Origin of the sequence: Variovorax sp. W2I14, assembly GCF_050435205.1 — a bacterium.
GTDB classification, from domain to species: domain Bacteria; phylum Pseudomonadota; class Gammaproteobacteria; order Burkholderiales; family Burkholderiaceae_C; genus Variovorax; species Variovorax paradoxus_C.
The window spans coordinates 4,467,501-4,523,782 of sequence record NZ_JBNDJX010000001.1 but is presented as its reverse complement, the minus strand read 5'-3'; the positions used below and the strand labels follow the sequence as shown (position 1 = coordinate 4,523,782).

Annotated in this window: 49 protein-coding genes, 1 rRNA gene and 1 pseudogene (2 of these 51 cut by a window edge); 28 read left to right on the top strand and 23 right to left on the bottom strand. The window is 67.4% G+C overall.

Going from position 1 to position 56,282, the window contains the following annotated elements:
- Positions 1-54: the 5' end (the start) of a 16S rRNA (cytidine(1402)-2'-O)-methyltransferase gene (rsmI, locus tag QF040_RS21285; protein ID WP_429612699.1), read on the bottom strand. The gene continues 903 nt to the left of window position 1, outside the view; 54 of the gene's 957 nt are visible here — the first part of the coding sequence; it begins with the start codon at positions 52-54; its stop codon lies off the left edge, out of view.
- Between the two features lie 51 nt (positions 55-105).
- Here rsmI and QF040_RS21280 point away from each other — a divergent pair, with 51 nt between their 5' ends.
- The 3 genes from QF040_RS21280 to QF040_RS21270 all read left to right on the top strand — a co-directional run bounded on the left by QF040_RS21280 (position 106) and on the right by QF040_RS21270 (position 2,023).
- Positions 106-483 (top strand): YraN family protein, encoded by a 378-nt coding sequence (locus tag QF040_RS21280; protein ID WP_429612698.1) that lies wholly within the window; start codon positions 106-108, stop codon positions 481-483.
- 86 nt (positions 484-569) lie between these two features.
- A complete protein-coding gene (locus QF040_RS21275; RefSeq protein WP_176661900.1) occupies positions 570-1,214 on the top strand; it encodes an SIS domain-containing protein in 645 nt (214 codons plus the stop codon).
- The gene (locus QF040_RS21270) at positions 1,211-2,023 is read left to right on the top strand and encodes a BON domain-containing protein (RefSeq protein ID WP_429612697.1); all 813 of its coding nucleotides are present in this window, start codon (positions 1,211-1,213) and stop codon (positions 2,021-2,023) included. Before QF040_RS21275 ends, QF040_RS21270 begins: the two co-directional genes overlap by 4 nt.
- 30 nt (positions 2,024-2,053) lie before the next feature.
- On the opposite strand, the gene QF040_RS21265 is transcribed toward QF040_RS21270, so the two are convergent.
- From QF040_RS21265 to QF040_RS21255, 3 genes are all read right to left on the bottom strand, one after another.
- Complete coding sequence (locus tag QF040_RS21265; protein ID WP_429612696.1) at positions 2,054-2,962, bottom strand: NAD(P)-dependent oxidoreductase; 909 nt, start codon at positions 2,960-2,962, stop codon at positions 2,054-2,056.
- A 66-nt stretch (positions 2,963-3,028) separates the two neighbouring features.
- Entirely contained in the window at positions 3,029-4,165 is a 1,137-nt protein-coding gene (locus QF040_RS21260) for a PilT/PilU family type 4a pilus ATPase (protein ID WP_176661903.1), read from the bottom strand.
- Positions 4,166-4,195: 30 nt separating this feature from the next.
- Complete coding sequence (locus tag QF040_RS21255) at positions 4,196-5,239, bottom strand: type IV pilus twitching motility protein PilT (protein ID WP_013543830.1); 1,044 nt, start codon at positions 5,237-5,239, stop codon at positions 4,196-4,198.
- A gap of 51 nt (positions 5,240-5,290) precedes the next feature.
- Between QF040_RS21255 and QF040_RS21250 the strand changes: the two genes are divergently transcribed.
- A complete protein-coding gene (locus QF040_RS21250; protein WP_429612695.1) occupies positions 5,291-5,992 on the top strand; it encodes a YggS family pyridoxal phosphate-dependent enzyme in 702 nt (233 codons plus the stop codon).
- Between the two features lie 10 nt (positions 5,993-6,002).
- Here the strand turns inward: QF040_RS21250 and QF040_RS21245 are convergent, their stop codons facing one another.
- The gene (locus tag QF040_RS21245; RefSeq protein WP_307685626.1) at positions 6,003-6,470 is read right to left on the bottom strand and encodes an Lrp/AsnC ligand binding domain-containing protein; all 468 of its coding nucleotides are present in this window, start codon (positions 6,468-6,470) and stop codon (positions 6,003-6,005) included.
- Between the two features lie 141 nt (positions 6,471-6,611).
- Entirely contained in the window at positions 6,612-7,067 is a 456-nt protein-coding gene (locus QF040_RS21240; protein ID WP_429612694.1) for a hypothetical protein, read from the bottom strand.
- Between the two features lie 237 nt (positions 7,068-7,304).
- Here QF040_RS21240 and QF040_RS21235 point away from each other — a divergent pair, with 237 nt between their 5' ends.
- The 3 genes from QF040_RS21235 to QF040_RS21225 all read left to right on the top strand — a co-directional run bounded on the left by QF040_RS21235 (position 7,305) and on the right by QF040_RS21225 (position 10,021).
- Positions 7,305-8,576 (top strand): Glu/Leu/Phe/Val family dehydrogenase, encoded by a 1,272-nt coding sequence (locus QF040_RS21235; RefSeq protein WP_013543826.1) that lies wholly within the window; start codon positions 7,305-7,307, stop codon positions 8,574-8,576.
- Between the two features lie 33 nt (positions 8,577-8,609).
- Positions 8,610-9,263 carry a nucleoside/nucleotide kinase family protein gene (locus QF040_RS21230; RefSeq protein WP_429612693.1) on the top strand — a complete coding sequence of 218 codons (654 nt, stop codon included), beginning with the start codon at positions 8,610-8,612 and terminating at the stop codon, positions 9,261-9,263.
- A 164-nt stretch (positions 9,264-9,427) separates the two neighbouring features.
- Positions 9,428-10,021, top strand: coding sequence for a DUF2242 domain-containing protein (locus QF040_RS21225; RefSeq protein WP_429612692.1), 594 nt, complete (start codon positions 9,428-9,430; stop codon positions 10,019-10,021).
- Between the two features lie 126 nt (positions 10,022-10,147).
- Here the strand turns inward: QF040_RS21225 and rocF are convergent, their stop codons facing one another.
- Both rocF and QF040_RS21215 read right to left on the bottom strand, forming a co-directional pair.
- The gene (gene rocF, locus QF040_RS21220) at positions 10,148-11,059 is read right to left on the bottom strand and encodes an arginase (RefSeq protein WP_429612691.1); all 912 of its coding nucleotides are present in this window, start codon (positions 11,057-11,059) and stop codon (positions 10,148-10,150) included.
- 46 nt (positions 11,060-11,105) lie between these two features.
- A complete protein-coding gene (locus tag QF040_RS21215) occupies positions 11,106-13,160 on the bottom strand; it encodes a prolyl oligopeptidase family serine peptidase (RefSeq protein WP_429612690.1) in 2,055 nt (684 codons plus the stop codon).
- Positions 13,161-13,338: 178 nt separating this feature from the next.
- Between QF040_RS21215 and QF040_RS21210 the strand changes: the two genes are divergently transcribed.
- From QF040_RS21210 to QF040_RS21190, 5 genes are all read left to right on the top strand, one after another.
- Positions 13,339-15,054, top strand: coding sequence for a WS/DGAT/MGAT family O-acyltransferase (locus tag QF040_RS21210; protein WP_429612689.1), 1,716 nt, complete (start codon positions 13,339-13,341; stop codon positions 15,052-15,054).
- A 146-nt stretch (positions 15,055-15,200) separates the two neighbouring features.
- Positions 15,201-15,761: a hypothetical protein gene (locus QF040_RS21205; protein ID WP_429612688.1), complete on the top strand. Its 561-nt coding sequence runs from the start codon at positions 15,201-15,203 to the stop codon at positions 15,759-15,761.
- Positions 15,762-15,814: 53 nt separating this feature from the next.
- Entirely contained in the window at positions 15,815-16,333 is a 519-nt protein-coding gene (locus tag QF040_RS21200) for a phasin family protein (protein WP_429612687.1), read from the top strand.
- A gap of 22 nt (positions 16,334-16,355) precedes the next feature.
- Positions 16,356-16,991 carry a TetR/AcrR family transcriptional regulator gene (locus QF040_RS21195; protein ID WP_041943069.1) on the top strand — a complete coding sequence of 212 codons (636 nt, stop codon included), beginning with the start codon at positions 16,356-16,358 and terminating at the stop codon, positions 16,989-16,991.
- A 94-nt stretch (positions 16,992-17,085) separates the two neighbouring features.
- Entirely contained in the window at positions 17,086-17,859 is a 774-nt protein-coding gene (locus tag QF040_RS21190; RefSeq protein ID WP_306882613.1) for an esterase/lipase family protein, read from the top strand.
- Positions 17,860-17,919: 60 nt separating this feature from the next.
- On the opposite strand, the gene QF040_RS21185 is transcribed toward QF040_RS21190, so the two are convergent.
- The 3 genes from QF040_RS21185 to QF040_RS21175 form a co-directional block, all read right to left on the bottom strand.
- Complete coding sequence (locus QF040_RS21185) at positions 17,920-21,138, bottom strand: bifunctional cytochrome P450/NADPH--P450 reductase (protein WP_429612686.1); 3,219 nt, start codon at positions 21,136-21,138, stop codon at positions 17,920-17,922.
- Between the two features lie 423 nt (positions 21,139-21,561).
- Positions 21,562-22,818: a branched-chain amino acid ABC transporter substrate-binding protein gene (locus QF040_RS21180; protein ID WP_429612685.1), complete on the bottom strand. Its 1,257-nt coding sequence runs from the start codon at positions 22,816-22,818 to the stop codon at positions 21,562-21,564.
- Positions 22,819-22,841: 23 nt separating this feature from the next.
- Positions 22,842-23,549, bottom strand: a complete 708-nt coding sequence (locus QF040_RS21175) for a TetR family transcriptional regulator (protein ID WP_429612684.1) — start codon at positions 23,547-23,549, stop codon at positions 22,842-22,844.
- 86 nt (positions 23,550-23,635) lie between these two features.
- Here QF040_RS21175 and QF040_RS21170 point away from each other — a divergent pair, with 86 nt between their 5' ends.
- The 4 genes from QF040_RS21170 (at position 23,636) to QF040_RS21155 (ending at position 30,439) form a co-directional block, all read left to right on the top strand.
- A complete protein-coding gene (locus QF040_RS21170; protein ID WP_429612683.1) occupies positions 23,636-25,255 on the top strand; it encodes an AMP-binding protein in 1,620 nt (539 codons plus the stop codon).
- Between the two features lie 10 nt (positions 25,256-25,265).
- Positions 25,266-28,559, top strand: coding sequence for a carboxyl transferase domain-containing protein (locus tag QF040_RS21165; RefSeq protein ID WP_429612682.1), 3,294 nt, complete (start codon positions 25,266-25,268; stop codon positions 28,557-28,559).
- Between the two features lie 65 nt (positions 28,560-28,624).
- Entirely contained in the window at positions 28,625-29,944 is a 1,320-nt protein-coding gene (locus tag QF040_RS21160) for an SGNH/GDSL hydrolase family protein (protein WP_429612681.1), read from the top strand.
- A 120-nt stretch (positions 29,945-30,064) separates the two neighbouring features.
- A complete protein-coding gene (locus QF040_RS21155) occupies positions 30,065-30,439 on the top strand; it encodes a YXWGXW repeat-containing protein (protein ID WP_013543810.1) in 375 nt (124 codons plus the stop codon).
- Positions 30,440-30,477: 38 nt separating this feature from the next.
- Here QF040_RS21155 and QF040_RS21150 read toward each other — a convergent pair whose 3' ends face one another.
- The 3 genes from QF040_RS21150 to purU form a co-directional block, all read right to left on the bottom strand.
- Positions 30,478-31,725 carry a S1 family peptidase gene (locus tag QF040_RS21150; RefSeq protein ID WP_429612680.1) on the bottom strand — a complete coding sequence of 416 codons (1,248 nt, stop codon included), beginning with the start codon at positions 31,723-31,725 and terminating at the stop codon, positions 30,478-30,480.
- Positions 31,722-32,423, bottom strand: a complete 702-nt coding sequence (locus tag QF040_RS21145) for a DUF2846 domain-containing protein (protein ID WP_429612679.1) — start codon at positions 32,421-32,423, stop codon at positions 31,722-31,724. The genes QF040_RS21150 and QF040_RS21145 overlap by 4 nt, the downstream gene beginning before the upstream one ends.
- A 64-nt stretch (positions 32,424-32,487) precedes the next feature.
- Positions 32,488-33,363 (bottom strand): formyltetrahydrofolate deformylase, encoded by an 876-nt coding sequence (gene purU / locus QF040_RS21140; RefSeq protein ID WP_429612678.1) that lies wholly within the window; start codon positions 33,361-33,363, stop codon positions 32,488-32,490.
- A gap of 70 nt (positions 33,364-33,433) precedes the next feature.
- On the opposite strand from purU, the gene QF040_RS21135 reads away from it, so the two are divergent.
- Complete coding sequence (locus tag QF040_RS21135) at positions 33,434-34,768, top strand: aminotransferase class III-fold pyridoxal phosphate-dependent enzyme (protein WP_307647188.1); 1,335 nt, start codon at positions 33,434-33,436, stop codon at positions 34,766-34,768.
- Between the two features lie 55 nt (positions 34,769-34,823).
- Here QF040_RS21135 and QF040_RS21130 read toward each other — a convergent pair whose 3' ends face one another.
- The gene (locus QF040_RS21130) at positions 34,824-35,681 is read right to left on the bottom strand and encodes a ChaN family lipoprotein (protein WP_429612677.1); all 858 of its coding nucleotides are present in this window, start codon (positions 35,679-35,681) and stop codon (positions 34,824-34,826) included.
- 79 nt (positions 35,682-35,760) lie between these two features.
- Between QF040_RS21130 and QF040_RS21125 the strand changes: the two are divergent.
- Positions 35,761-36,838: pseudogene (locus QF040_RS21125) on the top strand (AbrB family transcriptional regulator).
- A gap of 48 nt (positions 36,839-36,886) precedes the next feature.
- Here QF040_RS21125 and QF040_RS21120 read toward each other — a convergent pair.
- Positions 36,887-37,165 carry a BTH_I0359 family protein gene (locus tag QF040_RS21120; protein WP_041944045.1) on the bottom strand — a complete coding sequence of 93 codons (279 nt, stop codon included), beginning with the start codon at positions 37,163-37,165 and terminating at the stop codon, positions 36,887-36,889.
- 110 nt (positions 37,166-37,275) lie between these two features.
- Positions 37,276-38,478 (bottom strand): DUF3108 domain-containing protein, encoded by a 1,203-nt coding sequence (locus QF040_RS21115; protein WP_429612676.1) that lies wholly within the window; start codon positions 38,476-38,478, stop codon positions 37,276-37,278.
- A 132-nt stretch (positions 38,479-38,610) separates the two neighbouring features.
- On the opposite strand from QF040_RS21115, the gene QF040_RS21110 reads away from it, so the two are divergent.
- Together QF040_RS21110 and QF040_RS21105 are read left to right on the top strand one after the other, a co-directional pair.
- A complete protein-coding gene (locus QF040_RS21110; protein ID WP_429612675.1) occupies positions 38,611-39,684 on the top strand; it encodes a fumarylacetoacetate hydrolase family protein in 1,074 nt (357 codons plus the stop codon).
- Positions 39,685-39,916: 232 nt separating this feature from the next.
- Positions 39,917-40,618, top strand: a complete 702-nt coding sequence (locus QF040_RS21105) for a M48 family metalloprotease (protein WP_429612674.1) — start codon at positions 39,917-39,919, stop codon at positions 40,616-40,618.
- 22 nt (positions 40,619-40,640) lie between these two features.
- Here the strand turns inward: QF040_RS21105 and QF040_RS21100 are convergent, their stop codons facing one another.
- Entirely contained in the window at positions 40,641-41,423 is a 783-nt protein-coding gene (locus QF040_RS21100) for a response regulator transcription factor (RefSeq protein WP_429612673.1), read from the bottom strand.
- Between the two features lie 81 nt (positions 41,424-41,504).
- On the opposite strand from QF040_RS21100, the gene QF040_RS21095 reads away from it, so the two are divergent.
- The 3 genes from QF040_RS21095 to QF040_RS21085 are packed head-to-tail and all read left to right on the top strand — an operon-like array spanning position 41,505 to position 44,479.
- Positions 41,505-43,271: an FAD-dependent monooxygenase gene (locus QF040_RS21095; RefSeq protein ID WP_429612672.1), complete on the top strand. Its 1,767-nt coding sequence runs from the start codon at positions 41,505-41,507 to the stop codon at positions 43,269-43,271.
- Positions 43,268-43,501, top strand: a complete 234-nt coding sequence (locus tag QF040_RS21090) for a hypothetical protein (RefSeq protein ID WP_429612671.1) — start codon at positions 43,268-43,270, stop codon at positions 43,499-43,501. Before QF040_RS21095 ends, QF040_RS21090 begins: the two co-directional genes overlap by 4 nt.
- Positions 43,502-43,504: 3 nt before the next feature.
- Entirely contained in the window at positions 43,505-44,479 is a 975-nt protein-coding gene (locus tag QF040_RS21085; protein ID WP_429612670.1) for a Bug family tripartite tricarboxylate transporter substrate binding protein, read from the top strand.
- 30 nt (positions 44,480-44,509) lie between these two features.
- Here QF040_RS21085 and QF040_RS21080 read toward each other — a convergent pair whose 3' ends face one another.
- From QF040_RS21080 to QF040_RS21070, 3 genes are read right to left on the bottom strand one after another with little or no spacing between them, the layout of a single operon-like run.
- Entirely contained in the window at positions 44,510-45,715 is a 1,206-nt protein-coding gene (locus QF040_RS21080) for a toxin-antitoxin system YwqK family antitoxin (protein WP_429612669.1), read from the bottom strand.
- An 8-nt stretch (positions 45,716-45,723) separates the two neighbouring features.
- Complete coding sequence (locus tag QF040_RS21075) at positions 45,724-46,329, bottom strand: MarC family protein (RefSeq protein WP_429612668.1); 606 nt, start codon at positions 46,327-46,329, stop codon at positions 45,724-45,726.
- 12 nt (positions 46,330-46,341) lie between these two features.
- Entirely contained in the window at positions 46,342-46,755 is a 414-nt protein-coding gene (locus tag QF040_RS21070; RefSeq protein WP_306883292.1) for a VOC family protein, read from the bottom strand.
- A gap of 151 nt (positions 46,756-46,906) precedes the next feature.
- Here QF040_RS21070 and QF040_RS21065 point away from each other — a divergent pair, with 151 nt between their 5' ends.
- The 4 genes from QF040_RS21065 (at position 46,907) to QF040_RS21050 (ending at position 51,796) form a co-directional block, all read left to right on the top strand.
- Complete coding sequence (locus tag QF040_RS21065; protein WP_429612667.1) at positions 46,907-48,043, top strand: TraB/GumN family protein; 1,137 nt, start codon at positions 46,907-46,909, stop codon at positions 48,041-48,043.
- Between the two features lie 11 nt (positions 48,044-48,054).
- Positions 48,055-48,438 (top strand): DUF2946 family protein, encoded by a 384-nt coding sequence (locus QF040_RS21060; protein WP_013543789.1) that lies wholly within the window; start codon positions 48,055-48,057, stop codon positions 48,436-48,438.
- A 118-nt stretch (positions 48,439-48,556) separates the two neighbouring features.
- Positions 48,557-50,845 (top strand): TonB-dependent receptor, encoded by a 2,289-nt coding sequence (locus QF040_RS21055; RefSeq protein WP_429612666.1) that lies wholly within the window; start codon positions 48,557-48,559, stop codon positions 50,843-50,845.
- A 45-nt stretch (positions 50,846-50,890) separates the two neighbouring features.
- The gene (locus tag QF040_RS21050) at positions 50,891-51,796 is read left to right on the top strand and encodes a copper chaperone PCu(A)C (protein ID WP_429612665.1); all 906 of its coding nucleotides are present in this window, start codon (positions 50,891-50,893) and stop codon (positions 51,794-51,796) included.
- A 9-nt stretch (positions 51,797-51,805) separates the two neighbouring features.
- Here the strand turns inward: QF040_RS21050 and QF040_RS21045 are convergent, their stop codons facing one another.
- On the bottom strand, positions 51,806-53,569 hold the full coding sequence (locus QF040_RS21045) for a phospholipase D family protein (RefSeq protein ID WP_429612664.1): 1,764 nt from the start codon (positions 53,567-53,569) through the stop codon (positions 51,806-51,808).
- 105 nt (positions 53,570-53,674) lie between these two features.
- A complete protein-coding gene (locus QF040_RS21040) occupies positions 53,675-55,570 on the bottom strand; it encodes an ATP-binding cassette domain-containing protein (protein WP_429612663.1) in 1,896 nt (631 codons plus the stop codon).
- A gap of 595 nt (positions 55,571-56,165) precedes the next feature.
- Here QF040_RS21040 and QF040_RS21035 point away from each other — a divergent pair.
- Positions 56,166-56,282 (top strand): 16S ribosomal RNA (locus QF040_RS21035); it runs 1,418 nt beyond the window's last position.

Here is a 56,282-nt window from a genome sequence, read left to right as displayed (position 1 = left end):
GTCGTGCGCGGCCGCAAGGGCGGCGCCGAAAGAAGCAGGGGCGAGTGAGGCCAAGAGGTTTCTCCGTGAGAGCGAACGACAAAAAAGAGAAGACGGCAGGGAGCCATGAAGACCAACACCACAACGAAGCGCCGCGGCGATGCGGCGGAAGACGCCGCGCTCGAACATCTGCAGGACGCCGGCCTCGCGCTGATCGCCCGCAATTATCGAACGCCCGGCCGCGGCGGCGGCGAGATCGACCTGATCATGCGCGATCCGCGGGGTTCCGGCGGCGGCACGCTGGTGTTCGTCGAGGTCCGCCAGCGCAGCGCTGGTACGCACGGCGGTGCGGGCGGCAGCATCACCGGGACGAAGCAGCGGCGTATCGTGTTCGCTGCGCAGCACTACCTCGGCCGGCTGCGCTCGGTGCCGCCATGCCGCTTCGACGTGGTGCTGGTCGAGGAGAAAATCACCTGGCTCCAGGCGGCGTTCGACGCGGCCTGATGCGCCGGACGAGGGAACTGAAGCCTTGCTGAAGGCTCCACAACTCACACGTTCTGTTTCACAGCCCCCAGTTATCATCCCGCCCCATGCTCGAGCAACGGATTCAGCAGCACTTCATCGACAGTGCCGACCTCAAATACCAGACCGGACCGGTCCTCAGCAAACCCATCTCTCAAGCGATGCAGGCCATCCTGGCCTGCGTGACCAGTGGCGGCAAGGTGCTGGCTTGCGGCGCCGGCGTGTCGGGCCTGCTGGCCACGCAGTTCGCCGCGCAGTTCGTTGGCCGTTTCGAACGCGAGCGCCCTGAACTGGGCGCCATTGCACTGCCCGGCGATGCCACAGACCCGAACGCCGACAGCGCGAGTGCGCTCGATGCCGACCGCTTCGCCCGCCAGGTGCGCGCGCTGGGCCAGGCCGGCGACGTGCTGCTCGCGTTGAGTGCCAGCGGTCAGTCGGCCGCGGTGCTCGCCGCCGTGCTGGCGGCACATGAGCGCGACATGACCGTGGTCGCGCTGCTCGGCAACGCCGTCTCGGGTCCGCCTGCGGCGCCTGGTGCAGGCAGCAGCGGCACCGGCGGCGTCATCGGCCGTGCGCTGCGCGAGACCGACGTCCAGATCAGCGTGCCGCACGAGCGTGCGGCGCGCATCCATGAAGTCCACCTGCTCGCACTGCATTGCCTGTGCGACGGCGTGGATGCCCAGTTACTCGGAGAACAGGAAGCTTCCTCATGACCATGAAGACCATGACGGCCACGTCGACCCAGCGTTTCGCCCTCGCACTCACCCTGGGTGCCGCCCTGGTCGCAGGCCTTTCGGCCTGCGTGCCCCTCGTGGTGGGCGGTGCCGCGGTGGTGGGCGTGGGCATGGTGGCAACCGATCGCCGCAGTTCGGGCGCCCAGCTCGACGACCAGGGCATCGAACTGCGCGCCGCCGCCCGCGTGCGCGACATCGCCAACGACCAGATGTACGTGAGCGTCACCAGCTTCAACCGCCAGGTGCTGCTGACCGGCGCGGTGGGCAACGAGGCCGACCGCCGCCGCGTCGAGGAAGAAGTGAGCCGCGTGGTCAACGTGCGCTCGGTGGTGAACGAGCTCACGCTCGGCGCGCCCAGCACCTTCCAGGACCGCTCGAACGACCTCTACATCACCGGCAAGGTGAAGGCCTCGCTGCTCGATGCGAAGGACATCTTCGCCAATTCATTCAAGGTGGTCACCGAACGCGGCGTGGTCTACCTGATGGGCATCGCCACGCGGCGCGAGACCGATCGCGCAACCGAGATCACGCGCGGCGTGGGCGGTGTGATGAAGGTGGTGCGCGTGGTCGAGGTGGTGAGCGAGGCCGACCTCGCCGCGAGCCAGGCGGCGAACCAGGCCGCGGCACAGCGCGGCGGCACGGGCCCTGCGCCGGTGAGCAACGCGACGCCTTCGGCGCCTTCTTCTTCATCCTCTTCCTCGCGCGTGCCGCTGCCGCCGATGGAGCCGCTGCCCGCGCCGGGCTCGGCGCCCGCGCAGCCGGCGGTGACGACCTCGCCGGTTCGCTGAAGCAAGAAGGCCCGCTTCCGCGGGCCTTTTTCATTTGAGGCGGATGATCAGGCTCGAGGTGTCCCAGCGCCTGCCGCCGGCCTGCTGCACGTCGGCATAGAACTGGTCGACCAGCGCCGTCACCGGCACGCGTGCGCCGTTGCGCTTGGCTTCGTCGAGCACCAGGCCCAGGTCCTTGCGCATCCAGTCGACGGCAAAACCGTAGTCGAACTTGCCGTCGATCATGGTCTTGCCGCGGTTGTCCATCTGCCAGCTCTGGGCCGCGCCCTTGCCGATGACCCCGAGCACGGCTTCCATGTCGAGGCCGGCGCGCTGGCCGAAAGCAATGGCCTCCGACAGCCCTTGCACCAGGCCCGCGATGGCGATCTGGTTCACCATCTTCGCGAGCTGGCCCGCGCCGCTCTTGCCCAGCAGCGTGACCGCGCGCGAAAACGCCGCGGCCACCGGCTTGATGCGCTCGAACGCGGCCGCGTCGCCGCCGCACATCACGGTCAATGCGCCGTTCTGCGCACCGGCCTGGCCGCCGGACACCGGCGCGTCGATGAAGTGCAGGCCCAGCGCCTCGGCGGCCTTCGAGAGTTCGCGCGCCACGTCGGCCGAAGCGGTGGTGTGGTCGACGAGCACGGCGCCCTTCTTCATGCCGGCGAAAGCGCCGTCGTCACCCAGCACCACGGAGCGCAGGTCGTCGTCGTTGCCGACGCAGCAGAAGACGATGTCGGCGCCCGTCGCGGCTTCGCGCGGGGTGGCGGCATGGCGGCCCGGCGGACCGAATTCGGCGGCCCAGGCCTCGGCCTTGGCCGCCGTGCGGTTGTAGACCGTGACGCTGTGGCCGGCCTTGGCGAGGTGGCCGGCCATCGGCCCGCCCATGACGCCGAGGCCGAGAAAGGCCACCGTCTGCGCGGGGATGGATTCGTAGGTTCGGGTGTTGATGCTGCTCATGGGGCGAGAGCTTAAAGCCATTCGCCCGGGCGCCGCAGCCTGCCGCGGCGCCACCCCGCGCGCCGGTCAGACGATCGCGAAGTGCTCCGTGCCGGCCGCCAGATCGGTGCTGCGCGCACGCTGGCTGTTGAGCTTGATCTGCAGCCGCAGGTCGTTGGCCGAGTCGGCGTTGCGGATGGCGTCTTCGAAGGTGATCGAGTGGCTCTCGAACAGGTCGAACAGCGCCTGGTCGAAGGTCTGCATGCCCAGGTTGCGGCTCTTGCGCATGATCTCCTTGATCTCGCCGACCTCGCCCTTGAAGATCAGGTCGGAAATCAGCGGCGTGTTCAGCAGCACCTCCACGGCGGCCACGCGGCCCTGGCCGTCTTCGGTCGGCACCAGGCGCTGCGAGACCAGTGAGCGCAGATTCAGCGACAGGTCCATCAGCAGTTGCGCGCGACGTTCTTCGGGGAAGAAGTTGATGATTCGGTCCAGCGCCTGGTTGGCGCTGTTGGCGTGCAGCGTGGCCATGCACAGATGCCCGGTTTCAGCGAAGGCCACCGCGTGCTCCATGGTCTCGCGGTCGCGGATTTCGCCCATCAGGATCACGTCGGGCGCCTGGCGCAGCGTGTTCTTGAGCGCCGCTTCCCAGCTGTCGGTGTCGATGCCCACTTCGCGCTGCGTCACCACGCAGTTCTTGTGCGGGTGAACGAATTCGACCGGGTCTTCCACCGTGACGATGTGGCCGTAGGAGTTTTCGTTGCGCCAATCGATCATCGCGGCCAGCGTGGTCGACTTGCCCGAGCCCGTGGCGCCCACCAGGATGGTGAGGCCGCGCTTGGTCATCGAGACATCCTTCAGGATTTGCGGCATGCCCAGGCCGTCGATGGTCGGCAGCTTGGCGGGAATGGTCCGCAGCACCATGCCGACCTTGCCCTGCTGCACGAAGGCGTTGACGCGAAAGCGCCCGATGCCGGTCGGCGAGATCGCGAAGTTGCACTCCTTGGTGCGCTCGAAATCGGCCACCTGCCGGTCGTTCATGACCGAGCGCGTGAGCGCCAGCGTGTGCTGCGCGCCCAGCGCCTGCTGCGACACCTTGGTGACCTTGCCGTCGACCTTGATCGCGGGCGGAAAGTCGGCGGTGATGAACAGGTCGCTGCCGTTGCGGCTCACCATGAGCTTGAGCAGGTCGTTGATGAACTGGCTGGCTTGATCGCGTTCCATGATGTCGATGCTCCGATGGGCTGTTGTGGATCAGCCGGGAAAATTTTCGGGAATCTTTGCCTTTCCGCGCGCTTCGGCAGCGGAAATCGTGTTGCGGCGAACCAGTTCCATCAGGTTCTGGTCCAGCGTCTGCATGCCGGAGCCTTGGCCGGTCTGGATGGTGGAGTACATCTGCGCGACCTTGGCCTCGCGGATCAGGTTCCGGATGGCGGGCGTGCCCAGCATGATCTCGTGCGCCGCCACGCGGCTCTGGCCGTCCTTGGTCTTGCACAGCGTCTGCGAAATCACGGCCTGCAGCGACTCCGAGAGCATCGCGCGGATCATTTCTTTTTCTTCGCCGGGGAACACGTCGATGATCCGGTCGATGGTCTTGGCGGCCGACGAGGTGTGCAGCGTGCCGAACACCAGGTGACCCGTTTCGGCCGCGGTCATGGCGAGGCGAATGGTTTCGAGGTCGCGCAACTCGCCCACCAGAATGGCGTCCGGGTCTTCGCGCAGGGCCGAGCGCAGCGCGTTGGAGAACGACAGCGTCATCGGACCCACTTCGCGCTGGTTGATGAGGCACTTCTTCGATTCGTGCACGAATTCGATCGGGTCTTCCACCGTGAGGATGTGGCCGTACTCGTTTTCGTTGAGGTAGTTCACCATCGCTGCGAGCGTGGTCGACTTGCCCGAGCCCGTGGGGCCCGTCACCAGCACGAGCCCGCGCGGCTTGAGCGCCAGTTCGCCGAAAATCTTCGGCGCATTCAGCTGCTCCAGCGTGAGGATCTTCGAAGGAATGGTCCGGAACACGGCGGCCGCGCCGCGTGCCTGGTTGAAGGCGTTCACGCGGAAGCGGGCAAGGCCGTCGATCTCGAACGAGAAGTCGACCTCCAGGAACTCTTCGTAGTGCTTGCGGTGCGTGTCGCTCATGATGTCGTACACCATCGCGTGCACGCCCTTGTGGTCGAGCGCATCGACATTGATGCGGCGCACGTCGCCATTGACGCGGATCATGGGCGGCAGCCCGGCCGACAAGTGCAGGTCGGAGGCTTTGTTCTTGACGCTGAATGCCAGCAGTTGGGTGATGTCCACGGGGATCCTCGGCTCGAGTTCGGTGACGTTTTGATACGATTTTGGACGATTATGACGATGATTGGCGACGACCTCCAGCAAGTAAAGAACCGGATCGAGGCGGCATGTGTAACGGCCGGCCGCGACCCGGCCGGGGTCCGGCTGCTGGCGGTGTCCAAGACCTTCGGGGCCGACGCGGTGCGCGATGCGCATGCGGCGGGCCAAACGGCCTTCGGCGAGAACTACGTGCAGGAAGGGCTGGACAAGATCGAGGCGCTCGCCGATCTGCGCGCCTCCCTCGAATGGCACTGCATCGGCCCTCTGCAAAGCAACAAGACGCGGCCGGTGGCCGAGCAGTTCGACTGGGTCCACAGCATCGACCGGCTCAAGATCGCCGAGCGCCTGTCGGCGCAGCGACCGGTCCATCTGGCGCCGCTCAATGTATGCCTTCAGGTTAACGTGGACGGGGGTGCGAACAAGTCCGGCGTGCCGCCGGAAGAGGCGCTGGAGCTCGCCCGCGCTGTGGCGGCGTTGCCACATCTGCGGCTGCGCGGGCTCATGGCGATCCCCGAACCGGCGACGGATTTCGCGGCGCAGCGCGATCTGTGCCTGCGGGCGCATGCGGTTTTCGAATCGATCAGGGGAGCGGGCATTGCACTCGACACGCTGTCGCTCGGCATGAGCGCCGACCTCGAAGCGGCGATCAGCGCCGGCAGCACCATGGTGCGGGTCGGCACCGCGATCTTCGGTGGCCGAGCCCGAAAGCCCGCCTGAACGGCCGGCTCTAGATTCCGAGCGGCAGCCGTGCGCTGCTCTTCACCTCTTCCATCACCGCATAGGTCCGCGTCTCGCGCACGCCAGGCAGTTGCCACAGCACCGTGCCCGCGAAGTCGCGGTACGCGGCCATGTCGGCCATGCGGGTCTTGAGCAGGTAGTCGAAGCCGCCGGCGACCATGTGGCATTCCATGATCTCGTCGCGCACCTGCACCGCGGCCTTGAACTGGTCGAACACGTTGGGCGTGGTGCGGTCGAGCAGCACCTCGACGAACACCGTGAAGCCGCGGCCCAGCTTCTCGGGATCCAGGCGCGCCTCGTAGCCGAGGATGAAGCCGTCGCGCGTCAGGCGCTGCACGCGCGCCAGCACCGCGGTGGGCGAAAGCGCCACCGCTTCGGCCAGCTTGAGGTTGGTGATGCGCCCGTCCTCCTGAAGGATCTTCAAGAGGCGCAGGTCGATGCGGTCGAGGTCGAGCATCGGAGAATTATCCGGTCCACGCATCGATTCATTGCAGAAGATGCGGCCTATGGTGGCTGGCCATAGGAGATAGAACCAAGGAAGTGCCCTGTGCCTACCTGCGTCGCTCCTTCCCGCGGTACCTACCCGGCGCCTTGCCGCTCAGCGAACGGTGGCACGCGACTGCGCGGCCGCCTGCTGGCTCGCGAACTGATCGACCAACGCACCGTAGGCGGGGCTCGCACGCAGCTTGGTGTATTCGGCCATGGCCTGGCGGTAAGCAGGCCGCGTCGTGTCGGCGCCGGCTTCGCCGTTCTGCAGCGCGGCGAGGCCCGATTGGATCCACAGCCGCGTGTCGGCCGCCACGGCGGCGCGGCTGTTCGCGGAAACGACGGCGGCCTGCGACGCATAGCCGGCGGTGTAGCCCTGCGTGGGCGCGCTCTTCAACCACTGTTGCGCATCGGCCGCGACCTCAGCGCGCGTCGTGGACGAGACGAGCGGCACCGGTCGCGGATCGCCTTCGGCGTAGTTGCCTGCAAGGCTCGGTGCCGAGGCGATGGCCAGCAGTGCGGCGACGGTGGCGGTGCCCAGGATGCGGGTGGTGGAAGCTGGCTTCATTCGTGACTCCTTGATGTGGGTGGTTGGTGAAGCCAACTCTATGAAGCGCATCCGCGCGATCGATAACCGGTCGATGACAGTTTGGTTATCTGCCGATGCCCGCTGCGGTCTGCCCCCGGAACAACGCCGCCTAACGTCTCTTGCATAACCGCCAGCGCGGCGCGCATAAGCCATGGCGCGACGGGCGCGAGAGGTCTATCGTTGCGGCCACCTCAGTTCCAACCCAAGGGATCTCTCATGAGTGAAAAACTCTCCTTCGTCTCCCCCACCGCCAACAGCCCGTGGGGAACGTACCTCTCCCAGGTCGACCGTGTCGTGCCGTACCTCGGCCCGCTGGCCCGCTGGGTCGAAACGCTGAAGCGCCCCAAGCGCGCACTGATCGTGGACGTGCCCATCGAAATGGACGACGGCACCATCGCCCACTTCGAGGGCTACCGCGTGCAGCACAACATGAGCCGCGGCCCGGGCAAGGGCGGCGTGCGCTTCCACCCCGATGTCACGCTCGAAGAAGTGATGGCCCTGTCGGCCTGGATGACCATCAAGACGGCCGCGGTGAACCTGCCCTACGGCGGCGCCAAGGGCGGCATCCGCGTCGACCCGAAGAAGCTCTCGCTGCAAGAGCTCGAAAAGATCACCCGCCGCTACACCAGCGAGATCGGCATCATCATCGGCCCGCACACCGACATTCCCGCGCCCGACGTCAACACCAACGGCCAGATCATGGCGTGGATGATGGACACCTATTCGATGAACGTCGGCGGCACGGCCACCGGCGTCGTCACCGGCAAGCCGCTGCACCTGGGCGGCTCGCTCGGCCGCGTGAAGGCCACCGGCCGCGGCGTGTTCGTCACCGGCCGCGAAGCGGCGCGGCGTCTGGGCATGGACCTGCGCGGCGCGCGCATCGCGGTGCAGGGCTTCGGCAACGTGGGCTCGGTCGCGGCCGAACTCTTCGCCGAAGCGGGCGCCAAGATCGTGGCCGTGCAGGACCACACCGGCACCATCGTCAACACCAATGGCCTGGACCTCGCGACGCTCATCCCCATCGCCAACAAGGAAGGCGTCATCGCCTTCAAGGGCGGCGACGTGGTGCCCAACGAAGCCTTCTGGGACACGGCCTGCGACATCCTGATCCCGGCCGCCCTCGAAGGCCAGATCACCGCCGAGCGCGCACAGAAAACGACCGCCAAGCTGGTGCTCGAAGGCGCCAACGGCCCCACGGTGCCGACGGCCGACGACATCCTCGCGGAGCGCGGCGTGCTGGTGGTGCCCGACGTCATCTGCAATGCCGGCGGCGTGACGGTGAGCTACTTCGAATGGGTGCAGGACTTCTCGTCCTTCTTCTGGGACGAGGACGAGATCAACGTGCGCCTCGATCGCATCATGATGAACGCGCTCAACCAGATCTGGGACACGGCCGACAAGCACAAGATCACGCTGCGCACGGCAACGTACGCGGTGGCTTGCGAACGAATTCTCACGGCGCGCCAGGAACGCGGCCTGTACCCATGATTTTTTGACAGGGCGGGGCGGTACGCTCGGGGCATGACCACCATGCCCGTGCAAAACCTCCCTTCCATTCCCGCGGACGGCCTCGGCCGTCTGCGGGCCCTCGTGGCCAGCGGGCAGCGCAAGCTGCTGGGCCTGGTTGGTGCGCCGGGCGCGGGCAAGTCCACGCTCGCGGCGGCTCTCCTCGAAGCGGCCGGAGCCGATCGCGCGCAGGTCGTGCCGATGGACGGCTTCCATCTCGCCAACGTCGAGCTCCGGCGCCTCGGCCGGGCCGACCGCAAGGGCGCGCCCGACACCTTCGATAGCGCCGGCTATGTCGCCCTGCTGCAGCGGCTGCGCGAGCAGCGCCCCGACGGCGACATCGTCTACGCCCCCGAATTCCGCCGCGAGATCGAGGAACCGATTGCCGGCGCCATCGCGGTGCTGCCATCAACGCAACTCGTCATCACCGAAGGCAACTACCTGCTGCACGACGCCGGCCCGTGGGCCGGCGCGGCGGCGATGCTCGACGAGGTCTGGTACGTCGACATCGACGACGCGGTGCGCGAGCAGCGCCTCGTCGCACGCCACCAGCAGTTCGGCCGCAGCGCCGAGGCCGCGCGCGGCTGGGTAGCCAGCACCGATGCGCCCAACGCGCGGCTGATCGCCGCCACCAAGACGCGGGCGCATCACGTGCTGATGTGGTCCTGAAAATTTCCGCCGCCTGGGAACGCCGGCACGCCGCCGCGCTCGAAGCCTTGCCGGCGGAGGTGCCGGTTAGCATTCGCCGCGCCATGCCGTCCCACTTCAATTCCTTTTCTTCAGCTTCTTCCCTCCGCACGCCGGTTCTCGTCCTGAGCCTTCTATCCGCCCTCGTGCTGGCCGGCTGTGGCAGCGCTTCGCGGCGCGTGTCGTACGAGCCGGAGGAGTTCGACTCCACCACCACCCACACGCGCAACTACGCCGCCACCGAGGCCCAGACCTGCGAGGCGGCACGTCGCGCGCTGCTGAGTCAGGGCTACATGGTCACCGCGGCCAACGCCGACCTGGTGACCGGGCGCAAGAGCTTCCAGCCGGCGTCCGAGGTGCATGTCGAAGTCGAGTTCCGCGTGGTCTGCGCGCGGGAGGGCGGCAAGGGCGGCAGGTCTGGCAAACAGAGCACCGTGGCTTTCGCAACCGCGCTGCAGGACCGCTACGGCATCAAGAAGGTCAACAACTCGGCCAGCGTGGGCGTCGGCGCCTTCGGGTCGCTGTCGCTGCCCTTTGCCGGCAGCGACGACGCGATGGTCAAGGTGGCCAGCGAAACGCTGACCGACGAACGTTTCTACGACCGCTTCTTCACGCTGCTCGACCGCTTCCTCGAGGGCGGCGGTGCCGATGTGCCGCCCGACATGCCGGCCGAAGCGCCGGCGGCAGCGCCCGCACCCGCCACCAGCTTCCCGGTCGCTCCCTCGCCGAACCGCGGCTGATACCAGGTTGCGTTCGAAAAGAGAAATCCGTTCACGCTGAGCTTGTCGAAGCGCCGCGCGAGGCTTCGACAAGCTCAGCCCGAACGGTTCTTGCTGATCGAACGCAAGATCGTATGAGCGCGCGGTCTACCGCACCAGCGTCGACTTGCCGAACAGGCTCTCGATCAGTTCCACGGCGATTTCCGCTGTCTGGTTGCGCACATCGAGCGCGGGGTTGAGTTCCACCACATCGAGCGAGCACAGCCGCCCGGTGTCGGAGATCATTTCCATGCACAACTGCATCTCGCGGTAGGTCGGGCCGCCGCGCACGCCGGTGCCCACGCCGGGCGCGATATTGGGGTCGAGGCAATCCAGGTCGAAGCTCACGTGCAGGTGGGTGTCGTCGTCGACATCCTGCAGCGCCTCGGTCATCGTGGTGCGCATGCCGTGCTCGTCGATGTGGCGCATGTCGAACACGTTCAGGCCGAGCGTGCGGATGGCCTCCTTCTCGTCCGAGTCGACGCTGCGGATGCCGATGAAACGGATCGCCTCGTGCGCCAGCGCCGCGCGCTCGCCGCTCCAGCCGGTCAGTTCCGCGGGGCCGTGGCCCAACAGGCACGAGACCGGCATGCCGTGCAGGTTGCCGCTGGGGCTCGTCGTCTCGGTGTTGACGTCGGAGTGCGCATCGAGCCACAGCACCCGCAGCTTCTTGCCGCGCTTGCGCGCATGCCAGGCCACCGCGCTGATCGAGCCGATGGCCAGGCAGTGGTCGCCGCCCAGCATCAGCGGCACATGGTTCAGGCCCAGCGCGGTGTCGACGGCGTTGTAGACCGAGCGATTCCAGGCGATCACCTCGGCGAGGTGGCGCAGGCCGTTGGCCGGCGGCGCCCAGGGCGTCGCCGGGCCGGCGAGATTGCCACGGTCGATGACCGTGAAGCCCTGCCCGGCGAGCGCCTCGGCCACGCCGGCCACGCGCAGCGCGTCGGGTCCCATGCCCGCGCCGCGCACGCTGGCGCCGATGTCCGTCGGCGCGCCGATCAGTTCGAGGGTGGTGTTCATTCGGGTGACCTCCGTGCTTCATACTGGGTTCGGCTCGCCTGGCGGCTCATGCCGGCTTGCCTATGTGCTGCCAGAGATACGCATAGCCCAGCGCATCCATGAAGGCAGACTCCTTGTTGTCCGTCGCCGCGCTGTGCCCGCCTTCCATGTTCTCGTAGAAGCTGGTGTCGTGGCCTTGCGCGGCCAGCTTCGCGTGCATCTTGCGCGCATGCACCGGGCCCACGCGGTCGTCGCGGGTCGAAGTTGTGAAGAGCGCGGGCGGATAGGTCTGATCGGCTTTCGCGTTCTCGTAGGGCGAGAAGGTGCGGATGAAGGCCCACTCGTCGGGCTGGTCGGGGTCGCCGTATTCCGCGATCCACGAGGCGCCGGCCGACAGGTGCGTGTAGCGCTGCATGTCGAGCAGCGCCACCTCGCTCACGATCGCGCCGTAGAGCTGCGGGTAGAGCGTGAGCATGTTGCCCATCAGGAGACCGCCGTTGCTGCCGCCCATGGCGCCCAGGTGTTTCGGCGATGTGATCCCGCGCGCGATGAGGTCTTCGGAGACGGCTGCGAAGTCTTCGCAGGTGCGCAGCCGGTTCTCCTGCAGCGCGGCCTGGTGCCAGCGCGGGCCGTATTCGCCGCCGCCGCGGATGTTGGCGATGACGTAGACGCCGCCTTGCTCGAGCCACGCGCGGCCGATGCTGCCGCTGTAGCTCGGCTGCAGCGAGATCTCGAAGCCGCCGTAGGCGTACTGCAGCGTCGGATTGGTGCCGTCGGCCTTCAGGTCCTTGGGCGCGATCTCGAAGTAGGGCACGCGCGTGCCGTCCTTCGACACCGCGAAATGCTGGCTCACGCCGTAGCGCGAGGCATCGAAGAAGCCGGGGCTGTCCTTCAGCACCTCCGGCTCGCCCTGGCCGATGGTGCCGATGTAGAGCGTGGTCGGCTGCAGGAAGCCGCTCACGGTGAGGAAGTAGTCGTCGTTCTCGTCCTCGTCGATGCCGCCGGCCGCGATGGTGGAGAGCGCGGGCGCGCCGCCCAGGCTCTCGCGCTTCCACGGGCCGCCGTCCTGCGGCGTGAGCACTTCGAGCTTGTTCACCACGTCGTGCATCACGTTGAGGATGAGGTGGTGGCGCGTCCACGAATGGCTGTCGAGCGCGGTCGTGTCGTCGGGCGCGAACAGCACGGTGAGCTCGCGCTTGCCGGCCATGTAGTCGTCGAACTTCGCGGCCAGCAGCGAGCCCGACTTGTAGGTCGCGCCGCCCACGCTCCAGTCTTCGCGGGGCTCGATCAGCATCCACTCGCGGAAGATGTCGGTGTTGGAGTCGTCGGGCACGTCGATCTTGGTGAGCGTGCCGCCGGTGCCGCGCAGCCAGGTTTCGCTTTCGTAGAAGTCGATCTGGCGCGAGACGAAATCGCGTTCGAAGCCGGGCGTGTTGTCGCGGTAGGCGCTCACGGACATGTCCTCGTGCGCGCCTTCGTACACCGTGACGGCGGCCTCGAGCGGCGTGCCGCGCTTCCATTCCTTCACGATGCGCGGATAGCTCGAGCTGGTCATCGAGCCGGGGCCGAAATCGGTCGCCACGTAGAGGTGGTCGATGTCTTTCCAGCCCACGTGGTTCTTCGCCTCGGGGAGCGTGAAGCCGCCTTCGACGAAGCGCTTGCTGTGCAGGTCGAACTCGCGCACCACGTCGGCATCGGCGCCGCCGCGCGAGAGCGAAATCAGGCAGCGCTTGTAGTCGGGCTCCAGGCAGTCGGCGCCGTGCCACACCCAGTTCTCCGTGTCGGCCGCCGCGAGGGCGTCGATGTCGATCACGGTTTCCCAGGCGGGCTGGGGCTTGCGGTACTCGGCGAGCGTGGTGCGGCGCCAGAGGCCCTTGGGGTGCTCCTTGTCGCGCCAGAAGTTGTAGAAGAAGGGGCCGATCTTGCGGACCATCGGAATCCGTTCGTCCGAGTCGAGCACTTCGAGGATGCCCGCCTCCAGCGCCTTGAAGGCGGGCGACTGTGCATACGTCTGCACGGTTTTCGCGTTCTCCTGTCGGGCCCAGTCGAGCTGGGCCTTGCCGTCGATCTCTTCGAGCCAGAGGTGGTCGTCTTGGGGAGTTAGGGAGGGGGTGGATGTCATGGATGGCAGTGTACGAAGCCCCCGTGAAAAAGGCGCTGCGAGCCGCCGGTGCGGTCGCAGCGACTTTTTCATTACCCGGGAAAACCTCGGTGGAAACACTGAAGGAGGCGGGGCCCACGAACGCCATGTGCGGGGTATCCTGCCGAACGGCGCATGCCCCACCAAGGAGACACAACACATGAAACACCTGAGCGGACTTGATGCCACCTTCCTGCACCTGGAAACGCCCGAGATGCCGATGCACGTCGGCTCCCTGAACGTGCTCGATTTGCCCAAGGGCTACAAGGGCGATTTCTACGAAGACGCCAAGCAGTTCATGGCCAGCCGCATCCACCTGGCCGATGTGTTCACGCGCAAGCTCGCGCTCATGCCCTTCGACATGACCAACCCGGTGTGGGTGGAGGACGACGACATCGACCTCGACTACCACGTGCGCCACATCACGCTGCCCAAGCCCGGCACCAACCGCCAACTGCAGCAGTACGTGGCGCGGCTGCATTCCACGCTGATCGACCGCAGCCGCCCGATGTGGGAGTTCTTCATCATCGATGGCCTCAAGAGCGGGCAGGTCGCGCTCTACACCAAGGTGCACCACGCGGGCATCGACGGGCAGGCCGGCGTCGAAGTGGGCAAGGCGATCTTCGACCTGGAGGCCACGGGCCGCGTGGTGAAGCCGCCGCGCTCGCGCCCGCGCGCCAGCGGCTACCAGCTGGGCATGGCCGAACTCGCGACCGCCGCGCTGCGCAACACGGCGCAGCAGTACGTCAAGCTCTTCAAGATGGCGCCCGCCATCGCGCGCGCCATCGGCGGCCTCGCGAAGCCCGACGAGAAAGCGGCCGAGAAGGCCACCGCCACCGCGCCGAAGAAGTTCAACCTCTTCGCGCCGCGCACCTCGCTGAACGTGTCGATCACCAACCAGCGCACCTTTGCCGGCCGCACCATCTCGCTGGCCGAGACCAAGTACATCGCCAAGCACTTCGGCGTGTCGCTCAACGACGTGGTCATGGCCACCGTGGCCGGCGCGCTGCGCCACTACCTGGCCGACAACAACGAGCTGCCCGCCAAGCCGCTGGTGGCCGGCGTGCCGGTGAGCCTGCGCGAAGCGGGCGACGACACGGCCAACAACCAGGCCAGCATGATCCTGGTGAGCCTGGCGACCGACATCACCGATCCGATTCAGAGGCTGAAGGCGATCAATGCGTCGTCGAACAGCTCCAAGTCGACGATGAACCGCTTCAAGGCGGTGATGCTGGACGACTTCCCGACCTTCGCCGCGCCTTGGCTGGTGTCGGGCATTGCCTCCATGGTGGGCCGCTCGGGGCTCGTGAACCTGCTGCCGCCCACGGCCAACGTGGCCATCTCCAACGTGGCGGGCGCGCCGTTCCCGATGTACTTCGCGGGTGCGCTCGTCACTTGCTACTACCCGGTGTCGATCGCCAGCCACGGCACGGCGCTCAACGTCACGGTGCAGAGCTACAACGGCCGCATGGACTACGGCCTCATCGCCTGCCGCCGCGCGGTGCCCGACATCACCGAGATCGGCGACTACATGCTGGCCGAGCACAAGCTCCTGATGGACCTGACGCAGAAGCACCCGTCCGCCGCGGGTGTCACGGCGCCCAAGCCCGCACCCGTTGCAGCCCATGGGCCGGACGTGGAGGAGGCCGCACCCGCCGCCGCGAAGAAGCCGGCGGCACGCAAGAAAGCGGCGGTGAGCGCAACCGCCAAGAAGGCCGCGCCGGTCAAGGCCGCCGCAGCCAAAGCGCCAGCGAAAAAGGCGCCCGCCAAGAAGACGGGCAAGGCGACACCCATCAAGACGACCCCCAAGCCCGTAGCCCGAAAGGCCGCACCGGCCAAGCGGGCCAGTGCCTCTCCCAGGGCGGCCGCGGCGTGATCGAAGCGAAGTAGGGGCGCCAGGCCAGAAAATTGGGGCAGTTGGACTAGTTTTCCGACCGTTCTAGTTTTGCAGGCCTAGGCCCTTCGGAAGAAGATGGGTCCATCGCATCCAGCGACCCATTCAACTTCAAGGAAATCTTCATCATGTCCACGCAAACCACCCTCGCTTCCGCAGCCATCCACGTCGTCGGCCAATACAACGACGCGGGCAAGACCCTGGTCGGCGCCTACCGCACCGGCGTGCATCGCCTGCTGGGCGGCGCCGCCACGCGCTACAGCAACTTCCTGGGCAGCCGCCAGATTCCGCTGGTGAGCGAGCAGATCAAGGCCAACCTGATCGGCGCGCAAGAGAAGGTCAACGGCTTCCTGGCCAACCGCCTGGACATCGACACCAGCCGCATCGTGAACGTGATGGACCGCGTTGCCGCCGGCACCACCAGCGGCATCGAAACCGTCGCCGGCCGCGTGGCCCGCGTCGAATCGCCGGTCGCCACCTCGGTGCTGAACACGCTGAACGCCATCAACCAGCCGATCGCCACCGTCTCGGTGCAGATCGCCGACCGCATCGCCGCCGGCGCCAAGCAAATCGAAACCCGCGTGGCCGGCGTGGACGGCGACATCGCCAAGCCCGTGCGCACCGTGAAGGTCAAGGCTGCCGTGGCCAAGAAGCCGGTTCGCCGCGCTGCTGCCCGCAAGGCGGCCTGATCCCCGAGGCGCTCTGCGCCTCTTTTTCTTTCTGCTATCTGGAGCACCACTGAATGGCGACCCGCACTGACGAAACTGCAAAGTTGAAGAAGAAGGCGACGCCTGTCAGAAAAGCTCCGGCCAAAGCGCCGGTTGGGAAGAAAGCCGCGGCGCCCCGCAAGGCGGCGCCCGCGGCCAAGAAGACCACCGCCGCCGCACCCGGCAAGGCCGAAGGCCTGCTGCGTGCCGGCCTCAAGGCGCTGGACACCGTGCGCAACGACGTCGCCAAGCGCCAGGCCAACGTCATCGAAGGCCTGCTCGGCATCGGGCAGGGCAAGGTCGATGCGGCGAGTGCCAAGGCGGCGCTCACCCGCGGCTTCCCCAGCCTCGACAGCTTCGGCATCCGCAAGTTCGAGGACGTGTTCGACCAGCGCGTCGCCACCGCCCTGCAGCGCCTGGGCATGCCGAGCGCGGAAGAAGTGCAGGCGTTGCGCGACGAGGTGACGCACCTGCGCGAACGCCTCGCGCGATTCGAACGTGGCCAAGGCAGCGAAAGCAGCGGCAGCCCGCGCCGCAGCACCAGCAAACGCTGAGCGACGACAACGCAACCCGGTTGTGGCCAGCTCCAACACCACGCGCGATCGCATCCTGCAGACCAGCCTCGCGCTGTTCAACGCGGAAGGCCTCGCGGCCGTGTCGACGCACAAGATCGCCGCCGAGCTCGGCATGAGCCCCGGCAATCTGCACTACCACTTCAAGGCCAAGCAACTGATCGTCGAGTGGCTGTTCCGGCGCTTCGAGCAGCGGCTCGAAGCCCTCAACGGTTCGTCGACATCGATCTCGGCCATCGACGACCTCTGGCTCGCGCTGCATCTGCGCTTCGAGGCCATCGACGAATACCGCTTCATCTACCGCGACATGGCCTTCCTGGCCAGCGAATACCCGGCCCTCGGCCAGCGCGCGCAGGCGCTCACCGCGCAGAACCTCCTGGCCGCGCAAACGCTGTGCGAAGGGCTGGTCGCCTCGGGCGTGATCGAGACCAGCGCCGAGCAGGCGCGCATCCTCGCGCTGCAGATGGTGTTCACCACCACCTGCTGGCTGTCGTTCGAGCGGCTGGTGCCGGGGCGCGACGCGCTGGCGCAGGCCGATCCCGGTTTGGCGGCTTTCTACACGCTCACTCTTGTTTCTCCGTATGTTTCCAGCGAATCGAGGGCTTACCTTGATTACCTGAGGGGCAAATACCTCGGATAAATGGCGTGTCGTCCGACGGGAGAGTGCAATCATGGCCCCTCATGCTCGTCTTACAAAAGAGAAAACGCCCAAGACCCGAAAGGAAGCCACCCCCATGACCACCGCCACCCACGATCACATCGCACCGCCCTCGCGCCTGCTGCTGCTGGCCGAAGCGCGCGCCCTCTGGGAAACAGGCGCCGGCATCGCCATGTGGCCGCTCCTGCAACTCACGCCGCGCGGCGACGGGCACCCGGTGCTCGTGCTGCCGGGCCTCGTGGCGAGCGACGTTTCCACGCTGCTGCTGCGCCGCTACCTGGCGAGCCGCGGCTACGACGCCCACGGCTGGGGCCTGGGCCGCAACCTCGGTCCGCGCGAAGGCGTGGAAGACGGCATGGTCGAGCTGCTCAAGACCCTGAACGACAAGAGCGGCCAGAAGGTCAGCGTGATCGGCTGGAGCCTCGGTGGCGTCTATGCGCGGCTGCTGGCGTCGGCCCATTCGGGCCTGATCCGCAACGTCATCACGCTGGGCAGCCCGTTCTCCGGCAGCCCGCGCGCGACCAACGCCTGGCGCGTGTACGAGGGCGTGAGCGGCCAGAGTTCGCACGACCCGCGCCGCATGAAGTTCGTGCAGCCTACGCCGCCGGTGCCGACCACCTCGATCTTCAGCCGCACCGATGGCGTCGTCGCTTGGCGCTGCAGCATCGAGAAGACTGGCCCGCAGTCGGAAAACATCGAAGTGATGGCGAGCCACCTGGGGCTCGGCGCGCATCCCGCGGTGCTCTATGCGGTCGCCGACCGGCTGGCGCAGCCCGAGGGCGAGTGGAAGCCGTTCAATCGCGGCTTGCTGGGGCCGCTGGTGTATCCCGATCCCGACCGCGACATGTGAAGCGCGTTCGATGAAGAAGCCGGCACCCGCCGGCTTTTTCAATGGCCTTCCCGCGGCTGCTCATGTGCCGGCCCATACGTCCAGCACATAGCGCTGGTCGGCAATCATCTTGTCCATCCAGGCGTTGCTGTCGTGTCCGTGCTCGCGCGCGATGTCGGTCAGCGTGCGCCGCACGTCGGGCTCCATGCGCGAGCCGTCGCCGCACACGTAGATCACGCCACCGGCTTCGAGCAGCTTCCACACGGCCGCGGCCTGCTCGCGGATCAGGTCCTGCACATACACCTTGCGTTCGCCCGAGCGCGAGAACGCGGTGTGCAGCTTCATGAGGCCACGGTGCGACCAGCCCTGCAGCTCCTCGGCGTAGATGAAATCCTGCTCCGGGTGGCGGCAGCCGAAGAACAGCATCGCCTCGCCCAGCGCCTCGCCGCGCTCGACCTGCGCCGCGCGCTCCTGCAGGAAGCCGCGGAACGGCGCGAGGCCTGTGCCGGGGCCGACCATGATCAGCGGACGCATTGCGTCCTCCGGCAGTCGGAAGCCTTCGGCCGTGGTCTCGCGGATGACGCCATGCACCGTCTCGCCCGCCTCGGCGCGCGCGAGGTAGTTGGAACACACGCCCTCGAAGATGCCGTTGCCCGAGAGCGCGGGCTCGCTCACCACGCCCACGGTCACGCTGCAGCGGCCCGGTGTCATCGAAGGCGAGGACGAGATCGAGTAGTAGCGCGGCGACAGCGGCGACAGCATCTCCAGGAACACCGCGAACGGCACCTGGCAGGCGCGGTGTTCTTCGAGCAGTTCGAGCAGTGACTTGCGCTTGTGCAGCACCTCGGCCTTGTACGCGGCTTGCGAGGCCTCGTCGCTGCCCGAGAGCGCCACAAGCTTCGGCTTGGTGAACGGGCATTCGGTATACGCCGCGAGCGTGGCGATCTGCTTGCGCGTGGCCACGTCCTGCAGCTCGACGTAGTCGCCGAGCAGGCGGTCGACCGCGATCACCTGGTCCACCGGCAGCGCGGTCTTGCGGCCCGGCGCGGCCGACAGGCGCACATGCGCCGAGCGGTCGAAGCCGAAGCGCGCCATCGCACGCTCGACCTGCGCGGGGCTGTTGCGCGGCACCACGCTCAGGTGGTCGCCGGGCACGTAGTTCACGCCCTCGGGCAGCATCAACTCGACGTGGCGCGTGGAGCGGCTCGTCCCGGCATCGCCGCCGGGGCTTTGCAGTTCGCGGTTCTCGACGACGCGCAAGGCGACGGCGCCCAGCGCATCGACCAGCGCGTTCTTCTGCGGCGGCGGCAGTTCCTCGAGCGTGTAGAGCGGCTCGGCCTCGGCCGGCGTGTCGGCGCCGGCCTTGATGCCGAAGGCCTTCACCAGCTCGGGCCAGAGTGCATCGCTCCAATCCTGGAAGGCGCCGTCCATGTCCTCGCGCGCATCGCCTTCGCCGCGCGGATGCACGCGCGTGGCGCCCAGCGTTTCGAGGCGCTCGTCGATGCGGCGCGGCACCGCCTGGTAGGTGGCGGCCCAATCCGTGTTGCCGCAACCGAACACGCTGAAGCGCACGCCGTTGAGCGCGTCGTCGGCCTTGTCCAGCCAGCGATGGAACTCGGCCGCGTTGTCAGGCGCCACGCCGTTGTACGAGGCGCAGACGATGGCCACCGCGCCATTGGCCGGAAGGCGCTCGGCGTAGTCGTCGAGCGAAGCGACCTGCGTGGAAAAACCGCGCAGTTCGCCCGCCTCGGCCAGCTGCCGCGCGAGGTCTTCGGCGGTGCCGAGGTTGGAGCCCTGCAGCACCAGCAGCGAGGTGCCGTGGCGTGCCGCCTGGGGCTTGCGTGCGACCGGCTTGGCGGGCGCATCCGGCGCGGCGGTCGTCTCACCATTGCCGCGCGGGCGCGAAGCCGGATCGCGCAGCACCGCCTTGATCTTGAAGTTCTCCGGCTTGATCGTCAGCGCTTCCTTGATCTTGAGCTTGTAGCCCGTGTGATCGACCAGGTTGAAGCGCTGCAGGATCATGCCCAGCGTGAGCACGGCTTCCTGCAATGCGAACTGCCGCCCGATGCAGGCGCGCTGCCCGTTGCCGAAGGGCTTGAAGGCATTCACCGGCCGCTCGCGCTCGGCTTCGCGGCTGAAGTTGTCGGGGTCGAACTGGTCGGCGTTCTCGCCCCAGATGCCCTTGTCACGGTGCAGCGCGAGCGCATGCATGATGACCATGTTGTTCTTCTTGATCGTGTACTGGCCGCCGATGGTCGTGTCTTCCTTGGCGCGCATCGAGATCGCGGGCGCGGTCGGGAACATGCGCAGCGACTCCTTCAACACCTGCATCACGTACTGCAGCCGATTGACCTGCGCATAGGTGGGCTTCTGCGAGGTATCGCCGCCGAACACGCTGTCGACCTCGGCCTGCGCCTTGGCCATCGCCTCGGGGTTGTTCAGGAGGAAGTAGATTGCGAAGGAGAGCAGGCCGCTGGTGGTCTCGTGACCCGCGATGAGGAATTCGATGCACTCGTCGCGGATCATCTTGTCGGTGAGCTGCTCGCCGCTCTTCTTGTCCACGCCCGCGATCATGTAGCTCAGCAGGTCGGGCTTGGTGGCGATGTCGGCACCGCTCGCGCGCCGCTCCTCGATGATGTCTTCCACCATCTTGTGCATGTAGCGGATGTCCTTGCGCTGCTGCGCAAGCTCCTTCTTGAGCATCAGCTCCTCGAGCGGCAGGCCACGGCGGTTCTGCACCGTCTCCAGCGTGCGCACCATCGCATCGACGAAGGGATGAAAGCCCTCGCGGTAGAACGAATTGAAGCGGTAGCCGAAGCCGCACAGGCCGATGGTGTCCAGCGTGAGCGCGGTCATGTCGCGCACCACGTCCACCTCTTCGTCGAAATTGAGCCGCTCCCACTTGGTGACCAGTTGGCCCGCGATGTCCAGCATCATCGGGTGGTAGGCCTGCATCGCGCGCTGGCTGAAGTTGGCCAAGAGGATGTTGTGGGGCTTTGACCACGTCTCCTCGTGCGTGTCGGAGGTGAAGAGGCCGTGCGATGCGGCGCGCAGCCGGCGCAATGCGCCGCGCGTGCTCTTGTCGAAGCGCGCCTCTTCGCAGAGCTCGTCGACCAGCGCGGGCGACGACACCACGATCACTGGCATGCCCGGCATGTCGAGCCAGTAGATGCCGCCCAGGTCCTGCGCGATCTTCCACATGTCGAGCACGGGAGAGTCGGAGCCGATCGACAGCAGGTTGCCGACGAAGGGTTTCTTCGCCGGATGCGGGATCGGATAGAGCGAGTTTTTTCCTGCCATGGGTGCCTTGTTGTGCCTTCGGTATGGACCCGCTTCGGATGTCCGGGATGCGAATCCGGAGTATCCCGATGGCACGGCGGTGGGCGGGACGGGGTTTCCCTAAGGAGGAGTTCTGGGAGTTGAGGATGCGGGATGTTCAGGGCGGCGATCACGCCGACGGGGTACCTTGCTCCGCGAATGTCCCCCGGCTTCGCCTCCTCCTTGATTTCGCTGCGCAAGGCACCCCATCGGCGTGCTCGTTTCAGAGCACTGGTTGATCAGCGATACACCCGCAGCGCGTCCAAGTGCGCAGGGCATCGGGTGCTCCTCGCAGCGAAATCAAGGAGGAGGGCGAAGCCCGGGGGACATTCGCGGAGGGGAGTACCCGGTGGCCTGCGCACGTACCCCGAAAGAACTCAATCAATCAGCCCCAGGCAAAAGCCCTCAAGGCCGGACCATCCTGCACTCGGTCCCCTGTGCCAGCTCGTTCCCGCTGTAGACCGCATCGGTGCGAAAGCCGTAGTTCGTCCCTTCCCAGCCGACCTTCACCGCCTTGCCGTCCACCGGCGCGATGGTGTTCACCACCTGCGGCAGCAGCAGTTGATGGTCTTCGGCCCGCATGCGTACCGTGCCGACCACCGAATCGAAGCTCAGGTCTTCGAGTGCACGGGCCACCTTCACGGTGTCGGCGCTGCCGGCCTTGTTGATGGCCAGTGCCAGCAGGCGCGGTGTCATGTCGATGCGCGGCGCAAGAAAATCCTTCCCCGTCTTGGCCTTGTAGGCCTTGGCGAGCGCATCGGCCTTCGGCGTATCGGCCTGGCCCGGATGCCACTCGGCCACCCAGGTGAGCTGTCCCGTTTTCGCCTGCGATACGGCAGTGACCGTGCCCGGCACCGAGCCCGCGCTGTGGTTGAAGTAGCGCAGGTTGTAGCCCGCATCGCCCGCGGCCTTGAGCAGCAGCGTCATGTCCTGCCCCCAGTTGCCGGTGATGACCGAATCGGCGCCGCTCTGGCGGATGTTGGCGATGTAGGGCGCGAAGTCCTTCACGCGGCCGATGGGGTGCAGCGCCTCGCCCACGAACTGCACGTCGGGCCGCGCGAGCGTCACCATCTGGCGGCCGTAGCTCGCCCACTGCTTGCCATGCGCGTAGTCCTGGTTGAGAAGGTAGACCTTCTTCACGTCGGGCGTCTTCTTGATGTAGTTGGCCAGCGCCTTCATCTTCATCGCGGTGTTGGCCTCGGTCTGGAAGTGCCAGAAGCTGCAGCCCTTGCCGGTCATCTCGGGGTCGATGGAGGAGTGGTTCAAGACGATGAGCTCCTTGCCCGGATTGCGCTGGTTCCAGCGCGCCACCGACTGCACCAGCGCCGTGACGACCGAGGAGCCCGAGCCGCCGGTGACGATCGCCTTCGCGCCCTGGTCGATGGCCGCCTGCAATGCGCTCTGGCTTTCCTGCGCCGAGAGCTTGCTGTCGAACTGCAGCAGTTGCAGCTTGGTGCCGCCGAGCACTCCCCCCTTGGCGTTGATGTCCTCGATGGCGTACTGCGTGTGCATCAGCATCAGCTCGCCGACGTTGGCGAAGGGGCCCGAGAGCGGATCGATGTAGGCGATCTTGTAGGTCGGCTGTTGGGCATTCGCGGCACCTGCGATGCAAAACAGGCAGGCAAGGGCGATCCGCGCCGAGGGCTCCTTCTTGAGCTTCATGGTGTGTCTCCGGAGGTTGGGAATCAGTCTTTGGCGCGGAGCCCGATCACGCGGCTCGCGAGCTTCGTGAGTTCGGCCACCACCTCGTCGGGCGAGAGCCGGCCGCCGGGGCGGTACCAGCTGTAGAGAAAGCCCGGCAGGCTGCAGGCCGCGAGTGCGGTGATCTTGGTCTCGCCGAAGTCGAGGTCGCCGTCGCGCCGCGCCTCTTCGAGCAGCGGGCACAAGAGGTCGTAGAAGTGGTGTGCGAGCTTCTTCTGTGCGGCGATGTACTCGGGCCGGTACACCTGCGGCTCGCGGTACGCGAAGAACGCGACGGGGTGATGCGCGATGGTCGCGCGAATCAGCCGCTCGATGCCTTCGAGCACCTTCTCGCTCGCGCGGCGCGGGTCGTCGGCAGCGAAGTCGAGCGCGGTGAAGCAGTCGACCGCGGGGCGCCACGACAGCGTCTCGAAGATCTCCTGCTTGTCGCGGAAGTAGTAGTACACGAAGGGCTTGGTCACGCCGAGCGCGCGAACGATCTGCGCCATCGTCGTGTTGGCGTAGCCCTGCGCGGCGAAGAGCTGCGCGGCCGCCTGAAGGATGCGCTCGCGCTGCGTGTCGGTGCTCTGCGTCGCCGCGCGCTGGCGGCCCGTGCCCTGGGGCAGATGCGGTTGTGCCGTGGTGACGGTTGCTGTCTCGTCGGCTTTGTCGGCCCCAGAGGGTTTGTGCCGTGTCGCGGAAGTTATACCCATGGGTAGGATTGTTCGTGCACCATGCACCCATTGGCAAGCGCCTGCCCCGTGCAGGCGGCTATCGATAACCCTGAGAAAGAGACGCCATGGAGACACTGCCCGACCGTCCGCAACAACCCCTGCACGAGTACCTGCGCACCCATGCGCGAGAGCGTGGCGAGCGCGCCGCCTGTATCTGGTACGGCCATGCGATGAGCTGGTCCGAACTCGACCGCGCAAGCGACGCCTTCGCCGCTCGGCTGCAGGCCATCGGCGTGAAAAAGGGCGAGCCGGTGGTGCTCTTTCTCAACAACTGCCCGCAGTACCTGGTCGCGCACTTCGGCATCCAGAAGATCGGCGCCATCGTCTGCCCGAGCGGTCCGCTCAACAAGGAGCACGAGCTGGCCTACCAGGTCAACGACCTGAAGGCGCGCGTGATCGTCGCGGCCGCGCCGCTGTTGCCGGTGGTGCGCAAGGTGCAGCCCGAGAGCGCGCTCGCGCATGTGTTCGTGGTGCACTACGCCGACCTGCTGCCCATGCCGGCCGCGCTCGACCTGCCGGCGGAACTCGCTGCCGAGCAGAAGCAGAAAGCCGAACGCAGCGTGCCGTCCGATTGCGAAGACTTCCTCGCCGTGATGAAGTCCGGTGCAAAGCCGGAGCCCGTCGCCATCGACATGGACGACGTCGCGCTCATGACCTACACCTCGGGCACCACGGGTCTCCCCAAGGGCGCGATGCTGAGCTACGGCAACGCGCTCTTCAAGACGCGCGCGGTGGTCGACTGCAACGGCGTGCGCCCGGACGACGTGCTGCTTTCCATCGCGCCGCTGTATCACATCGCCGGCATGCTGATGGGCGTGAACGTGCCGGTGTTGAGCGGTGCCACCTCGGTGCTGCTGCACCGCTTCGATCCGCGCGCGGTGCTGCAGGCCATCGCCGCGCACAAGGTGAGCTGGTGGTACAGCATCGCGCCGATGAACGTGGCGTGCATGCAGGTGGTCGACATCGCGAGCTTCGATCTGTCGAGCCTCAAGATGAATCCGGTGACCAGCTTCGGCATCACTTTCACCGAACCGCTGGCCGCGCAGTGGCGCTCGCATGCCGCGAACTGCAGTTCGTTCGAAGCCGCCTACGGCCTGAGCGAGACCCACACCTGCGACACCTACACGCCGCACCATGCGCCGCGCTGGGGAACACAGGGCATTGCGGTGCCGGGCGTGACGATCCGCATCATCGACACCGATACGGGCGCCGACATGCCTATCGGCGAAGTCGGCGAAATCGTGCTCACCAGCCCGGGCTCCTTCAAGGGCTACTGGAACAAGCCCGAGGCCACCGCGGCGACGCTGCGGAGCGGCTGGGTGCACACCGGCGACATGGGCAAGCTCGATGCCGACGGCTACCTCACCTTCATCGGCCGCTTCAAGGAAATGATCAAGGTCTCGGGCTACAGCGTGTTCCCGGAAGAGGTCGAGACCATCCTCATCAAGCATCCCGCGGTGGCGCAAGCCGCGGTGATCGCGCAGCCCGATGCCGAGAAGGGCGAGGTGGTGAAGGCGTTCATCGTGCGCAAGCCCGATGCCGAGCTCGACGCCGATGCGCTCATCGCCTGGTCGCGCGAGAACATGGCCAGCTACAAGGCACCGCGCGCCGTGAGCTTCATCGACGCATTGCCCACCACCGGCGCCGGCAAGGTGCTGCGCCGGCTGCTCAAAGACAAGAACTGAAAGACATCGCGTGTTCTCCAAAGTTTTGATTGCCAACCGCGGCGAGATCGCCGTGCGGCTGGTGCGCGCCTTGCGCGATCTCGGCATCGCGAGCGTGGCGGTGCATGCGCGCGACGATGCGGCGGCGCTTCATGTGCAACTGGCCGATGTGGCGGTGGCGCTCGATGCCACCGGGCCGTCTGCGTATCTCGACGTGGCCGCGCTGATCGCCGTCGCGAAGGCAGAGGGCTGCGATGCGGTGCATCCTGGCTACGGCTTCCTGAGCGAACGCGCGGATTTCGCCGAGGCCTGTGCGGATGCGGGGCTGGTCTTCGTCGGCCCGACGCCTGAACAGCTGGGCCTCTTCGGCGACAAGGCGCGCGCACGCGAACTGGCCACGCAATGCGACGTGCCCGTGATGCCTGGCAGTGCAGGCGCCGTGACGCTCGCAGAGGCGCAGACCTTCTTCGCCGAGCAGCATGCGCAAGGTGCGGGCGTGATGGTCAAGGCGATTGGCGGTGGCGGCGGGCGCGGCATGCGCGCGGTGCTGAACGCGGCAGATCTGCCCGAAGCGCATGCGCGCTGCATGTCCGAGGCCAAGGCGGCTTTCGGCATCGAGGGCGTGTACGTCGAGCGGCTGATGCGCAATGCCCGACATATCGAGGTGCAGGTGCTGGGTGATGGGCAAACCGTGGCGAGCCTCGGCGAACGTGAATGCACCCTGCAGCGGCGCTTCCAGAAGCTGGTGGAGATCGCGCCCAGTCCATCGCTGCCCGAAACACTGCGCGCGCAGGTCACGCAGGCGGCGTTGCGCATGGCCAAGACGGTCGGGTATCGCGGACTCGGCACTTTCGAATTTCTTGTCGATGCGGCATCGGCGACGCTGCCGTTCGTTTTCATCGAAGCGAATCCGCGCCTGCAGGTCGAGCACACGGTGACCGAGGCCGTCACCGGGCTGGACCTGGTGCAGTTGCAGATTGCCGTCGCGTCTGGCGAATCCCTCAGCGCGCTGGGCATCGAGGCCGACCGCACGGCGCCGCAACGTGGCTTCGCGGTGCAGTGGCGCATCAACGCCGAGACGCTCGATGCACAGGGCAACGCGCGGCCGTCGGGCGGCACGCTCGCGCGCTTCGACCTGCCGAGCGGGCCGGGTGTGCGTGTCGACACGCATGGCTATGCGGGTCTCGCGCCTTCACCGCACTACGACACGCTGCTCGCCAAGCTGATCGTGCATTCGCCGTCGCCGAAATTCGCCGATGCGCTGCGCCGCTCGCTGCGCGCGTTGGACGAATGCCGCATTGATGGCATCGCGACGAATCTCTCGCTGCTGCGCGCCATCGCCACGCGGCCCGAGTTCGCGACGCAGGCGGTGCACACACGCTTCGTCGAGGCGCACCTGGGCGACCTGTTGGCGGCTGCGGCGTCGATCGAAAAGCATGCGAAGCAGATCGCTCCTGTCGCTGCAGAGGCCCTTACTTCGGCGGCCGACGACGCAGACGACCTCACCGTCAAGACCCCGATGCCCGCAAAGCTCGTGCAGTTCGAAGTGGCCGTCGGCGATGTGCTCCCTGCCGGCGCGCAGCTCGGCGTGCTCGAAGCCATGAAGATGGAGCACCTGCTGCACGCCCCCTTTGCGGGCCGCGTGGTCGCGCTGCTCGCGGAGCCCGGCGACTACCTCGTCGAAGGCCAGTCGCTGGTGCGCCTGGAGGCCGTCGATGCGCAAGCCGTCGAAGCCGAGGCGCGCACCGAGCACGACCTCGATGCGATCCGCCCCGATCTGCAGAAGGTGATCGACCGCCACGCACCCACGCTCGACGCCAACCGCAAGCCGGCCGTCGACAAACGTCACGCGCAAGGCGGCCGCACCGCGCGCGAGAACATCGCCGACCTCTGCGACACCGCCGCCGACCCGGGCAACTTCATCGAATACGGCGCGCTCGCCATCGCCGCGCAAACGCGTCGCCGCACGCTCGAAGACCTGATCGCCAACACACCGGCCGACGGCATGGTGACGGGCCTCGGCAGCATCAACGCGAAGCAGTTCGGCCCCGAGAAATCGCGCTGCGCAGTGCTGGCCTACGACTACACGGTGCTCGCCGGCACGCAGGGCATGCGCAACCACCACAAGACCGACCGGCTGCTGGCGGTGGCGCATCAGCTCAACCTGCCTGTCGTGCTGTTCGCCGAAGGCGGCGGTGGCCGTCCCGGCGACACCGACATGCCGATCGTCGCGGGCCTCAACAATCACACCTTCAGCCAGTTCGCCGCGCTCTCGGGCAAGGTGCCGGTGGTCGGCATCGTGCATGGCCGCTGCTTCGCGGGCAATGCGGCGCTGCTGGGCTGCGCGGACGTGATCATCGCCACGCGCGGCAGCAACATCGGCATGAGCGGGCCCGCGATGATCGAAGGCGGCGGGCTCGGCACCTTCGCGCCGGAGCAGATCGGACCGAGCAGCGTGCAGTCGCGCAACGGCGTGATCGACATCCTGGTGGAGGACGAGGCCGCGGCCGTCGCAGCGGCGAAGCAGTACCTCTCGTACTTCCAGGGCCCGACCACCGACTGGCAATGCGCCGACCCGCGCGCGCTGCGCCATGTGGTGCCCGAGAACCGCCTGCGCGTGTACGACGTGCGCGCCGCAATGCGCGGCGTGGCCGACACCGGCTCGTTGCTCGAACTGCGCGCGGGTTTCGGCGCGGGCATCGTCACAGCGCTCGCGCGCATCGAGGGCAAGCCGGTCGGCCTCATGGCCAACAACCCGCACCACCTCGGCGGCGCCATCGATGTGGAGGCGGCCGACAAGTCCGCGCGCTTCATGCAGCTGTGCAATGCGCACGGGCTGCCCATCGTCTCGCTGTGCGACACGCCGGGCTTCATGGTCGGGCCCGAGATCGAGGCACAGGCGCAAGTGCGCCATGTCTGCCGCATGTTCATGGTGGCGTCGCATCTGCGCGTGCCTTTCTTCGCGGTCGTGCTGCGCAAGGGCTACGGCCTCGGCGCGCAGGCGATGACGGCCGGCGGCTTCGATGCGCCGGTGTTCACTGTCGCCTGGCCCACGGGTGAGTTCGGCGCGATGGGGCTCGAAGGCGCGGTGCGCCTGGGCTTTCGCAAAGAGCTTGCGGCGGTGCCTGAAGGCAATGAGCGCGATGCGCTCTTCAAGAAGCTCGTGGCGCAGCAATACGCGAACGGCGAGGCGATCCACATGGCGCAGACGCTGGAAATCGATGCGGTCATCGATCCGGCCGAAACCCGCACTTGGCTGGTGCGCGGTCTGGCTTCCGCCACGCGTGCGGCAGCACCTGTTTCTTCCTATGTAGACACTTGGTAACCACGCGCTAGACCCCGTCGCGCCATAGGGCAAGGCGGCTCCGTAAACTGGGCCGCTTTGCACGCATGAACCTCGTTTTCCGCGGCCTTTATCGCCTTCGCGAAGTGGCACTGGCGCATTGGGTCGCCGCGCTGTGTCTTGCCGTGTTGGCGGTCGGCGTGCAGGCCGTGCAGCCCGACCATCGTCCCAAGCAACCCGCCGACGCGCATTGGGTCGGCAGCTGGGCCGTGGCACCGCTGGACTTTCGCGAGCTGGCCGCGAACCCGGCCGTGGCGCACAAGCCCGCGCCCGGCGGCGATCAATTCCGCGGGCAGACGCTGCGCCAGCAACTGGCACCCACGCTCGGCGGCGAGCGCATCCGCATTCGTTTTTCCAACCGCTTCGGCAAGGCGCCGTTGCGCATCGCGGCCGCGAGTGTGGCGCGCAGCACGGGAGGCGATGCGATTTCTCCGTCGACGTTGCGCGTGCTGCGTTTCGGCGGTCGCGGCAGCCTGACCCTCGCGCCCGGCGCGGAGGCGTGGAGCGATGGCTTTGACCTGAACATCGAGGCCGGTCAGACGATGGCGGTCAGCGCTTTCTTCGATCGTGCGACGCCCTACGGCACGGTGCACCTGCTGTCCGTCGACACGAGCTGGGTCGCGCCGGGCAATGCGGTGGCGGCGGCGAAATTGCAGGGTGCGACGACGCTGCCGCTGAATCACATCGTGACGGGCCTGGACGTACTCACCACGAAGTCAGTGCGCACCGTGGTCGCGTTCGGCGACTCGATCACCGCGGGTGGCGGCGAGTCCGGCGATGGTGCGTACCCCGACATGCTGGCCACGCGGCTGCGCAACAGTCCGCAGGCGGCGCACGAGGTGTCGGTGCTCAATGCCGGCATCGGCGGCAATCGCCTGCTGGTCGATGGCATCGGGCCCCACGGGCTCTCGCGTTTCGCGCGGGATGCGTTGGGGCAGAGCGGCGTGACGCACACGATCGTGCTGCTGGGCACCAACGACATCGGCCGCAGCGTGTTTCTGGGCGTGCCCGGGAACCCGGACACGGTGCACGACCTGCCGACCGCCGAGCGCATCACAGATGGGCTGCAGCAACTGGTGAAGCAGGCGCGCGCCAAGGGCGTGAAGATCCTGCTCGGCACGGTGCCGCCGTTCCGGAACACGCCGTACTGGAACGAGGCCAACGAGGCGATGCGCACCGCGGTCAACCGCTGGATCCGCAGCCGCACCGACGTGGATGGCGTGATCGATTTCGATGCCGCGCTGCGCGACCCCGCGGACCCGCAGGCGTTGAATCCGCAATTCGACAACGGCGACCATCTGCACCCCAACAAGGCCGGCCATGCGGCGATGGCCGCGGCCATCGATCTGAAGGAATTGCAGGAGTGAGCGCTCGCAAGAGCCAAAAAGTAAGAAACAGGTTTACACAAGATTTCGTGCACCGCTTACAGGCGGTTCACACGGCCCCGGCAGCATGAAGGCTCACCAACAACTCATGAGGGGTACCCCATGAAAAAGCTCGCAATCTCCTTCGCTGTCGGCGCTGCCTCGTTGCTCTCGATGGGCGCTGCAATGACCATTCCCACGACCGCGCAAGCGCAGCCCGTGGTCATCCAGGTCGCACCGCCGCCGCCGCGCGCGGAACGCGTGCCGCCGCCGCGCCGTGGTTATGTGTGGGCGCCGGGGCACTACGAATGGAAGCGCGGGCACCACGTGTGGGTCCGTGGCACCTATGTGCGTGCCCGTCCGGGCTACGCGTACCGTGCGCCGGAATGGCGCGAGAACAATGGCCGTTGGGAATACAACCGCGGCCGCTGGGACCGTGACGGCGATGGCGTGCCGAACCGCTACGACAACCGTCCGAACAACCCGAACCGCAACTGATGCGGAGCCCCGGCGCGATGCCGGGGCTGCGGGACTCTCTAGCGGATGCTGACCAGCTCGAGGGTCTCGCGCACCTGGAACGCACCGCCGCTGGTGCCGCCGCGCGTCTGGGCTTCGAAACGGATCACGCGTCCGAGTTCGGACGAGTACCAGACGTCGGCCTTGTAGGCGCCGTATTGGTTGCCGACCACCGCGCCCGCGTTCGCGAAGCGCTGCGTGAAGCCCCGGTACTCGATACGCACCGCCTTCATCTCCTTGCCGCCGACCGTCACCACGGTGTCTTCCATCACCGTCGCGTTGAGGTCCATGTTGATGCGTGAGCCTCCGAAGACGGACCCATAGCTTGTCCGCCAGGCGGCCTCCTCCTTGAGATTCGCCTTGCCCCAGCCGCCGGGCGGCATGGCCGAGTCGAACTCGCCCGCGATGGCGGTCGTGATGCTCACAACCTCGCCGCCGGGCTTCTCGATCCATCCGCCGTTGTTGAAGCTGATGCGATCGTCGGTGGCCGGGTCCGCGCGGTAGATCACCTTGCGGTAGGTGTTGGTCAGCCGGTCGTGCAACTGGTACTCGATGACGCTCGGACGGCCCGCTGCAGCGATCGCGCCCGTCGTGGTCGTGCCGCCCGTCGCTGCCATGGGAGGCAGTGCAGCGAGGCGTTCGACGGCCACGCGGCCGCGCGCCGGCAGTTCGGCGATCCATGCAGACGGCATCGCAAGATTTGCCATGGGTGTCGTGCCCAGCAATCCCACCAGCCGTCCCTGTGCGTCGAAAAGTCCGGCGCCGCCAAGCCCCGCCTCGGGGGGCGATGCGAGTTGCAGCGCTTCGAGTTCGCCTGCGCCGCTGCGCCGCATGCCGGCAAGCATGCCGATGCCCAGCGTGAGTTCCTTGCCTCTCGGCGCTCCGACGATGTAGAGCGGCATGCCGACCTGCAAGGTCGTCGTCGGCGCAATCGCCGGGGTGGGTGGCGTGAAGTTGGCGATGCGCAACTGGCACAGATCGCGTTCGACATCCGGAAATTCCAGTGTCGCGCCGTAGCTCACGTTGTCGCGCTTCAGCGCTACCGAGCTGGCTTTCGCGAGCAACTGGCAGCTCGTGACGGCCGTGCCCGGTCCGGTGGCTACAGCGCTGCCGGTGGCGAGGGTCTTGCCTTGCGCATCGCTGGCCTGCACCACCCAGACGGAAGGGGACACCCGCGCGAAGAGCGCATCGGGTGCAAGCGGGACCTGGGCCGACGCAGGAAGCGAGACAGCCAGGGTCAGCGCAAAGGGGGCGAACAGATGTCTCATCGGGCGGGCTGCAGGAGCAGTCGGAGATCGTTGACGGGCGTCTTGGCGAAAGGCGTGGCCTCGGGGGCCGCGGGTACGGGTGGAGGGCTGGGTGTCGCCGTCGGCTGAATGGCGGCGACGGTTGCTGGCGCTGGCAACGGCGCATTCGGCGTGACGGCCGCCTGCCGGACTGGTGTCGCGGCTGGTGTCGAGGCGGGGGGCGCTGGCGTTGCGGGGAGCGGTAATGCAGGCGGCGTCGCGCTCGCGGCCTTGGCAGAGACCGGCCCCGTGCCGCCGTAGGCCAGCGGCGGCAATGCGCTGCGGCCCTCCGTTTCGCCGACTCGAGCGAACGCTGGGCGGCCGACGAGAAAGCCGATGCCGATGCTCATCCGCACGTAGGCGGTCTGCTTGGGCCGCAGCACGATGTCGATGCTGCCCTCGGCCTCGGTCTGGGCGGTGGCCCGGTAGGTGCCGGCCGGCCTGTCGATGAAGAAGAAACTGTTGGGCTGCGACTTGCCGACGACCTGGCCGTTGACCGAGACCTCGGGTTGCACCGCCATACCCACGATCGAGTCGCGATAGAAGTAGATGCGCCCCTCGTTCTCGCCGAGCGAGGGGAGGCTTTGCGAAAGCTCCGAGAAACGCGGCCCGGTGGCCGAACATCCGAACAGACAGGCTGAAAGAACAGCCAGCAGAAACCCACCGAACCAACGTCGCATTGCGCCTTCTCCTCTTTTGGCGCCGGATGCTACACCCGCCTGCAGCGGCGGATGCCGCGGGTTTTCAGCGGAACACGACCGTCCGATGCCCGTTCAGCAGCACGCGGTGCTCGCTGTGCCACTTCACCGCGCGGGCCAGCACCTGGCTCTCGGTGTCGCGGCCGCGGGCCGTGAGGTCTTCGACGGTGTCGGTGTGGTCGGCGCGGGCCACGTCCTGCTCGATGATCGGGCCCTCGTCGAGATCGGCCGTCACATAGTGGGCGGTGGCGCCGATCAGCTTCACGCCGCGGTCATGCGCCTGGTAATAGGGCTTGGCACCCTTGAAGCTCGGCAGGAACGAGTGATGGATGTTGATCGCGCGGCCGGCCAGGCTCTTGCACAGGTCGTTGCTGAGCACCTGCATGTAGCGCGCGAGCACCACGAGTTCGGCGCCTTCGGCTTCGATGATTTCCAGTTGCTTCGCCTCGGCTTGCGGCTTGGTCGCGGCCGTCACCGGGATGTGATGGAACGGCACGTTGTAGCTGGCGGCCAGCTGGTAGAAGTCGCGGTGGTTCGAGATGATCGCGCGCACGTCGATGGACAAGAGGCCGCTCTTCCAGCGGAACAGCAGGTCGTTGAGGCAGTGGCCTTCCTTGCTCACCAGGATCACCGTCTTCATCGGCTCGGCGGCGGCATGCAGCTGCAGGTTCATGCCGAAGCCGGCGGCGAAGGTCTTGAGTTCCTCGCGCAATGAGGCTTCGCCGTGGTCGCCGCAGGCGAAGCGCACGCGCATGAAGAACAGGCCCGTGCCGTGGTCGTTGTACTGGGCGGCCTCTTCGATGTTGGCGCCCCGCTCGAGCAGGAAGCCCGAGACGGCATGCACGATGCCCGTGCGGTCGGGGCACGAGAGATTGAGGATGTAGGCGGGCGTGGCGGACACGGGGGGCGTTGGGGTCGTCATGAGGGGCGCAATTGTCGCAGGGGTGCCAGAATCGCGATTTTCCCTCGACAGATAACCGCAGGAGCGAGACATGGCCTACCAGGACTTCAACATGGGCAACCAGTGGCTGCCCTTCACCCCCAACCGTCATTTCCAGAAAGACCCGCGCGTCTTCGTGGCGGCCGACGGCATGGAATTCACCACGCACGACGGCAAGAAGGTGATCGACGGCGTCTCCTCCCTCTGGTGCGTGGGCGCGGGCCACAACCGCAAGCCCATCAACGAGGCCATCAAGACGCAGCTCGACACGCTCGACTACGCCACCGCCTTCCAGGTCAGCAACGACAAGGCCTTCCGCGCGGCCGAGATGATTGCCGCCCTCGCCCCGGGCGATCTCAACAAGGTGCTGTTCTGCAATTCAGGTTCTGAAGCCGCCGACACCTCGATGAAGGTCGCGCTGGCCTACCACCGCGCGCGAGGCGAGGGCCACCGCAACGTGTTCATCGGCCGCGAAAAGGGCTACCACGGCGTGGGCTTCGGCGGCATGTCGGTGGGCGGCATTCCGGGCAACCGCAAGGTGTTCGGCTCGGCTTTTCTGCCGCGCGTGGACCACATGCGCTTCATCCACGACCCGGTGAACCATGCCTACATCCACAACGAGGAGCCGGTGTGGGCCGAAGACCCGCTGGTCGAACTCGAAACCCGCATCCTGCCGCTGCACGACCCGAGCAACATCGCCGCGATCATCGTGGAGCCAGTGGCGGGGTCGGCCGGCTGGTACCTGCCGCCCAAGGGCTACCTCAAGCGCCTGCGCGAGATCTGCGACAAGCACGGCATCCTGCTGATCTTCGACGAGGTCATCACCGGCTTCGGCCGCATGGGCACCAACTTCGCGTCGGACTATTTCGGCGTCGTGCCCGACATGCTGAACTTCGCCAAGTGCGTGACCAACGGCGTGATTCCACTCGGCGGCGTGATCTGCCGCGACAAGCTCTACGACGCGATGATGTCGACCGACGCGCCCGAGCACGTGGTCGAGTTCTTCCACGGCTACACCTACTCGGGCCACCCGGTGGCCTGCGCCGCAGCGATCGCCACGCTCGATCTCTTCAAGGAAGAAAACCTCTTCGCCCGCGCCGGCGAGATGGGCAAGGTGCTGGGCGATGCGTTCCACAGCGCCTTCAAGGGCCTGCCCAACGTGATCAGCATCCGCAGCCTCGGCCTCGCCGCGGCGGTGGAACTCGCGCCCATCGCGGGCAAGCCGGGCAAGCGCGCGTTCGACATCTTCCTGGACTGCTTCCACAAGGGCGCGCTGGTGCGGCCTGCGGGCGACGTGCTGGTGATGGCGCCGCCCTACATCGTGGAGAAGTCGCACATCGACACGCTGGTGAACACGCTGGCGGATTCGATCAGGAAGCACGCCTGAGCCGCCTGCCTGCACCCCTTCTGCGGTTCATCACGAACTGCAGAAAGGCGGCCGGTCATGACGCAGCGTTCGCCTTGTTGGCCGGGCGGCGCAACTCGGCGCAGTAATCCTTCTCGGGCAGCGGCGGCGTCAGCCAGGTCTTGTCGTAGTCGCCCGCTTCGACAGTGTTCGTCGCCGAGGCCAGCAGCCGTACCGAGGTGACCTTGACGTCGTCCGGCAGGTGCTGCGGCACGCCGAGCGTGCGCAACGTGTGGCCGGCGCCGGCGATCAGCAGCACGGTCTTGCCTGGCTGGCGCGCCTTGATGATGGCCTGTGCCATCGCGCGGTCACGGCCCACCTGGATGCGCGTCATCGGAATGATCTGCAACTCGGGCAGCAGCTTGCAGTGGCCTTCGCGCACGGCGTCCTGCTGCGCGGTGTAGGCCTCACCGTTGAGCTGCACGTCGAGCGACACGTCGGCCATCGCGTCCTTCATGCGCGCACGCGGCAGGTTGGCGCCCACCACCGGCACGCCGGCGCGCACGGCCGCCATCACGACCGGGCCGTAGCTGGCCCAGGGCCAGGCCTTGTCGCTCCAGCCGAGGGCGGTCTGCACCTGGGCTTCGCTTGCGGTGGGCGCGAGCTGCGCGGTGCTGCGGCCTTCCTCGGCCATTTCGAGCGCGAGCGCGGCGAGTTGATTGCGCGCGGCCAGCGCCTCGACGGTTTCGCGCTCGATCGCGTGGTGCTCGGGCGCATCGTGTTGCTCGCCGAGCAGCAGCGCATCGACCGGCAGCAGCGCAGAGACGCGCTTCGCGACGGGCGCAGCCGGACCGGGCGGAAAGAGGCGGGACGGGGAGCACGCCGCGAGCGCGGCCGCGGCCAGGAGCGGGATCAGGAAACGTGGAGCCCGCGCGGGCCAGCGTTGAAAAAGCATCGGGCCATACTATCTGCGCGGTGCATGCGCGCCGTGCCATCCAATTGCGCTTTTGCCTGTCTCCTTTCCCCTGTTCCCCGTGCCTTTTCGCTTTCTCGTTCGCGTGCTGGCCACGCTGCTGCTCGCACTGGCCGCGGCGGGCGCCTGCCTCGCATTGCACACGCCGCTGCCCTGGATGATCGGCCCGCTGCTCGCGGTGTCGCTCGCCTCTATCGCGGGTGCGCCGACCGCCAGTTCCACGCCGCTGCGCAACGCCGGGCAGTGGACCATCGGCACCGCGCTCGGCCTCTACTTCACGCCGCATGTGGTGTCGCTGGTGGCGGGCATCTGGTGGGCGATTGCGCTGGCCATTGCGTGGGCGCTGCTGCTGGGCTGGGGCTTCGGGCGCTGGCTGTACGGACTGCATGCGCCGCGGATGCCGCATGTGCCGCCGCGTGCCATGAGAGCCACGACTTACTTTGCCGGCGCCATCGGCGGCGCCTCGGAGATGACGCTGCTGGCCGAGTCGGCCGGCGCCCGCACCGACCTCGTGGCGGCGGCCCACAGCTTGCGGCTGGTGGTGGTGACGGTCACGATCCCGTTCGCGATGCAGTGGAGCGGGCTGCAGGGCCTGGAGATCAACCCGCCGGGTGTGCGCGAGGTGAATGCGGGCGGGCTGGCGCTGCTCGCGCTGGCCACCGGAATCGGCGGTCTTGTGATGCGGGCGCTTGGGCGCACCAATCCGTGGTTCATCGGGCCGCTGCTGGTGGCGATGGGGTTCACGATCGCCGGGCAGTCGCTGTCGGCGGTGCCGACGTGGATGTCGAACGCGGCGCAGCTCGTGATCGCGGTGAGCCTGGGCGTGCGCTTCAGCCGGGAGTTCCTGCACACGGCGCCGCGCTGGCTGGGCTCGGTGGCACTGGGCACTTTCGCGATGCTGGTCTTGTGCGGCGGCGTGGCGTGGCTGCTGGCCCGGGCGACCGGGCTGCATCCGGCCACGATGCTCTTGAGCACTTCGCCGGGCGGCATCGCCGAGATGGCGATCACGGCCAAGGTGCTGCAGCTCGGGGTGCCGGTGGTGACCGCGTTCCAGGTCTGCCGGGCTGGTGGCGGTGCTGCTGCTGGTCGGGCCGATGTTCCGGTGGATCTACCTGGGCAGCAAAACCGCGCGCCCATGAAAAAAGCGCCCGGCGGGGGCGCTTTCCTTGCTGCGGGTAGCCGGGCGTTCAGTGCACCAGCACAGGGGTGTGGGCCAGTTCGGCGTAGCCCTCGAGGGTGTCCTCGACTTCTTCCTGCGTGGGGGTGTTGAGCTGCCAGGCGGCGATCTGCTGCTGGAACAGTTCGGCCCAGGAACCGTCGAGGTAGACCTCCTTGCCCGAGCGCTTGTCCACGATTTCGAAACCGTGGCGCTCCAGCACCGGCACATTGGGCTTGGCAGGCTCGTCGCCTTCATTCGGCTGCACGTGCACGACGACGAAGGACTCCGAGTCGTAAAGCATGTTCATGGCGGGACCGGTGAGGATGTCGATGGCGTTCATGGTGTTTACATAGCAATCAACGCGCCAGTTTCAAGAAGCGTTGTCGCCGAACGTTTTGGCATGTGAATCTTTTTGCCTCAATTGGCGGGCGCCTCGGGTAGGGGTTTGCGCAATTGGGCGTCAGCGAAATCGCCGTTTGCCTCGGTTTGCTTGATGCGAACCGGCAGGTAGCCGTACCTCGGCGCCAGCCAGAGTTCCAGTTTCCGGTCGAATTCCTTGCGGGGCGTGCGGGTGAGCTTGCGCGCGGTGTATTCGCCGGCCGGAAGCTGCAGTTTTTCCTCGTCCCCGACCACGAAAACCCAGACATCGCCGTCGCGCACGCCCACGGTCTGGACCGAGATCCGGGTGCCTGCCGGGTAGCGCTCCGGGCTGGCCGCCAGCAGGCCGCCCAGCTGCATCATCACGCTCATGCGGTCCTGCGCGCCGGGCTGCAGCGGCACGGGCGGGGCGTTGTTGCTGAAGATGATCTGCCCCTGGTCGCGCACGAAATGCGAGGCCACCTCGGCCTTGCGGCTTTCCGAATAGCGCTCGGGCTCCAGGCCCGAGGGGCCGATCTTGCCGGTGCTGTGCCAGTTCAACAGCGTGAAGAACACCGCCTTGAGCGTGAGCCGCCCGTCGTAGCGGCTGCCGTCCTGCAGCCAGACCAGTTCGCCGAACACGCCGCGCTGCGGGGAGGCGCCGGTCTGGCCCGTGGCTTCGAAATCGAGGGTGACGGAGCCGGGAATCCGCAGCGCCTGGGTGCCGGCGATGGTGCCGGAGGCTTCGCTGCCGCCTGCCGTTGTGCCGCCCGGCGTGCCGCTTTCAGTGCCGGCCGCCGCGGCAGGTGCGGGTTCGGGGGCTGCCGGTGCGCTGGCAGGCGCTTCGGGCGATGTTGCTCCTGAATCGGTAGCGGCCTGCGCCGTCAGGTCGGGCGTTTCCGGGGTAGGTTGTGTCGACGCGTCCGGTTCGGGAAACGGCTTCGGTTGCGGCTTGGGCGGCGTCGGCGCCCGCGGGCGCCGGGGCTTGGCGGGAGGCGGCGGCTTGGCCTCGACGGGCGCGGCGGCAGCGGCCGGCGCCACAGGCTTGTCCGCCGCGGGCGGCGCGATCACGATGGTCCGGGTGATGAACTTGTTCGCGAGCGGCGAAGGCTCCGGCCCGACCGCCATCGGCGCGACCCCTAGCACCAGCAGGTGCACCAGCGCGACCACCAGCGTCAGCCCGATCAGCACCCGCCAGGACGGACGCCCAGGCAGGCCTGTAGGCAGCAAAGACCGCGAAGGAGGAGCGACGAGCGTCGACATCAGGTGTGGAGTGGGCGCAGGGCGCGGAGGTTCAGGAAGACCACCTCGGTAAACTGCCGCCCGTTCAACCAGTTTAGTGGGAGCGGCGCCCGGCCTTCGGGTCCGCCCGCGTCCCTCATCACGCACCGCATCATGAAACTCGCCACCCTGAAGGACGGCTCGCGCGACGGCCAGCTCGTCGTTGTCTCGCGCGACCTCACGCTCGCCCACTACGCCACCGGCATCGCGAGCCGGCTGCAGCAGGTGCTGGACGACTGGGGCTTCATGAGCCCGCAGCTGCAGGACCTGTACGACGCCGTCAACACCGGTCGCGCGCGCCACACCTTTCCGTTCGACCCCGCGATGTGCATGGCGCCGCTGCCGCGCGCCTACCAGTGGGCCGACGGCTCGGCCTACATCAACCACGTCGAACTGGTGCGCAAGGCCCGCAACGCCGAAGTGCCCGAGAGCTTCTACACCGACCCGCTGATGTACCAGGGCGGCAGCGACGACTTCCTCGGTCCGGTCGACGACGTGATCGTGCCCAGCGAAGCCATGGGCATCGACTTCGAGGCCGAGATCGCCGTCATCACCGGCGACGTGAAGATGGGCGCCACGCCCGACCAGGCGCTCGACGGCATCCGCCTCGTCATGCTCGCCAACGACGTGAGCCTGCGCAACCTGATCCCGGCCGAGCTGGCCAAGGGCTTCGGCTTCTTCCAGAGCAAGCCTGCCACCGCCTTCAGCCCCGTGGCCGTGACGCTCGACGAAATCGGCGAAGCCTGGCAGGACGGCCGCGTGCACCTGGCGCTGCAAAGCAGCTGGAACGGCCGCAAGGTCGGCATGTGCGACGCCGGCCCGGAGATGACATTCCACTTCGGCCAGCTCATCGCCCACATCGCCAAGACGCGCAACGTGCGCGCCGGCAGCATCGTGGGCAGCGGCACGGTGAGCAACAAGGGCGTCGAGAAGAAAGATGGCCAGATGGATTGGCCCAAGGGCTACTCGTGCATCGCCGAGAAGCGCTGCATCGAGACCATCCAGACCGGCGCGCCGGTCACCGAATTCATGAAGTTCGGCGACACGATCCGCATCGAGATGAAGGGGCTGGATGGGCGCTCGCTGTTCGGTGCGATCGATCAGGAGATCGTGTCGGTGAACGGGCGGCCGAAGGAGGCGCCGGTGTCGTTGGTGAAGCCGCAGACCGAGGACGCGGCCGAAGACTGAGGGCAGGGCGGCAGTACCCCGGGTGCCACTGCTTGCCGGTGCCGCTCGGACCGTTTTGCCATGGCTATGATCCAGCGGCTGCCCTGACGCGTCATCACCGCGCGCGGGGCAGCGCGTCCGGCGGCTGCGCTCCGCGGCCGCCATTCATACCAAGAAAAACCGGGAGTATTCCTTGCGTTATTTGCCTATTGCCGCCGCCGTTGCGGCCTTCGCCCTTGTCGGTTGCGAAACCATGAAGAACGCCGATACCGGCGCGCTCGCCCAGGCGGGCGGTTCGGCCTTCAAGGCCATGTCGCTGAGCGACGCCGAGGTCAGCACGATGTCCGACCAGTCCTGCGCCGCCATGGACCAGAAGAACCAGATCGCGCCCGCCGGCAGCCGTTACGCCACGCGCCTTACCCAGGTCATCAAGCAGATGCCCACCACCGTCAACGGCAAGACGGCCAACTACAAGGTCTACATGACCAAGGACGTGAATGCCTGGGCCATGGCCAACGGCTGCATCCGCGTCTACAGCGGCCTGATGGACCTGATGAACGACGATGAACTGCGTGGCGTGATCGGCCATGAAATCGGCCACGTGGCGCTGGGCCACTCGAAGTCGCGCATGCAGACCGCCTACGCCGCCTCGGCCGTGCGTGGTCTGGCCGGCGCTGCCGGCGGGGTCGCGGCGCAGTTGTCGCAGTCGCAGGCCGGCGACCTGGGCGAGAAGTTCGTCAATGCGCAGTTCTCGCAAGCCAACGAAAGCGCGGCCGACAACTATTCGTTCGACCTGCTGACCGAGCGCAAGCTCGAGCGCAAGGGCTTGGTCACTGCCTTCGACAAGCTGGCCAAGCTCAGCGGCGGCGCCACCGGCAGCTCGATCATGAGCTCGCATCCGCCGTCGGCCGACCGCTCGGCGCGCATGCAGAAGCGCCTGGACGCCGCCAAGTAAGTAGAGAGCGAGAGAGCGCGCGCTACGCGTCTGCCGTGGCGCGCAGCAGCAGCTCCTTCTGCGAGCGGATGCCCAGCCGCCGGAACGCCCGGTACTGGTGGGTGCGCACGGTGGTCAGCTCGACGCCAAGTTCGCGCGCCGCTTCCTTCGCGGTCTTGCCTGCCATCAGGTGCCCGATGACTTCGCGCTCGCGCAGGCTCAAGGTCAAGAGGCGCGAGGCGAGCGCAGGCACCACGGACTCCCGCACCGCCATCGCGCTGCGGCCATGTGCCGCGGTGGCGTCCGCGAGCAGCGTCGCATGCGCCTCGATCCGCGCGAAGTCGCCCGCATCGAACTCAGGCTGCGCGAGGCTGCGGTAGAAGCTCACCGCCACGCGCTGGCCGGTCGGCAGCAGCAACAGCACCGAGGCGCGTTCGCGGATGCCGACATCGCCATAGCAGGCGGCGCGATAGGCCGGGTCGGCCACCTCTTCGGCGCGCTGGTGGCCCAGCCAGAGCTGCGCGCGTTGGGGCAGCTTGCGGGCCGCGAGCCAGGCCATGTTGGGATCGAGGAGGTCGAAGCGCTGCTCCACGTAGCGCTCGGTGGTGCGCTCGGCCGTGCTGCCGTAGCTGCTGGCGGCCGACACCGCCTCGATGCGGCCCGTGCTGCTCACCGCGAACACGGTGCAGAAGGTCACCGGCATCACGCGCTGCATCGCCCGGAGATAGCTCGTGGCCAGATGCGGCGTGCCCACGCCGGAGAGCACGTCGCCGACGACGGCTGCGGCCAATGCCGCGTCGGTGGGATGGATGCGCCAGCGTCTCATGCGTTCGGGTGAATCGAGGGTAAATACTTCATACGAAGTTATGACATTGGCAGCCGCTGTGCATCGGGACAATCCCGTTGCATGACGAACCCCACCGTTGTTGTTGCCGCCGATGCCGCGAGCGGCCCCGTGCCGCCGACCTTGAGTGCGACCGAACTGCCGCCCTCGGTCGGCGCCTTCGACTACACGCGCTACAAGGTCTGGACACCGCCGCTGGAGCAGGGTGGCATCGAACCTGGCCGCCATCCGGTCGTGATCGCGGGCGGCGGGCCGGTCGGCATGGCGCTCGCACTGGGGCTCGCGAACCACGGCGTGCGCTGCGTGATCCTCGAAGCCGACGACACCGTGTGCGTCGGCAGCCGCGCGGCCTGCATCTCGCGGCGCAGCCTGGAGATCCTGGAGCGGCTCGGCGTGCGCCAGGCGTTCATGGCCAAGGGCCTGCCGTGGACCGGCGGGCGCAGCTACTACAAGACGGCCGAGGTGTTCCGCTTCGAGATGCCGCACGACGCGCAGCAAAAGCTGCCGCCGATGATCAACCTGGAGCAGTACTACGCCGAGCACTACCTGTTGGAGGAAATCTTCCGCCGCAACGAGGCGACGCCAGGGCTCATCGACATCCGCTGGGGCACCGAGCTCACGGGGCTCGCGCAGGACGCCGATGACGGCGTGACGCTCGACGTGCGCAACGCCGAGGGCAGCTACCGCCTGCAAGGCCAATGGCTTGCCGCCTGCGACGGCGGCCAGAGCTTCGTGCGCAAGGCGCTCGGGCTCTCGCTCGAAGGCACGGGCTACGAAGGCCGCTACGTGATCATCGACATCGAGTTGCACAGCGACCATCCGACCGAGCGCCGCGCGTGGTTCGACCCGCCGTGGAACCCGGGTTCGACCGTGCTGATGCACCGCCAGCCCGACGACATCTGGCGCATCGACTACCAGCTGCGCGCGGGCCAGAGCACCGAAGAGGCGCTGCAGCCCGCGGCCGTGGCCGAGTTCGTGCAGCGCCATCTCGATGCGATCGGCGAAGGGCACCTGCCGTGGAAGACGGTGTGGACGTCCGTGTACCGTGCCGGCGCGATGACGCTGGAGAGCTACCGCCATGGCCGCGTCGTATTCGCCGGCAATGCGGCGCATGCGATGCCGATCTTCGGCGTGCGCGGGCTCAACTCGGGCTTCGACGATGCGGACAACCTCGCGTGGAAGCTGGCGCTGGTCGCGCGCGGCGCGTCGGACGCGGCGCTGCTGGATTCGTACTCGCAGGAGCGGATCGCGGCTTTCCACGTCAATGCCGAGAACGCGATGCGCAGCACGGAATTCATGTCGCCGCCCTCGCGCGGCTTCGACCTGCTGCGCGAGGCGGCGCTGTCGCTGTCGGAGGCGCATCGCGGCATCGCGCAGCTGATCAATCCGCGGCAGACGCAGGCGGTGCGCTATGCGGAATCTCCGTTGTCGAGTGAGGGCGATGCGTTGCCCGCAGGTCCGCTGCCGGGCGAGGTGATGCCGGAGCAGCAGCTCGAACACGGCCATCTCACTGACCTGATTGCGCCGGTCTTCACGCTGCTGGTGCTGCAGCCGAATGCCGATGCAGCGCCGCTGCCCGAAGACGATGTGATGCGGGCGCAGCAAGGCGTGTTGCCCTTCGCCGTCCGCACCATCGCCGCCCCCGGCATCGCCGGCGCCGACGCGCATGCGAACCCCGCCGTCTTCGAAGCCCTCGGCGCGCGCGACGGCGCTGTCTACCTGCTGCGCCCGGACGGCCACGTGGCCGCGCGCTGGCGCCGCATGCCCTCCGGCGCGCTGCAGGGCGCGCTGGCCCGCGCCGCCGTTTCACTGGAGCCCGTCGCCGCATGAGCACTGCACCTTCACTTGACCCTGACGCCCGCGACCGGCTCTACGCCGAGTGCGCGCGCGCCATCACCGAAGCGGGCGCCGAGCGCGAATCGCTGTTCCTCGCACGCCTGGCGCTGCTGCTGTTCGAGCAGGTCGGCGACGAGGCGCGCTGCCGTGCCGCGCTCGCCGATGCGCTGCGCGCGCTGCCCGTACCATCGCTTTCCGCAACCCAATTACAACCAGGAGACTGATCCATGGATCGCCGCACCCTTCTCGCCACGCTCGCATCCGGCGCCGCCGTGGCCGCCTCGCCTTTTGCCCATGCGCAGGAGTACCCCGCGCAACTCATCAAGTGGGTCGTGCCCTACCCGGCGGGCGGCGGCACCGACGTGATCGCGCGCGTGCTGGCCGAAGCCATGCGTCAGACGCTGGGCCAGCAGATCGTGGTGGACAACCGCCCCGGCGCCTCGACCAACATCGGCGCCGACATCGTCGCCAAGAGCAAGCCCGACGGCTACACCATCCTCTCGGCCGACAACGCCGTGCTGGCCTTCAACGAGCACCTGTTCAGCAAGCTGCCGTTCAGCCCCGAAAAGGACTTCACCTACATCGGCGCCATCGGCAAGTTCCCGCTCGCGCTGGTGGTGCATCCGGACTTTCCGGCGAAGAACTTCAAGGAGTTCCTGGCCTACGTGAAAGCCAACCCCGGCAAGGTCAACTACGCCTCGCCCGGCAACGGCTCGCCGCACCACCTGGCGATGGAAATGTTCAAGGTGCGCACCGGCACCTTCATCACCCACATCCCGTATCGCGGCGCCGCGCCCGCGATGGCCGACGTGATGGGCGGGCAGGTGCCCTGCATGTTCCTGGACCTGGCCTCGGGCCTGCCGATCATGCAGAGCAACAAGGTGCGCGTGCTCGCCATCGGCTCGGGCGCGCGCAGCAAGCCGCTGCCCAACGTGCCGACGCTGGCCGAAGTGGGCGTGCCCAACACGGAGGTGTTCGCGTTCCAGGGCATCCTCGGCCCGGCCGGCCTGCCGTCTGCGGTAGTGAGCAAGCTCAACGGCGACCTGAACAAGGCCTTCGGCACGCCCGCCGTGCAGAAGCGCTTCGACGATTTCGGGATGGAAGCGATGCCCGGTACGCCGGCGCAGTTCGCGGCGCTGTCGCGTGCGGAGTCCAAGCGCTGGGGGCCGATCATCAAGCAGGCCGGCATCAAGCTGGACTGACGCCAGCGCCAGCCGCGAAGTCTCGCTCAGCTACTGGGTGAAGGCCTTTCGGGAGCCGTCTTCAAAGACCTCGTCGTCGCGCTGCAGTTCGCCGTTCTCGTCCCACGCACGTTCACGTGTCACCCGTCCCTTGGGATCGAAGTGCGATTCGGCCAGCAGCGTGCCCTTTTCGCTGAAGCGCTGGTGCGTGCCGATGGGCAGCTGCCGGTTGCGGCTCGGCGCGAGAAAGCGGCCGTGGGCGGCGCGCTGGCCGCTGTCGTAGTACTCGGTGACTTCGACCGTGCGTGCGTTGCCCGCGCCGCTGTACACCGCCTTGCTGCGCGGCTGGCCGTTCAGATAGAAGCTGTCGTCGCGCAGCGGCTCGCCCACCGGCGTCCAGCGCTGGTCGCGCACCACGGTGCCTTTTTCGGAGAACTCCTGCTCGCGCTGCCGTATGGCGCTGCGCTCGGCCAGCAGCCACACGGTCTCGCGGCGCTTGACGCCTTCCGATGAAAAGCTGCGCTCGATGCGCTGGTTGCCGGTGGTCTCGTCGAGCGTCGAGGGCTTGCCGTTGTCGTAGAACTCCTGGCTGCGCACGCGCTTGCCCGCGAGGTACGACACCCGCGAGCGCAGCGTGCCGCGCGCGTCGAACAGGTCGACCTGCGATGCGCCACCGCTGGTGAAGCCGCACAGCTTGGCGTCGTCGGCCACGGGCGCCAGCACCGGCGCCTCGCCGCAGCGCAGCATCGACATCTGGCCGCGTTCGGTGAATTCGACGACGGCGCGCTCGGGACCGGCGCCGGTGTTGGGATAGAAGGTGGCGCGCCGCAGTTGGCCGCCGGGGTAGAAGCTGCGCACCAGCCCGCGCTCCTGGCCGTCGTCGTACACGGCCTCGCGCAGCACCTGCCCGCTGGGCGAGAACTCGCGGGCGCGGCCGTGCATGTTGCCCTTGGCGTTGGTGGTGTGTTCGCGCGCGAGCTTGCCCTTTTCGTAGAAGCGCACGAGGCCCGTGAAGACGCCGTTCTGCACCTGCTGCTCCCGCTGGAGCTCGCCGGTGGTGCCGTCCTTGCAGCGCATGAGGCCGGTCTTGCCGGCCGTGGTGCTGCCGTTGGCAGGGCTCACGCTCTGGCCGTTGAGTTCGCAGACCTGCACCGCCTGCGCGCCGCTCGCGCCGAAGAAAAGCGGCAGCGGAATCAGCGTGGCCAGCGTGACCCGGAAGATCCGTGCCGCCAGATGGGGCTCTGCGAAGAAAGGCATTTGGACAGCTACCTTCCCATTTCCGATGCCAGCAGCTTGACGCCGCGGATCATCATCTCGACCGACACGGCCACCAGGATCAGGCCCATCAGCCGCTCGAAGGCAAGCACCAGGCGCTCGCCGACCAGCCGCTGGATGCGCTCGGCCAGCACCAGCACGATGGCGCACACGGCCATGGTGACGCTGAGCGCGGCCACCCATTCGAGGCGCCGCTCGGGCGCCTGCGACACCAGCAGCATGACCGTGGCCAGCGCCGAGGGGCCGGCCAGCGCGGGCACGGCGAGCGGCACGATCAGCGGCTCTTCGGTCGGCGTGGCGACGGGCACGGCGCCGTGTTCAGGCGGAAAGATCATGCGGAGAGCGATCAGGAACATCACCACCCCGCCCGCGATCTGCAGCGAGAGGCCCGACAGGCCCATCACCCTGAGGAACCCGTCGCCCACGAACATGAAGACCAGCAGCAGCGCGAAGGCGATCAGCACCTCGCGCACGATCACCCGGGTGCGTCGCTCGGGCGCCACGCCCTTGAGCGCATTGGCAAAGATCGGGATGTTGCCCAGCGGATCGGTGATCAGCAGCAGCAACACGGTGGCCGATGCGAAGGTGTATCCCACGTGGCTTCGGCTTTACTTGTCGTAGATCGTGGCCAGCGAGCGGAAGCCCTTGACCTCGATCGGATTGCCGAAGGGATCGCAGAAGAACATCGTCCACTGCTCGCCCGGCTGGCCTTCGAAGCGCACCTGGGGCTTCAGCACGAAATCGGTGTTCGCGGCTTCCAGCCGTTCGGCCAGTGCCTGCCAGTCGGGCAGGGCCAGCGCGAGGCCGAAGTGCGGCATCGGGACCATCACGTCGCCGACACGGCCCGTGCGCGCGGTGGCGAAGGGCTCGCCCAGATGCAGCGAGATCTGGTGGCCGAAGAAATCGAAATCGACCCAGGTGTCGGTGCTGCGGCCTTCGGCGCAACCGAGGACGTCGCCGTAGAAGCGGCGCGCACCGTCGAGGTCGCGCACGTGAAAGGCAAGGTGGAAGATGCTCTGCATGGTTTCGGATTATGGGCAGCGGTGCTGTGAGAATGCCGGACTTTCTTTCATCATGGAGCAGGCCTTGCGGATACGCCGGATCCTCTCTGCGCTCAGGCGCACCACTGATTTTTCGGGACCTCTGCGCCGGGCGCGCCAGGTCCTCGCGGGCGTGCTCTGCGTGTTCGCGGTCGCGGCACAGGCGGCGGATTGCCCACCTTCGGCCATCGCCAGCCTCGCCAAGCTCGGACCGGGCGTGCGCAACGGCGTCGACCGGGGCCTGCTCTGGCGCATCGAGCGCGACGGGCGCACCTCCTGGCTGTACGGAACCATCCACATCGGTCGCGCCGAATGGGTGCGGCCCGGCCCCACCATGCAGAAGGCGCTGGCGCAGAGCGACGCGCTTGCGCTGGAGATCGATTCGCGCGACGAAGCCACCGCCCGCGTGATGGGCCAGCCGGCCGATCCGGCGCTGCTTTCGCGCATGCTCAGCGGCGAGCGCGCACGTCGGCTCGACCGCCAGAACACCGAGGCCTGCGTGCCGCCGGGCGCCACGGCCAAGCTGCAGCCGATCCTTCAGGTGTCGGCGCTCGCCGGGCTCGTGGCGCGCGCCGACGGGCTGTACCCGGAATTCGGCGTCGACGAGACGATGGCGGTGTCCGCCCGCAACGGCAACAAGCCGATCTTCGCGCTGGAGAACGCGGCCGACCAGATCAAGGCGCTGACCGGCGATTCCGAAGCGGAAGAAGCCGAGCAAGTCGATGCGGCGCTCGACGAGCTGGAGTCGGGCCAGCTGCGCGGACAGATGAAGGAGCTGGCCGATGTCTGGGCGCGCAGCGACGCCGACAAGCTGGCCCGCTATGCCGACTGGTGCGACTGCCTTCGCACCCCCGCCGAGCAGCGGCTCATGAAGCGCCTGCTGGACGACCGCAATCCGGGGCTGGCCAACGGCATCGAGCGCCTGCATGCAAGCGGCAAGGGCGTGTTCGCCGCGGTCGGCGCGCTGCACATGATCGGCCCGCAGGGGTTGCCGGCGCTGATGGCGACGCGCGGCTTCACCGTGACACCGGTGCTCACGAGCGCGCAGGCGCAGACGGCGGTGCCGATGCCGGCGCTGTCGGCGCCCGAGCCGGCGCCGCGCGCCGTGCGTGGCGGCAAGGCCGTGAAGGGACAGAAGGGGCAGAAAGCCCAGAAGGGCGCGGTCGCTGCCAAGGGAGCCAAGGGGGCGAAATCCTCGAAGGCCGCGCCGGCTTCCAAGGGCGCCAAGGCCCCGGCCAAGGCGGCGCCCAAAGGCAAAGTCCGCAGATAATCGCGACCGCCATGCACCTGCAGCGCCCCCACCACCCCCGCTTCCTCGGCCAGATCGGCCAGGTCGGCCGTTGGGTGCTGCTGTGGTTCATGCTGTCGCTGGGCGTGGCGGTGGCCTCGCCGCTCGTGCACCCGCAGGCCATGGAGCTGGTGTGTTCCAGCGCCGGCTCCATCAAGGTGGTGGTCCACACCGAGGACGGCGTGCAGGAAATGGGCGCCTCGCACATGGACTGCCCGCTGTGCGTGCTGACCGGTGCACCGCCGCCAGCCCTGGCCGTCGCCTCTTTCGACCTTCCCCTCCCGCTGGGCCGCGTGGTCCAGCCGATTCCCGCCGCGCGACTTGCCGCGGCCACCGCGGCGCCATTGCCGGCGCGCGGGCCTCCGAACCGCTCCTGACGCTTTCCAACCCTTAGCCGCGTGCGCCCGATCGATGAGGGCGCCTGCGGCCTGTCCGGCTTGAAGTTCGTGGAGCAGGTTCCCAGTGAAAAAGCATTCCCGCGCCTTGGCGATCGCCATGGCATTTCCCCTCAGCGCGCCCGTGTGGGCGCAGCAGCAACCGGGTGCCGATGCGCCTGAAGGCGGCACCGGCCGCGCCCTGAGCACCGTCACCGTGACCGGCGGCCAGCCGACCTCGCTGCCGGCGCAGATTCCCACCACCATCGAGGGCGTGACGCGCGAGCAGATCGCCGAGACGGTCAACGCGACCGATGCGGAAGACGCCCTCAAGTACCTGCCGAGCCTGGTCGTGCGCAAGCGCTACATCGGCGACTTCAATCACGCGGTGCTTGCCACCCGCGCCTCGGGCACGGGCAACAGCGCGCGCTCGATGGTCTACGCGGACGGCATCATGCTGTCGAACCCGTTGGGCAACGGCGCCACCTACGCGCCGCGCTGGGGCATGGTGTCGCCGGAAGAAATCGAGCGGGTCGATGTGCTCTACGGGCCGTTCTCGGCCGCGTACCCGGGCAACTCGGTCGGCGCTGTCGTCGACTACGTGACGCGCATGCCCACGGAGCTGGAGGCGCACGTCAAGCTGAGCGGCTTTGCCTCGAACTTCGACCAGTACGGCAGCCATTCGTCGCCCGCCGGCCAGCAGCTGGACCTGTCGCTCGGCAGCCGCAGCGGCGACTGGTCGTGGTGGCTCAGCGCCTCGCGCACCCACAGCAAGGGGCAGGCACTGGTGTTCGGCAACCGCCTTCTGAGCGCCGGCACCGTTGGCAACGCGGGCACGCCGGTTACCGGTGCGGTGCTCGGACTGAATCCGTCGAACCAGCCGTGGTGGCTGGTGGGCGGCTCCACGATCTACGACACCACGCAGGAGCAGGCCAAGCTGAAGGTCGCCTACGACTTCTCGCCCACGCTCCGCGCCACCTACACGCTGGGCGCCTGGAACAACACGACGCACGGCGGCGTCGATACGTACCTGCGCAATGCGTTCGGCCAGCCCGTGTATTCGGGACGCGTGAACATCGCCGGGCGCACCTACAACCTCGACGCGCCCAGCGCCGCGCTGGCCCCGACCGAGACCGCGCTCACCCACTACATGCACGGCCTTTCGGTGAAGAGCCACACCGGCGGCGTGTTCGACTGGGAAGTGGCGGCGAGCCTGTTCGACTATTCGAGCGACACCTCGCGCACGCCGACGACCCCGCTGCCGGGCGCCTTCAACGGCGGCCCGGGCCGTACCACCGACATGGGCGGCTCGGGCTGGAACACCTTCAAGGCGGCAGGCACCTGGCGACCCACCGGCTCAGCCGAAGGCGTCGGCGCGCACGTGGTCGACTTCGGCTTCCAGCAGGACACGGCGCGCCTTCGCACCAGCGTCGGCAACACGCTCGACTGGATCAACGGATCGCCCGTCACGCCGTTTTCGGCCTTCAACGGCAACACCCGGCTGCAGTCGCTCTACGTGCAGGACACCTGGCGCTTCGCCAAGGACTGGAAGACCACGCTGGGCCTGCGCCACGAGCGCTGGCAAGCCTACGGCGGCCAGCTCGGCAATGCGGCGCGGCTGCTCGACTTCGCGCCGCGCAAGAACAGCTACGACTCGCCCAAGGCGGCCGTCGCCTGGCAGGCCACGCCCGACTGGCTCTTCAAGGCCTCGACCGGCCGCGCGGTGCGCATGCCGACGGTGAGCGAGCTCTACCAGGGCTCGATCGACGGCAACCGCATCGTCAACACGAATCCGAACCTGCGTCCCGAGCGCTCGTGGACCACCGAACTCACCGCCGAGCGCGACCTCAAGGGCTGGGGCCTGGACGGCATGCTGCGCACCACGTTCTTCTTCGAGAACACGAAGGACGCGCTCTACAGCCAGGCGCTCAACAACCTGGTGAGCACCGTGCAGAACGTCGATGCGATCCGCACCCGGGGCTTGGAGGTGGCGCTGAACGCGGTCGACGTGGGCGTGAAGGGATTCGACCTGAGCGGCAGCCTCACGCTGACGAACTCGAAGATCACCGCCAACAGCGGCTTCCCCGCGAGCGTCGGCCGCGAGCAGCCGCGCGTGCCCAAGGTGCGTGCCTCGCTGCTCGCGACCTACCGGCCCGATGCCAAATGGAGCTACACCGTCGGCATGCGCTACAGCGGCAAGCAGTACGGTTCGCTCGACAACAGCGACCCGAACGGCTTCGCGTACATGGGCTTTTCGAAGTTCTTCGTGGTCGACGCGCGCATCCGCTACCGGATCGACCGGCAGTGGAGCGCGGCCTTCGGCATCGACAACTTGAACAACAACAAGTACTGGGCCTTCCACCCGTACCCGCAACGTACCTACGTGGCCGAACTCAAGTTCGACCTGTGACGCTTTCATTCATTCATTCATTCATCCTTCAGAGGACACGCCGACATGAACACCCCCGCCTTCACCCTCAAGACCGTGGCCGCTTGCGCCATGCTGGCCGGCGCCGCCGCCGCGCTGGCCCACGTCACCCTGCCGCCCGGCAGTGCCACCGTCGGCAGCGACTACAACGCCGCCTTCCGCGTCGGCCACGCCTGCGAAGGCGCCACGGCCACCACGGGCCTCGCGGTGCGCCTGCCCAAAGGCTTCGTGCTGACCGACGCCCAGGCGCGCAAGGGCTGGAAGCTCGACGTGCAGAAGAACGCCGGCGACGGCGAAGTGCGCTGGACCGCCGAGACCCCGCAGGACGCGCTGCCCGGCAAGGAGCGCAGCGAGTTCGTGCTGCGCGGCAAGGTGCCGGGCACGCCGGGCACGCTGTGGTTCAAGGTGCTGCAGACCTGCGACGTCGGCGTCGCCGATTGGGCCGAAGTGCCGACGTCGGGCAACTCGACCGCGGGGCTCAAGTCGCCGGCCGCGAAGCTCAACGTGGTGGCACAGGGCGTGGCGACGGTCGATGTGCAGGGCGGCTGGGTGCGTCAATCGGTGCCGGGCCAGAGCGGCACCGGTGCCTTCATGAAGCTCACCGCGCCCACCGGCGCGAAGCTGGTCGGCATCTCGACGCCCGCGGCCGGCGTGGCCGAGGTGCACGAGATGAAGATGGAAGGCGACACCATGAAGATGCGCGAACTCGCCGGTGGCCTCGACCTGCCCGCCGGCCAGACCGTCGAGCTCAAGCCCGGCGGCTACCACGTGATGATGATGGACCTGAAGGGCGCGCTGGCCAAGGGCGCGACCGTGCCGTTCACCCTGAAGTTCGAAGACGCCAAGGGCGTGAAGACCGCGCTGGACGTGGCGCTGCCCGTGGGTGCGCCCGAAGGCGCCGATGCCGGCGGCGCCCACCAGCACAAGCACTGACCGGGTCGGCTACAGCAACTGGTCGGGCGCCAGTGGGCCGAAGAGCTTGAGCATCAAGCGCAAGGTCGCGCTGGCGTCGGGCTCGGTGGTCGTGTCCGCGAGGCCGCTGCCTTCGGGCGCGTGCCACACCAACGCGCCGTTGACCAGCTCGACGTGCCAGGAGCGCTCGCGCATCCCGCGCTCGATCTGTTCGCCGGCCACGCGCGAGAGTTCGTCGCTGCGTATCAGCAGCGCGATCTCGGTGTTCTGCAGCTGGGAACGCAGGTCCAGGTTCATCGAGCCGACCACCAGGAGCCGGCCGTCCATCACCAGCACCTTGGAATGCAGCATCGCGCGCGATTCGCCGGGCGGGCTGCTGCCGCCCGAGGAGCCGAAGACATTGCCGAAGCTGGCCTGTTCACTGCGCAGTTCGTAGAGCTCGACACCCATCCTGAGCAGCTCTTCCCGGTGCCGCGCGTAGCCGACATGCGCCACCGGCGCATCGTTCGACGCCAGCGAATTGGTCAGCACGCGGATCTTCACGCCGCGGGCGCGGGCTGCCGCAAAGGCCTGCTTCATGTCCTGGCCGGGCACGAAGTAGGGCGAGATGATGAGGAGGTCGGAGCGCGCCTGGCCGATCAGTTGCAGCAGGCCCTCGACCACGGTGTCGCCGCCGGCGGCTGCGTCCGATGCGGCTTCGAGCGAAGCGGGGCGGCGCGAGGGCGGCGACGCATTCGAGGCACGAGGGGCGCGCGCGGTGTTGGCGGACTGGCTCACCACGAGGCCCGGGTCGCGCGTCGCGCCGGGTCCGGTGTCGGCCGGGATCTTGCCGGGCTGGTCGGCGAGCATCACGGCCGGCGCCCAGACGAAGGTGGCGGTGCGCAGGTCCAGCGGTTTCTCGTCCCAGACGCGGGCGCGTTGGGCGGCGGTGGGTGGGGCGTCGGGCCCGGGTTTGCTTTCGGGCGCGCCGGGGTCGTTCTTCTTCGCGGTTGCCGCTTCGTCGCTCAGTTCCTTGTCGGCCTTGCGCGCGCGGTCGCGGATCTCCTGGAACTCCTCGCGCGAGACCAGCGACTGCACGGGGTAGGCGCGCTCGTTGTTCCAGTAGCTGTCGAAGCTGCGCGAGAGGTCCTGCACGATCGGGCCGGCCGCGAGCACGTCGAGATCGACGAAGTTGCCGGTGGTCGCATTGCCGAAATAGGCATCGCCGAGGTTGCGTCCGCCGGTGACGCCGAGCACGTTGTCGGCCAGGAACAGCTTGTTGTGCATCCGCTGCTGGATGCGCGAGGCGTCGCCGATCGAATTGAAGAGTCGGCTGAAAGTGGAATCGCGCGCGCCCGCAAGCGGGTTGAACAGGCGCATCTCGATGTTGGGCACGAAAGCCAGGCCGAGCACCAGCGCGTCGCGGCCGGTGCTGTGGAAGTCATCGAGCAGGATGCGCACGCGCACGCCACGCTCCGCGGCTGCGCGCAGGCCGCGCACGAGACGGCCCGTGCTGGCATCCGCGTGAATGGCGTAGTACTGCAGATCGAGCGTCTTCTGCGCGCCTTCGATCAGCGCGAGCCGGCTGCCGTAAGCGGCGGGCGGGCCGCCCAGCAGCAGGAAGCCCGATTCGAAACGGGCCTTCTCGGCCTGGCGGCGCTGGCGGACCAGCGCGCCGAGCGCGGTGTCGTTCGGCGAGGCGAGCGCGGTCGAGACGGGACGGTCGACGTCTTTCGGCAATTGGGCGCAGGCGCCCAGCAGCAGCGCCGCGATGAGCACGGCATATCGGCCGAAGAACGTGAAGGGTGAAGGCATGCGGCGATTCCCGGAGGATTGGGTAGCCGCATATATAGCCTAGTCGGCGTCCGCCCGGCGTGGGACGGGCGGACGCGAACCGGAGGGCTTCGGCGCCTGATTCGCCTAACGCGCGGCGCCCAGCTCTTCCTGGCGCTCGAGGGCGGCGAGCAGCTCTTCGTCGATCTGGGCGTGGCGCTCGCTCAACTCGACCGCGCGCGAGGCGTCGGAGGCGTAGATGGCGCCGCCGTCGAGTTCGAGCATCTCGGTGATGCGCTTCTGCTCGGCTTCGAGGGCTTCGATCTGCGCGGGCAGGGCTTCGAGTTCGCGCTGCTCCTTATATGAGAGCTTCTTGCGGGGAGTGGTCGCTGCCTTGGGGGCCTCGACAGCTGGGGCGGGTGCGGCGGCAGGCGGCGGCGGTGCCGCAGCGAGCCGCTGCGCGGCAATTTCGCGCGCGCGCTTGGACTGGATCAGCCAATCCTGCACGCTGCCCTCGTATTCGCGCCAGCGGCCGTCGCCTTCGAAGGCGATGGTGCTGGTGACCACGTTGTCCAAAAAGGTGCGGTCATGGCTCACGAGGAACACGGTGCCGTCGTAGTCCTGCAGCAGGTTCTCGAGCAGCTCCAGCGTGTCGATGTCCAGGTCGTTGGTCGGCTCGTCGAGCACAAGCACGTTGGCGGGGCGGGCAAAGAGGCGCGCCAGCAGCAGGCGGTTGCGCTCGCCGCCGCTGAGCGATCGCACGGGGGAGTTGGCGCGGGCGGGGGAGAACAGGAAGTCGGAGAGATAGCTCTTGACGTGCTTCTTCTGCGAGCCGATTTCGATCCACTCGCTGCCGGGGCTGATGAAGTCTTCCAGCGTGGCGTCGAGGTCGAGCTTGTCGCGCATCTGGTCGAAATACGCGACCTGCAGGTTGGTGCCGCGGCGGATCTTGCCGCTGTCGGGTTCGAGCTCGCCGAGGATGAGCTTGAGCAGCGTGGTCTTGCCCGCGCCGTTCGGACCGAGCAGCCCGACCTTGTCGCCGCGCAGGATGGTGCCGCTGAAATTGCGGATGACGGTCTTCTCGCCGAAGGACTTGGTGGCTTCGGTGAGTTCTGCCACGATCTTGCCGCTCGATTGGCCGGAGGCGACGTCCATGTTGACGCTGCCCTGCACCTCGCGGCGGGCGGTGCGGCTCGCGCGCAGCTCCTGCAGGCGGGTGATGCGGCTCTGGCTGCGGGTGCGGCGGGCTTCGACGCCCTTGCGGATCCAGATCTCTTCTTGCGCAAGGAGCTTGTCGGCCTTGGCGCTGATGACGGCTTCCTGGGCGAGCTGCTCTTCCTTCTGTAGCAGGTACTGCTCGAAGTTGCCGGGGTAGGAGCCGAGCTTGCCTCGGTCGAGCTCGACGATGCGGGTGGCGACGCGGTTCAGGAAGCTGCGGTCATGGGTGACGGTGACGACGCTGCCCTTGAAGTCGATCAGCAACTGCTCCAGCCATTCGATGGAGTCGAGGTCCAGGTGATTGGTGGGCTCATCCAATAGAAGCACATCGGGCGCGGCCACCAGGGCTTGGGCGAGGGCCACGCGCTTCCGCGTGCCTCCGGAGAGGGAGCCGACGCGAGCGTTGCGGTCCAGGTGGAGGCGGTGCAGCGTCTCTTCGACGCGCTGCTCCCAGTTCCAGGCGTCGTAGGCTTCGATCTGGGACTGGAGGGCGTCGAGGTCCAGGCCTTCGGCGCCTGACAGATAGAGATCGCGTACGGCAATCACGCTTCCGAGACCCTGGCTGGCCGCGGTGAATACATCCGCATCCATATCGAGCACGGGTTCTTGCGCGACGTAGGCGACGCGGAGGTTCTGCTGCAGTTGCAGGGTGCCGTCGTCGGTCTTCTCCAGACCGCCCAATATCTTGAGCAGCGAGGACTTGCCCGCACCATTGCGGCCGATTAGGCCGATGCGTTCCGATTCCAGAAGAGAGAAGTCCGCATGATCTAGCAGCGGGACGTGACCGAACGCGAGTTGGGCGTCGAGGAGTGTGATGAGTGCCATGTGGCACGGATTATCGGAGGAGCCTCCTCTTCGTCCTGGGGCGGCGCGAAGCGCCGCCCCAGGACGAAGAGGTTCCGATGTCGATTTTGTTCAGCGGGGTCTTGCGAGGCCATGGATTTGGCATATACTCGTGGGCTCGGCTGACAGCGCATTGATGTGTTGTTCGGTGGTTGCCCTGGAAGGGGTGGTTGCTGAGAGTTGGCTGAGAAAAAGATTCTTCGAAGTTGACTGGATTGCAAAAAACAGTGCATAATCGAAGGCTCCGCTGAAACAGCTTCAGCGTCTCGCAGCGAAGGTTGCGGGGTGCAAATAGGAAGATGTTGAAAGCGAAAAAAGTTTGACGGTTCTGTAAAAACCGTGATAGACTACAAGGCTTCGCTGATCGCAGCAAAGCAAAACGAAGTAAACGATAAGTTGCTTCGGTGATCGTTAAAAATTTACAGCCGATAAGCGTGGGCGTTTGAAGGTAATTGCGTAAGTTCTTCGGAACAAGTCGCAAGACTTAAAAACGCTCATGAGATAGAAGTGAAGTTCACTTTAATTCTTTTTTTATGAGTTTTGCTTGACCGCGAGGTCAGGCGCAAAAATCAAGATCGAACTATAGAGTTTGATCCTGGCTCAGATTGAACGCTGGCGGCATGCCTTACACATGCAAGTCGAACGGCAGCGCGGGAGCAATCCTGGCGGCGAGTGGCGAACGGGTGAGTAATAC

Excerpts from the sequence above, each read along its gene's own strand:
- QF040_RS21260 (WP_176661903.1), bottom strand. The coding sequence starts at position 4,165 with ATGGAACGCGATCAAGCCAGCCAGTTCATCAACGACCTGCTCAAGCTC.
- QF040_RS21185 (WP_429612686.1), bottom strand. The coding sequence starts at position 21,138 with ATGGCAGGAAAAAACTCGCTCTATCCGATCCCGCATCCGGCGAAGAAA.
- QF040_RS21150 (WP_429612680.1), bottom strand. The coding sequence starts at position 31,725 with ATGAGACATCTGTTCGCCCCCTTTGCGCTGACCCTGGCTGTCTCGCTT.
- QF040_RS21280 (WP_429612698.1), top strand. The coding sequence starts at position 106 with ATGAAGACCAACACCACAACGAAGCGCCGCGGCGATGCGGCGGAAGAC.
- QF040_RS21265 (WP_429612696.1), bottom strand. The coding sequence starts at position 2,962 with ATGAGCAGCATCAACACCCGAACCTACGAATCCATCCCCGCGCAGACG.
- QF040_RS21205 (WP_429612688.1), top strand. The coding sequence starts at position 15,201 with ATGTCCACGCAAACCACCCTCGCTTCCGCAGCCATCCACGTCGTCGGC.
- QF040_RS21210 (WP_429612689.1), top strand. The coding sequence starts at position 13,339 with ATGAAACACCTGAGCGGACTTGATGCCACCTTCCTGCACCTGGAAACG.
- QF040_RS21245 (WP_307685626.1), bottom strand. The coding sequence starts at position 6,470 with ATGCTCGACCTCGACCGCATCGACCTGCGCCTCTTGAAGATCCTTCAG.
- QF040_RS21170 (WP_429612683.1), top strand. The coding sequence starts at position 23,636 with ATGGAGACACTGCCCGACCGTCCGCAACAACCCCTGCACGAGTACCTG.
- QF040_RS21105 (WP_429612674.1), top strand. The coding sequence starts at position 39,917 with ATGAAGAACGCCGATACCGGCGCGCTCGCCCAGGCGGGCGGTTCGGCC.
- QF040_RS21230 (WP_429612693.1), top strand. The coding sequence starts at position 8,610 with ATGACCACCATGCCCGTGCAAAACCTCCCTTCCATTCCCGCGGACGGC.
- QF040_RS21160 (WP_429612681.1), top strand. The coding sequence starts at position 28,625 with ATGAACCTCGTTTTCCGCGGCCTTTATCGCCTTCGCGAAGTGGCACTG.
- QF040_RS21085 (WP_429612670.1), top strand. The coding sequence starts at position 43,505 with ATGGATCGCCGCACCCTTCTCGCCACGCTCGCATCCGGCGCCGCCGTG.
- QF040_RS21055 (WP_429612666.1), top strand. The coding sequence starts at position 48,557 with ATGGCATTTCCCCTCAGCGCGCCCGTGTGGGCGCAGCAGCAACCGGGT.
- QF040_RS21180 (WP_429612685.1), bottom strand. The coding sequence starts at position 22,818 with ATGAAGCTCAAGAAGGAGCCCTCGGCGCGGATCGCCCTTGCCTGCCTG.
- QF040_RS21115 (WP_429612676.1), bottom strand. The coding sequence starts at position 38,478 with ATGTCGACGCTCGTCGCTCCTCCTTCGCGGTCTTTGCTGCCTACAGGC.
- QF040_RS21050 (WP_429612665.1), top strand. The coding sequence starts at position 50,891 with ATGAACACCCCCGCCTTCACCCTCAAGACCGTGGCCGCTTGCGCCATG.
- QF040_RS21175 (WP_429612684.1), bottom strand. The coding sequence starts at position 23,549 with ATGGGTATAACTTCCGCGACACGGCACAAACCCTCTGGGGCCGACAAA.
- QF040_RS21045 (WP_429612664.1), bottom strand. The coding sequence starts at position 53,569 with ATGCCTTCACCCTTCACGTTCTTCGGCCGATATGCCGTGCTCATCGCG.
- QF040_RS21155 (WP_013543810.1), top strand. The coding sequence starts at position 30,065 with ATGAAAAAGCTCGCAATCTCCTTCGCTGTCGGCGCTGCCTCGTTGCTC.
- QF040_RS21200 (WP_429612687.1), top strand. The coding sequence starts at position 15,815 with ATGGCGACCCGCACTGACGAAACTGCAAAGTTGAAGAAGAAGGCGACG.
- rocF (WP_429612691.1), bottom strand. The coding sequence starts at position 11,059 with ATGAACACCACCCTCGAACTGATCGGCGCGCCGACGGACATCGGCGCC.
- QF040_RS21240 (WP_429612694.1), bottom strand. The coding sequence starts at position 7,067 with ATGAAGCCAGCTTCCACCACCCGCATCCTGGGCACCGCCACCGTCGCC.
- QF040_RS21235 (WP_013543826.1), top strand. The coding sequence starts at position 7,305 with ATGAGTGAAAAACTCTCCTTCGTCTCCCCCACCGCCAACAGCCCGTGG.
- QF040_RS21270 (WP_429612697.1), top strand. The coding sequence starts at position 1,211 with ATGACCATGAAGACCATGACGGCCACGTCGACCCAGCGTTTCGCCCTC.
- QF040_RS21095 (WP_429612672.1), top strand. The coding sequence starts at position 41,505 with ATGACGAACCCCACCGTTGTTGTTGCCGCCGATGCCGCGAGCGGCCCC.
- QF040_RS21135 (WP_307647188.1), top strand. The coding sequence starts at position 33,434 with ATGGCCTACCAGGACTTCAACATGGGCAACCAGTGGCTGCCCTTCACC.
- QF040_RS21080 (WP_429612669.1), bottom strand. The coding sequence starts at position 45,715 with ATGCCTTTCTTCGCAGAGCCCCATCTGGCGGCACGGATCTTCCGGGTC.
- QF040_RS21070 (WP_306883292.1), bottom strand. The coding sequence starts at position 46,755 with ATGCAGAGCATCTTCCACCTTGCCTTTCACGTGCGCGACCTCGACGGT.
- QF040_RS21275 (WP_176661900.1), top strand. The coding sequence starts at position 570 with ATGCTCGAGCAACGGATTCAGCAGCACTTCATCGACAGTGCCGACCTC.
- purU (WP_429612678.1), bottom strand. The coding sequence starts at position 33,363 with ATGACGACCCCAACGCCCCCCGTGTCCGCCACGCCCGCCTACATCCTC.
- QF040_RS21120 (WP_041944045.1), bottom strand. The coding sequence starts at position 37,165 with ATGAACATGCTTTACGACTCGGAGTCCTTCGTCGTCGTGCACGTGCAG.
- QF040_RS21040 (WP_429612663.1), bottom strand. The coding sequence starts at position 55,570 with ATGGCACTCATCACACTCCTCGACGCCCAACTCGCGTTCGGTCACGTC.
- QF040_RS21090 (WP_429612671.1), top strand. The coding sequence starts at position 43,268 with ATGAGCACTGCACCTTCACTTGACCCTGACGCCCGCGACCGGCTCTAC.
- QF040_RS21060 (WP_013543789.1), top strand. The coding sequence starts at position 48,055 with ATGCACCTGCAGCGCCCCCACCACCCCCGCTTCCTCGGCCAGATCGGC.
- QF040_RS21250 (WP_429612695.1), top strand. The coding sequence starts at position 5,291 with ATGACGATGATTGGCGACGACCTCCAGCAAGTAAAGAACCGGATCGAG.
- QF040_RS21100 (WP_429612673.1), bottom strand. The coding sequence starts at position 41,423 with ATGAGACGCTGGCGCATCCATCCCACCGACGCGGCATTGGCCGCAGCC.
- QF040_RS21110 (WP_429612675.1), top strand. The coding sequence starts at position 38,611 with ATGAAACTCGCCACCCTGAAGGACGGCTCGCGCGACGGCCAGCTCGTC.
- QF040_RS21145 (WP_429612679.1), bottom strand. The coding sequence starts at position 32,423 with ATGCGACGTTGGTTCGGTGGGTTTCTGCTGGCTGTTCTTTCAGCCTGT.
- QF040_RS21130 (WP_429612677.1), bottom strand. The coding sequence starts at position 35,681 with ATGCTTTTTCAACGCTGGCCCGCGCGGGCTCCACGTTTCCTGATCCCG.
- QF040_RS21190 (WP_306882613.1), top strand. The coding sequence starts at position 17,086 with ATGACCACCGCCACCCACGATCACATCGCACCGCCCTCGCGCCTGCTG.
- QF040_RS21215 (WP_429612690.1), bottom strand. The coding sequence starts at position 13,160 with ATGACATCCACCCCCTCCCTAACTCCCCAAGACGACCACCTCTGGCTC.